Origin of the sequence: Emcibacter sp., from assembly GCF_048269205.1 — a bacterium.
Taxonomy (GTDB): domain Bacteria; phylum Pseudomonadota; class Alphaproteobacteria; order Sphingomonadales; family Emcibacteraceae; genus Emcibacter.
In genome coordinates this window covers 914,091-969,703 of record NZ_JBLXJC010000001.1, presented here as the reverse complement: position 1 = coordinate 969,703, position 55,613 = coordinate 914,091, and the positions used below count along the sequence as shown (strand labels likewise).

The window sequence follows — 55,613 nt, the reverse complement described above, 5'->3', positions numbered from 1 at the left end:
AATATGGAGAATTTGCCATTATTCTCAATATGTTATCAAACGATTGTTTAATCCCTAATGTGCACAATAAATAGTCACATGGCATTGGTGGCTAATTATTGTTCACAGATCAGGACAGATGATCCAGAACCTCGGTCATTCGGCGAATGACGAGACCTCCGGCTTTCAGGAGCCCGTCGCATTCCCCACGCACACTGTAGGCCAGCACATCCATACCGGCCGCTACGGCCCCCCGCACACCCGGCAGGCTGTCTTCCACAACCAGGCAAAGGGCCGGGTCTACCCCCATCTGATTCGCCGCAAACAGGTATAAATCCGGCCACGGCTTGCCGCGACTCACCTGGCTTGAGCTGAAAATCCGGCCATCGAAGTCCTCTTTCAGGCCTGTAAGCCCCAGAGTCACTTCCATTTTGGAAAAATCGCCGCTGGACGCCACACAGCTCTTGATTCCCTGTTCCTGGAGATAAGCCACAACATCATGAATACCTTCCACCGCTACCAGTTCCCGGTGGAAAACCTCGAACGTTTCCGCCTGTACGCGGTCGAGAAAATCCTCTGGCAGGCTGTGCCCCAAAAGCTCCTCCGACCGTTTCACCACAGAGGTCATGCTCAGTCCGACAAATTCCGCGATAACGTCCGACAGGGACATTTCCAGCCCCTCATCCGCCAGGGCATCCCGGAGGACCCGGTTGGCAATGGGCTCACTGTCCACCAGCACGCCGTCGCAATCAAAAATAACAAGTTCGTATTTCATCAAAATCCTGACTAAAAAAGGCAGCTCCAGAAAACTGGAGCTACCTTTACACGGTTTAAATCTATTTTGCCATATCGGGCAGGAAGCCCGGCTTTAAAAACTCTAATTCAGCAGCGAACGCAGCATCCAGGCGTTCTTTTCCGCCACTTCCATACGGTCACCCAGGATCCCAACAGTGGGCTCATCCCCGGCATCCGCAGCCAGCGGCACGATAGAACGGGCTGTGCGGCTTACCGTCTCGTTTCCTTCGACCAGGTTACGGATCATGTCTTCCGCAGCCGGGATGCCGTCATCCTCGGGAATGGATGTCAATTTGGCGAACTCCTTGTAAGTCCCCGGCGCATTTTCACCGAGAGAGCGAATCCGCTCTGCAATCACGTCAATGGCCGCCCACAGTTCCGTATAATGGACTTCAAACTGGGCATGCAGGGTCTGAAACATGGGACCCGTCACATTCCAGTGATAATTGTGAGTTTTCAGATAAAGTGTATAAGTATCAGCCAGCAGGCGGCTCAGGCCGCTGGCAATTTCCTGCCGTGTTGCATCATCCATACCAATATTAATCTGCATATTCATCTCCTCTCGTAAATCCGTTACTTAATATATAGTTTAGAACGACTATAAAACAAGCAACCGGCTGAATATATTGACATTCCCATTATAGCGAACCGCTGAACAATAACAACTATCCACCAACCGTCACTGATCCTGGTCAATCGCCATCGACGCCGTCCCACGTTTATAAACAGGGGAGTGAAACGCAGCAAAAAATAACTGCCGGAAATCAGGCCCGGTTTTCCAGGTTATACCGTTGCAGGGCAGCCTCGAGGATACGCCGCAGCATATCCCCATAGGTCATTCCTGCATAACCTGCCATGAAATTAAGCTTGCCGTCCCAGCACCAGCCCGGATTGGGGTTTACCTCCAGAAGCTTGATCACGCCTTCGCCATCGGCCCGGAAATCAAAGCGGGCGTAGTCACGGCAGTTCAGCCTTTCGAACAGGATACAGGACCATCCGATCAGGTTGCGGGCGTCCTGCTCGGACAGTTCAGCCTGGTGATATTTAATGTCCGTCCAGTAAGGAGACTGCGGATCCCACTTGGATTCATAATTGAGAATTCGTGGCAGTTCGGGGGCAAGCCCGCTGTAATCCACTTCCAGTACCGGCAGGGCATTTAGCCCCGTCCCCGGATTACCGATCAGACCGACACTGAACTCCCGTCCGGACAGAAACTCCTGAACCAGATAGGGCTGATCCGGCAGCACCGAGCGCAGGTAAGACAGATAATCAATGGCCTCGTCGACCGTATAAACTATGGCGTCACGGGTAATACCGACGCTGCTGTCGCCGAGGCAGGGCTTGATCAGCGCCGGGAAAACCGCCGGAACGGTGGCGGCAAAATCATCCTGGTCAAAGTAGGTTTCCAGCGGTACCGGAATATCATACATGGCCGCAATGGCCCGGACCTGAGACTTGTTGTAACACAAAGACAAGGCATTCGCAGCAGCCCCGGAATAGGGCACACCGAAAATATCCAGAAGCGCCGGCACATGCAGCTCTTTCAGAGGATCGTTGGCATACCCTTCATCACACAGGTTAAAGACAAACTCCGGTCCCTTTCCTGCCAACTGACCGATCAAGGCGCCATGATCATCAAGATAATTGAATTCGAATTCCGCGAGTCCGGACAGGGCATCCTTCAGCCTGCCAACGGTTGCCAGGTCTTCATCACTGAAAACACCGCTTTTCTTGACCGCATCAGGCTGACGGGGATCGCCCAGCAGGACGGTGATCTTTTTGATTTTTTCCTCAGGCGGCGCGTCGGCAACGTTTACGTTGGAAATCGCGGTCAGGAAATAGCGCCGCTCCATCATGCCCAGGTCTTCTCCGCGGTCTGAATCGGCAAAAATCTGCTGGTGGAAGACAATATCCCTGAAACCTGCCCGCTTCAGCAGGTCCTCGATCCGGTCACGGGAATAAAGACGTTCCGCATAAATCTGGTCGGCAATCACGCCTTTTTCAGCATGAACAATCACCTCGCGGGAGATCAGCCGGTCGCCGTCAGCGGACAAAGACCGCTCCCGACAGACGAACTGATTTTCATCAATCCATTCCCAGGACCTCGGTTCGTAATGGGATTTGATCCAGGCACCATCGGTGATATCCAGGGCAACCTTCCCACCGGGACGCAGGCATCTGAGAATGGTCTGCAAAACCGTGAGATCGTCCTCTTCCTGCGCAAAATAACCGAAGCTGTTCCCCATAACGACAACCGCATCATAGTTTCGCTCGGATGTGGGAATTTTACGGGCGTCCCCTTCCCTGAATTTTACCTGCAGATTCCGGTCCCTTGCACGCTTGCGGGCTAGCCGGATCAAATAGCGGGACCGATCGATACCGGACACATTCTGGAGCCCGCGGGAGGCAAGCTCCAGGGAGTGCCGTCCCTGTCCGCAGCACAGATCAAGAATTCTGTCTGCCGGCTCAAGAGCCAGTTTTTCCGCAAGAAGATCAACTTCCCGCGCTGTATTGACATGGTTTTCCACCACATCGCCATCTGTCTTGAGGTAAAGAGAATTAAAAAGTGACTGCCACCAGTTGTTGGGCAGATGCCGTTCAAGGTCGGGAACCGGACCTAACGTTCGTCGTTCGGGTTGATTTTTTTTTGTCATTCTGTGCAGCGCCCACAAGGGGGTCCCCGCCTGCCGACGCCGCCCCCGGTTGAAATAAAATACGGCATTTACTGCATTTTTTTATTATCAATAAAGCGAATTTATTCTATATTTCATATGCGATTATTGAATATATAGAGCGACGCTGTCATGGATATTGCCCAAGTCAGAACCTTCATTGCAGTATATGAAACCGGTAGCTTCCTGGCTGCCGCCGAACGGGTCAATGTGACCCAGTCCACGGTCAGTATCCGCATCCGCAATCTTGAGGACCAGATCGGCACCAGCCTGTTTGACCGCAACAAGCAGGGGGCAACCCCGACACCCGCCGGCAAACAGTTTCTGAAACACGCCATGGGGCTGACAAGAATCTGGGACCAGGCGCGGCTTGATGTGGGGATTGGCGAAGAGCAGGAAAGCATCCTCAGAATCGGCGCCCAGGTCAGCCTGTGGGACGGCTTCCTGCTTAATCTGCTGCCCTGGATGCGCGCCCATGCGCCGGAAGTTGCAATCAGAACGGAAAGCGGCAATGCCCCGGACCTGATCCGCAACCTGATCGACAATTCCCTGGATATCGCCGTCATGTACCGGCCGGAAAACCGCCCGGGGTTCCGGGTCCGGCAGATCCTGGACGAGGAAATTATCCTGGTCACCTCGCTTGATCCCGGACTTGATATTTTCGACCATGATTATGTCTATGTGAACTGGGGGCCGGAATTTCAGGGCGACCATGCCCTCAATTTTCCCGATCTTGATGTCCCGGGCGTTTCACTGGATGTGGGCACCCTGGGGATCAACTATCTTCTGGGCATCCCCTCAAGCGGATATTTCCCGAAACGGACAGCAGCACCGCTAATTGCAGGCGGGCGGCTGAGAATCGTCGAGAACGCGCCCCATTTCACCTACCCCGCCTATGTGATGTATAACGAGGAAAATGACAGCGAACTGATGGAGCTTATCCTGTCAGGAATCGAAAAAATCAGGTCGGCACTTCCCGGCCTGCCTGATCGCTGACCCTCAAATCAGACTTTAGTCCTTGTCGCGATATTTGTCCTGGCGGGACTGGCGGCGGGACAGGTCCAGCCTTTTCTTCCGGTTTTCCCGGTAGTCCTCTTCATCCTCGTGATAATCGACTCTGTAACCGTTGTCTTTTTTGGCGGTTCCGTATTTGCCGTTTGCGCTTTGATGCTTCATTGAATGCGTTCCTGTTTGAAAAAATAATTCTTTTTCATCATCACTATTCCGCACGGCACGCTATTCGAAAAGCGAATTTATTTTATTGATATTATTTAATTTTCAAATAGATAAACCGGGTCTTTGTTGAGGAACATCCCCCGGGTCCGTTTCCTATTGGTTTTCCGCATAATAGTTATCGAATAAATTCTCTTTATTTCATCTCCTGTCGGCGCATTAATTCCACCTATCTTTTATGGAATTAAACGGAACAAGACACATGACCAAAATCGCCTTTGCCTTCAGTGCAGTCCTGGCCCTTCTGGCCGCCACTCCGGCTGTCAGCGCGGATCTGAAAAACAATGATGACATGGCTCACGAAATTTATGTGGAAGCCGGAGAAATAGACAAAACCATTACGATCGGCGCCCATGAGACAATCCGGGACCTGTGCCATGACTGCTATGTGGAAGTAACAGAGACCGGCAGCGCCTTTTCGGTCGAGGGCGAGGAAAATCTTGTCATCACCGACGGTCAGCTGTCCGCCGAATAAATAACAGTTCCCCCAAGGTTGCCGTCAATAGCAACCAAAAACAAACCCCCTGCGGCCCTATGACTGCAGGGGGTTTTCTTTATAAGTTTCCGGTCCGCTTATTTCAGGACGACAGGGACTCAACAGGTTTAAGAGAGGACGCCTGCATAACCTTACCCATCACTGTAAAGGTGTGGTTCTGAAAGTTGACTTTGATCGTGTCGCCGGCTTCGCCGGACGCAAGCTGTTTTTCAGCCTGCTGGTCCCTGAGCGCCAGTTTTGCGTATATATAATCCGAGGCGCCCAGATGCGCGGTCAGTTGCGTAAGCCATTGTGAATCGGTCAGACCTTCCGGCCGGGAAGACGAGTTCATTTCCTGGAATGCCAACAGCACCGCGTTGCTTGCCCCGCTGAGCGCAGAAGACATGGGTATATTCTGCCCGGCAGAATTGGCAAGGTCAGTCGCCGCTTCACGGGCGGCTGGTGAGGCCGAAGAAGCACTTCTCTTACCGGAAAAAGTTGCTGTGCCCGGCTGTTTCAGGTCGTTTTTTACAGAATTTGTCACCCAGTAAGCATTTGAAGAAATAGCGCTGATCGTCATTAACCCCTCCCTGTGAAACATTAAATACCATTCTACAAGCAAGAAGTGCACCAACTTTAGCCGATCCCCCCGGTGATACAAAAAAAACCCCACCGGGTGATCCGGCAGGGGTTTGAAAAATCTGCTATGTAATCCCGCTTATTTCAGTGCGGCACAGGCTCGCTGGATACGGGTGCAGGCTTCGGTCAGCGCCTCTTCACTGGTCGCGTAGGACACCCGGAAGTGGGGACTCAGGCCAAAGGCCTCGCCATGCACCGCGGCAACGCCCTCTGCTTCCAGAAGATAAGAGACCACATCCTCGTCATTGTTCAGCACCTTGCCGTCCGGTGTGGTCTTGCCGATCATGCCGGCGCAGCTCGGGTAAACATAGAAGGCCCCTTCCGGTGTCGCGCATTCGATACCCTCGGCATCATTCAGCATACGCACCACCAGGTCGCGGCGTGTCTTGAAGGCCTCGCCACGGGTTTTCAGGAAATCCTGGGGACCGTTCAGCGCCTCGACCGCCGCAGCCATGGAAATGCTGCAGGGGTTGGAGGTGGTCTGGGACTGGATCTTGCCGATCGCCTTGATCAGCTCCACCGGACCGGCTGCATAACCAATACGCCAGCCTGTCATGGCATAGGCCTTGGACACGCCGTTGACGGTCAGGGTGCGGTGATAAAGTTTGGGCTCGACCTGGGCCGGGGTGGTGAACTCGAAACCGTCATAGACGAGATGCTCATACATATCGTCGCTCATCACCCAGACATGGGGATGTTTCAGCAAAACATCGGTCAGCGCCTTGAGCTCGTCCCGGCTGTAGGCCGCGCCTGTGGGGTTGGACGGGCTGTTCAGGATCACCCATTTGGTTTTCGGCGTGATGACCGCTTCCAGGTCCGCCGGCTGCAGCTTGAAATTATTTTCCTGGGTGCACTCAACGATCACCGGCTTGCCGCCGACCAGCAGGGTCATATCCGGATAGGATACCCAGTAAGGGGCCGGGATGATCACTTCATCGCCCGGGTTGATGGTTGCCATCAGGGCGTTGAACAAAGTGTGCTTGCCGCCGTTGTTGATGGTCACCTGGTTCGGTGCATAGTCAAGGCCGTTTTCCCGTTTGAACTTGGCGGCCACCGCCTGTTTCAGTTCGGGCGTGCCGTCAGGCGCGGTATATTTGGTCTTGCCCTCGTTAATGGCCTTGATGGCGGCTGCCTTGATGTTATCGGGAGTATCAAAGTCAGGTTCCCCTGCGCCCAGGCCAATCACGTCGCGGCCGGCAGCTTTTAATTCGGCTGCCTTGGTCGTCACAGCAATGGTCGGGGAAGGTTTCACACGGCTTAAGGAGTCTGCGATAAAGGCCATTTCTTTCCCTTTCTGTGGTGGTCTTCTGTTGTTGTGGTAACAGTCAATTTCGTGCGCGAACGTACGAAAACTCGAAACTTTCTGCAAGGGAAGTTTCACAAAAAGAGGAAAGAAATATCACAGGATCAGACTATTATGGTTTGAGGAAAATTCCTCTTTGTTTATCATATATTTATATTACCGCGCTAAGAAACGGTGAGAAACACAAAAGGGGCGGATAACGTGCTTTTCAATTCCTATGAATTTATTTTTGCCTTTTTACCGGCAACGGTGGCGCTGTTTTTCCTGGTTTCGCGCTTCGATCACGAGAAAGCCATCGGCGTTCTGGTGCTGGCCTCGCTGTTCTTTTACGGCTGGTGGAATCCGAAATATCTGTTCCTGATTATCCTCTCCATGGCGGTCAACTTCGCTGTCGGCCGGTTGCTGGGCAACGGTGTTGCGGGCCGCCTGCAAAAAAAGAGCATCCTGACGCTGGGCATTGTCTTTAACCTGGGGCTGCTCGGCTATTACAAATATGCCGGATTTTTCGTGGAAAATGTGGCGGCCCTGACCGGCCTTGACTGGCAGATCGGCACCATCATCCTGCCGCTGGCCATTTCCTTCTTCACCTTCCAGCAGATCGCCTATCTGGTCGATGCCTATGAGGGCATCACTAAGGAATATAAATTCCTCCATTACGCCCTGTTTGTGACCTTTTTCCCGCAGCTGATCGCCGGGCCCATCGTCCATCACAAGGAAATGCTGCCCCAGTTCATGCGGGACGAGAAGATGCGCCTCAGGCTCGACAATATCACCATCGGCCTGATGATCTTCTCCATGGGCCTGTTCAAGAAAGCGGTGCTGGCGGACGGGGTTGCCGCCTATGCCACGCCGGTGTTCAATGCAGCCGACAGCGGGGCAGAGATCGGTTTTTTCGAGGCCTGGGGCGGGGCACTGGCCTATACCCTGCAGCTCTATTTCGACTTTTCCGGCTATTCGGATATGGCCATCGGTGCAGCGCGGCTATTTGGCATCAAGCTACCGCTCAACTTCCATTCGCCCTATAAATCGCTCAGCATCACCGAATTCTGGCGGCGCTGGCACATGACCCTTTCCCGCTTCCTGCGCGACTATGTCTATATCCCGCTCGGCGGCAACCGCAAGGGCAAGGCCCGGCGCTATGTCAATCTCAGCGCCACCATGCTGCTCGGCGGCCTGTGGCACGGGGCCGGCTGGACCTTCGTTATCTGGGGCGCCCTGCATGGTTTTTATCTGGTCGTCAACCACGGCTGGCATTATGTGGTCCGTATGCTGGGCTGGGAGGGACTGAATAACTCCTGCCTGTGGCGCGGCTGCGCCTGGGCCATCACTTTTATCGCCGTGGTAGTGGGCTGGGTGTTCTTCCGGGCGGAAAATTACGATACCGCCGCTGTGATCCTGAAAGGCATGAGCGGCATGAGCCATATCAGCATCCCCAACGGCATCGCCGTGCACCTGGGCCCGCTGAAAGAGGCGCTCACCGGGCTCGGGGTCCACTTCTCCCTTGGCGGCGGCAGCGACTTCGTCTGGACCTGGATCTGGATCATCGCCCTGCTGCCGGCGGCGCTTCTGCTGCCCAATACCCAGCAGATCATGGAAAAATTCGAGCCCGCCTATAACCAGGTGCCTTCAGAGCAAGATGCCCGATACAGCCTGATGAGCGACAGTCTTCTGATGCGGCGGATCAAATTCCGCCCCTCTCCCGGCTGGGCCGCCGTCTGTGCCTTCCTGACCGTTACCGGAATACTGGCCCTGAGCCAGATTTCCGAATTCCTTTATTTCCAGTTCTAGGGCGGGAGGCGATATCATGAGCATGAAAAAATTCTTCCTTTTCTGGCTGGCCTTTGTCCTTCTGTTTCTGGCCGCTGCGGCGACCCTGACATATGTGACCGACCCCTACCTGATGTATGGCCATGCGCCGAAAGAAGGCTTTAATGCCGTCAAGCCCGAGGCCGGCCCCCATTCCCGCCAGGCCCGGCTGCATGTGGCCCACCGCACCGACATGGACGTTTTGATTGTCGGCAACAGCCGGGTGGAAATGGGCATAGATCCGGATCATGAACTGTTCAGGGCCCGCGGTCAGAAGGCCTTTAACCTGGGTCTGCCCGGCAGTTCGATCGGCATGCAGTACGGCTATGCCCTGGATATCGTGCGGGACAAAAAAATCCAAACCGTGCTGATCGGCGTCGATTTCCTGGATTTTCTGGTGGCGCCGGACGACCGTCCCCGGGACTGGCCCCCTGCCCCTGAAGATTATGACAAGCGGAAAAAATATCACTGGGACGGCACGAAAAACCCGGACTATGGCCTTCAGAAAGTCAGGGACCTGGCCATGCCGCTCATCTCCCTCAGCGGGGTTCTGGACAGCGTCAGTACACTTATGGGCCAAAAAACCCACGGCAGCACCCTCACACCCGACGGCTTCAACCCGGGCAACGATATGGCCTGGAACACCCGCAAGGAAGGGGTGATGACCCTTTATAAGCAGAAAAACCCGCAGCTTGTGAAAAGTTTCACCCGGAAAAAATGGCAGGCCTTTTACAAGGCCGGGCACTGGTCCAACGAACTGGCCCTGCTTGATCGTTTTGTGACGGAGCTGCGCGCCCGGGACATAGAGGTGCATATTTTCATCAATCCCTATCATATCCAGTATCTACAGGTGATCGAACGCGCCGGACTGTGGGGGGAGTTCGAGAAATGGAAAATGGCGCTCACCACTTTCGAGGATTATGGCGACGGGGTGAACATTGTCGATTTCAGCCGCATCACCCCCTATCACACCGAGCCGGTTTTGAACGCCGGGAAGACACCGTTGAACTGGTTCTGGGAACCGGCCCATTACCGCCGGGAACTTGGCGATTTGATGGTCCGGCGGCTGCTGGGCGACTGTTCAGTGGCCTTTGGCCAGACGCTCACCCTGGACAGCCTGAAGGAGAATCTGGAGGCCGACCGGCGGGTGCTGGAGGACTGGCAGAACGCCACCCCGGACGAAGTGGATTTTATCGACGGCTTCTTTGATCAATAAGTTTAAAAACCCCGCCGGGTCACTCCCCCGGCGTCGGTCGCAAATTATTGCCCCCTTATCGCAGAAGACTTTTTCTTTGGCGCTGCTTCTTGTTCAATGGCAGGCTGAAACGAAAATTGCCTACTGGAACATGGGGACGAAACATGGCCGGGAACTTATTGAAAAGCTGCATCAGCCTGCTTTGTACCGCCCTGTTTGTGACGGGCATAATTTCCCCCGCCCTCGCCGACAATACAAAAGCCGGGACCACACCCCGGGTCTGCACCCATCACCTGGTTACCATTGCCCAGGACGGCCGGGTCCTTCGAGGCAGTAAAGAAAACCTTGTCACAGCCGTTGAACAGGGAAAAACAATCCGGGTCGGATTTGGCCTCGGCACGGGCAAAACCGGAGGATTTTTCCTCACCCACTGGTTTGAAGCCAAATTCCTCACTGTCCTCGGCACAGATGTCTTTACACAGACACCGATCATCCATCGCCAGCATCCGCTCCGGGAGGGAAATGACATCCAGTTGCCGGAAAAAATGCAGCGGTGGGTCGCCACCATGGGCACAAACGGCCTGCTCTATTCCCGTTTCCTGGACGAAGAAAAGGTCGGCACCCACCATGTTGAAAGCTGGTGGTGCCTGCCCGACTGATCCGCGCCAACCGGAAACAAAATAAATTCAAAAACCGTACTGGAAAAAGCCGCCGCGAAGCCCCATTATGGGGATATGAGCCCAAAATCAGACAATAACAGCAACATCCTGTCAGAACGCCCGCAGATGGCATTCGACGGGCCAACGTCAAATATGGCAAAAGGCAAATTCGAACGCCCCGACAAGACCGAGGGCGGGATTCCGTTCCGCCTGGAGAGCGAGTTTCAACCCTCCGGCGATCAGCCGGCGGCCATCGATTCACTGGTGGAAGGGCTGAACGACGGGCTCAGTGACCAGGTGCTGCTGGGCGTGACCGGCTCGGGCAAGACCTATACCATGGCCCAGATTATCCAGCGGACCCAGCGCCCGGCCATCATCATGGCCCATAACAAGACCCTGGCCGCTCAGCTGTACGGCGAGATGAAGTCTTTCTTCCCGGACAATGCGGTTGAATATTTCGTCTCCTACTATGATTATTATCAGCCGGAGGCTTACGTCCCCCGCTCCGACACCTATATCGAAAAAGACGCCAGCATCAACGAACAGATCGACCGTATGCGCCATGCCGCGACCCGGGCCCTGTTTGAGCGCGACGATGTGATCATCGTTGCCTCGGTGAGCTGCATCTACGGCATGGGCTCGCCCGAGGCCTATCTGGAAATGACCATCCCCTTTGAGGTCGGCATGCAGTTCGACCGGCGGGAGCTTCTGCAACAGATGGTCAAGCTGCAGTACCGGCGCAACGACCAGGCCTTCCAGCGCGGCACGTTCCGGGTCCGCGGCGATGTCATCGAGGTTTTCCCCAGCCATTACGAGGACCGGGCCTGGCGGCTTGATTTCTTTGGCGACGAGCTCGAGAAAATCACCCTGTTCGATCCGCTGACCGGCGAGAAAGTGGCGGACCTGGAGCAGGTCAAACTGTATGCCAACAGCCATTATGTCACCGCCGGGCCGAGCCTGGAACAGGCCATGAAAACCATCAAGGTCGAGCTGAATGACCGGCTGAAGGAATTGCAGGCCAACGGCAAGATCCTGGAGGAAGCGCGGCTTCGCGAACGGGTGACCCTGGATCTGGAAATGATGGCCGCCACCGGCCATTGCTCAGGGATCGAGAATTATAGCCGCCACCTCACCGGCCGCCACCCGGGCGAGCCGCCGCCGACCCTGTTTGAGTATCTGCCCGGCAACATGCTGCTGTTTGTCGATGAAAGCCATGTCAGCGTGCCGCAGGTGGGCGGCATGAGCCGGGGCGACTTTGCCCGCAAAAAGACCCTCGCCGACTTTGGCTTCCGGCTGCCGAGCTGTGTGGACAACCGGCCGCTGAAATTCGACGAATGGGACCGCATGCGGCCGCAGTCGGTCTATGTCTCCGCCACCCCGGGGAACTGGGAGCTGGAACAGACCGGCGGCGAATTCGTCGAGCAGGTGATCCGGCCCACCGGCCTGATCGATCCGCCCTGCGACATCCGCCCGGTGGAAACGCAAGTGGACGACCTGCTGCATGAGGCCCGGGCCAGCATCGAGGCCGGCTACCGCGTCCTCGTCACCACGCTGACCAAGCGCATGGCCGAGGATTTGACCGAATATCTCGATGAAAACGGCCTCAAGGTCCGTTATCTGCACAGCGACATAGATACCCTGGAACGCATTGAAATCATTCGGGATTTACGCATCGGCGCCTTTGATATCCTGGTCGGCATCAACCTGCTTCGCGAAGGCCTCGACATTCCCGAATGCGGGCTGGTGGCGATTTTGGATGCGGACAAGGAAGGCTTTTTGCGCTCAGAAACCTCCCTCATCCAGACCATCGGCCGGGCGGCCCGTAATGTGGACGGCCGGGTGATCCTGTATGCCGATAAAATCACGAGGAGCATGCAGGCGGCGCTGGACGAGACCGACCGCCGCCGGGAAAAACAGCTCGCCTATAATGAAGAACACGGCATCACCCCGGAAAGCATCAAGAAGAATATCGGCGATATCCTCGACGGTGTGGCCGAGGGCGACCATGTACTGGTCGAAACCGGCACCGAGGACAATAACCTGGTCGGCCATAACCTGCGCGCCTATATCGACGGGCTCGAGAAGGACATGCGCGAAGCCGCCGGCAACCTGGAATTCGAGGAAGCGGCACGATTGCGGGACGAGATCAAACGGCTCGAGGATGCGGAACTAGGCATTGCCCCGGCGCATAAACCGCAAAAGCGCGGGTCAGGCCGGTCCACGGCGGGAAGACCGGGCACAAGGCAGTATCGGAAAAAGAGCAATACGCCCACGCCGCGGAAGTTTTAGTCTACAAGAAAATAAAAACCTGATGACAATTAGTAGTTGTATAAGTATATTTCGTCAGAGGGGGAGGAAATGAGCAGCAATAGTTCCACACAGGATGATCGTCCGATTATTATTCCATTTCTGAAATGGGCTGGTGGTAAACGCTGGCTGATAGAAAGACATCATGATTTACTTGATGTTGAATTCAATCGTTTTATTGAACCCTTCTTGGGAAGTGGTGCTGTTTTCTTCCATCTAAAACCTCATACTGCTATCTTGAATGACTCAAATGCTGAGCTCATCAATACCTATCAAGTCATTAAAGACAATTGGCAGGCACTTGAGTGTGCGTTGGACGTTCACCACCGAGAGCACTCTAAGAATTACTATTATCAAATCCGCTGTTCGACGCCAATTGATCCAATAGAGCAAGCTGCAAAGTTCATCTATTTAAACCGCACTTGCTGGAATGGTCTCTATCGCGTCAACCTCAAGGGACAATTCAATGTACCCATTGGAACGAAGAAAAATGTAGTGCTGGACACTGATGATTTCGAGACTATATCATCACTCCTTCAATCAACAGACCTAATCAGTGGCGACTTCGAAGTGGCAATTGATCAAGCAGGATCTGGTGACTTTTTATTCGTTGATCCACCGTATACGGTGAAGCACAACCTGAATGGCTTTATCAAATACAACGAAACCCTCTTTTCCTGGGATGACCAAATAAGACTTAGAGATGCAGTTGCCGGAGCGGTCGAGCGAGGTGCAAAAGTATTGCTTACAAACGCGTACCATGAAAGCGTCATGGAGTTGTATCGAGATATTGGTGACTTGATCAAACTTTCACGGGCCAGCGTGATATCCGGCAAAGCAGAAGGAAGAGGCTCTTACGAGGAGTTAATTGTTAAATGTTTTTAGCCAAACATGCCCCCTCTTCCTAGGGCTTACTATAAACGACTTATCTGGGCCAAAAATCATGCAATACTACTTTTAATTCGTTTTTAAGTCCTTCAATAAACTCAACTTCTTTCTTTGTTAACAAGCCTTTCTCAGGGTGGCTGATTTTCTTGCGAATTTCGTTTAACTCAACCAGCCATTTTGTTTGCTTTTCTTTATTTCCTTTTTGATCGCTTATCGAAAAATACTCATGAAAACAATCAGCCCAGTTGTCCAATGCAATTGACCGATAATCAATTAGATCCAAATAACGTACTTCGTCATATTTTCGTCCCTCTCTTTCTCTGCGGTTAACGCATTTTAGTCTTGTTGTTTCTGGTATTCCATCCACCCACCAGCTTTCATCACCATATTTTTTCTTAATAGAAGACAATGTAAAGTTAAATAAAGCCAACTGGATCTCATCTAATGAAATCTTGGCTGTTTTTGTACCTTCCTTATCAAAAGATGCCATCCACTCCTTCAAACCGGTCGGTAGAAAATTCGAGTTTCGTTCAAAAATTTCCTGTTGCATTTCCCAACCTACAGCAATTTGACCTTTGGAACCTACTTTTGAGCGAAGAGATACAAACTTGTCCTCTGGTTGTCCCCTTAACCATTCTAAAAGAGAATCTAGGTACTTCTTAACCTTCAGATATAAGTTATCTACCGACAACTTATGCAAATCTTCCTTTTCTTCTTTTTTCAATACATCAAATATTGCTCGCAACACTTTTAATTGAGCCACTATTGCATTGTTTGTGCAAATGTATCCGCCTTTGGCATCACCTAGCTCCCACTGTTCAGAAAGAGCCTTCTTAAATGAAGCGAAATAGAGAGAAAGAAATGTAGTCGATCTTTTTAAAGCGTTCTCGAGATTTTCATCGCCTATAATGCCAGGTTTAATCCTATCGCCTGTAGCATTTACTGAACCCAACAGCTGCTCCTTTATTAGGGCATCTGCGATTGTAGTAATGGTTAAACATCGGTGATTTGTTTTCTTTTGCTCCCCTATAATCACCCTTTCATACATGGGAGAGGATTGTGTACCTCCGAGTACCTTGACAACTTTTGAGCTTAAAGACAGAAGTGATTGTCTCGGATCCATTGAACCCCAGTGCAACTCTGAATAAATATCCAATAACAAGCTTCTCGGAACTTTCACCTGCTTGTTATTGATATCGACAAATAATTCCTTTTGCTCTTCCGGTGACAAATTTAAAAAGGCAAGAACTGGAACTACAGAATCTGAGGCTCTTTCACTGAAGGCATAACCATACAGTCGGTGCTGACCATCTATTACCCATGCACTTGCATATGAGTTAGGCAAGCTAAGTTCTCCAAAAGCAAGACCTCCGATTTCGTCTTTTTTATTAAACTGCAACTTCCTTTTAGTTTCCAAGTTCACAACAATATTTGTTGGGAACTTGCCACCCTCATTGATATATTTTGCAATATCTTTCAAACGCCGTGATTTCAACATTCTTTGATAAGTATCCAATGATTCAACTGGACTACTGCTTTTATGGCCAATATACGCAACCTTCATCAAATGTTCTGGCGAAATTAAAAATGTAAAAAAGGGAATACCCCCCATTTTTCCTTTTGTTGCAGGTACTTTTAACGAGAGCTCGTCGATAGTTTTTCCTTGAAAAACACTCGCCAAGAATTGAAATCTCGCTGCAGTTCTTATATGTTTTTCTAGCTCAATAAAGTAATCTAGATCGGTGTCTGTGATTGGGCAAATATCCGCCTCATGAGCCGCAGCTAAATCTTTCTCGGACCATGTGATATCCCTCGTAACCAAAAGCCAGCCAAATTTTGGCTTAAATTCCCTGCCATATTTCTCGTGGATCGCTTTAACAACGTCTTCACGATACCCTTTAATCTTCTTGATCGCGGGACCTAGTTTCCTTTTCTCACTTACAATACATTCCGCAACAACTACCGTTTCATCATCTTTCGCCAACACGTTTAACTTGTGTGTGAAATTTTTCGCGTTTATTGTGCAGGTACGCCCGGAATTCAGTTCATTAAAACCTAGTTTTGTCAATAAGACCCAGAACTCATCTTCTAGTTTTTCTTGACTATCCTTATCCAAGCGAACTCTGAATGTATTCTTGTTTTCACGAACAATATACCATCCGTTCTGGGCATGAAGAGGGTATTCTTTCTTCGCAATAGAAGCTTCAAAATATTGCTTCGACCTATTTCTAAGTTCTGACTTCAATTCCTCCTGAGACAGCAATGATTCAAGTACATATCCTGACATTTGTTCCCCCTCGTTAGTCATTTCCCATACATAGTCTTAATCTTTTATGTCACAGATACTCCAGTATTTCACTACTTTTACGATAATTTCTCCGAAGATCATCATAATTTTATTGCCTTGTAATGAAATCCCGCCTACGCAGAAATGATGGGTGACTCCCCCCAAAGAACGCTGTTCCCGCCCGGGCAACGTCCGGGGCTTGGGGGAACGCCCGGACCTTGGGGCCGGACGGGAACAACGACAGGCACAGGAATTCATTTTCCTGTATTTCTGATACCAATCTCACTGGTGACGGCGGCGCGCAGTGTTTCCAGCAACACCCGGCCCTCAATCGCCATATCCTTCATATTATCCCGCACCATCAGGGCCATGCTGTCACGGATGATCGCCATGGTCGGGCTTGTGGCGCGGCCCTCCTCCATCAGGTCCCGCATCAGGCCGGCGGCGCCGGTGACCAGCGGCCAGCCAAAGGTCCCGGCCCGGCTTTCAATATTATAGGCGACAACCGCCACCCGCTCATAATCCCGGTCGGACAGCACCACAGCAAGCTCCACCAGGTCCGCCTGCAGCATGCGGGTATAATTCTCCGCCTCGGCGGCCAGCATCTCGTTGGCTTTTTCCAGCTTGGCCTTCAGGGCCGGGGAATAGTTCATTTCACCCATTGGCCGCCTCCTTTTTGTTCCCGGCGGGGATCGCCCCCTGGGCGGCGCCGCCCGGATTGCGCCGGTCTTCCCGGCCTTCCCAGTCGATCTGCCGGCGGCGCCGGCAGGGACCGACATAGCCCGGCGCCTGGACGAATTCACGCTGTCTATAGAGAGCGCAATTGAGCTTGAGCAGAATCTGGTCGGGCGACACCGGCTTGGCGAGGATTTCATTCACCCCCATGTCGCGGGCGCGGTAGATATTCTGCTGTTCGGTGAAGGCGGTGCAAAGGATGACAGGCGTGCGGATTTTGGCGTCGTCGGAACCGCCGCGGACGGCCTGGATGAGCTCGAAGCCCTTGCCGCCGTTTTTCAGGCAGTCGACAATGACGCAGTCGTAATATTTGGAGTCAAAGAGTTCAATACCCGCTTTGACGGATTTAACATGTGTGACTGAACCCACTTCCAGTATGTCGAGAACAGATTTGATGATCTTACTGAGGTACACGTCGTCATCAACAAGCAATACTTTTTTGTTATCGAACTTGGGATCCCTCCGGAACATGGGCCAGTCACCACTTGTTTGCAAATAACTCAAATACTTTGGTTAGAATATTCGCATGTGGTAAACCATAGATTAACCGGCCAAACTTTTTTTCAGGCTTTTTTGTTTTTTTTGAAAGTTTTTCTATTTTGGCGTGTCGTCAGGCCCCGGGGCGGCTGACCACATATATGGCGACGCAGACCATGCAGGTGATGGCGGCGGCGATGGCCCAGACCGGCGCCTCGGACAGAAAGACAAGATAAAGGGCGCTCAGGCTCATCACCGCCACGGCGGTGACTTTTCCTTTCAGCGGAATAACCCCCCTCTCCTCCCAGTCCTGAAGCGGCGGACCGAAACGGGGATGATTATAAAGCCACTGGTGAAATCTTTCGGAACCGTTGGAAAAGGCCCACAAGGCCAGGATCATAAAGACGGTGGTGGGCAGGACCGGCAGGAAAATGCCGATAAAACCGGTGATAAAGAACAGCGCACCGAGCAGGTTATAGATCCAGCGTTTGGTCTGTGTAAGCACCGTGTTTTTTTCCAGATGTCGGGACCGGACATGTCCGGCAGGGTTTTTAAGAACGATTATCATATTTCATTTTCAGGCAATCGTCCACGCCTTTGTCGGCTGACAGGCTACGGGGAAGTTCCCTCCCCGCGGATGCGTCTGTCCGGCCCCGCTCCGGTATCGTCTCCATTATACATTCTGCTGCTGGACAGCCTGGGCATAACGAACCAGTTCAATCTTGTGCTGGGTCACTGACCCGGCGGCGATGGTGCCGATCACCAGGGCGGACAGGACGGCGAAACTTGCCAGCATGGATGCTGCTTCCACCCGTTTGAATGCTTTCGGTTTGGCGACCTTCACACCGTTTGTCACAAGACCCAGAAAGCTGTTGCGGTCAATGTTGTCAGTAAAAATAGTCATCTTGGTTCTCCTTTGTTTTCCGTAGCTGATATAGTGTTATATCGAGTTGCTGTTGTAGTTATGTATAACACCTAAACAACAAAGGTCAATAATTTTTGAAATATTTTTTATAATTTATGTATTTTCAATGACTTACGGAACGATCAAGAGGGAAGACAGGTGTGTTACGGCTGTGTTATCTGCACCGAAATCAGGTGATTCTGCTGTTATATCCCCCCTGAGTCATCAAGATATAACACACCCCCCTATACAGGGAGACCGGTTGTTCCCGCCCGGCGGGGCTGCTACACTGCATCATATATCTTCGGGAGACAAAACATGGCATCAGACCCGCGTCTGGACGACTGGCACAAAGCCGTATTCACGAAAAACCTTGCCCTGCTTGCCGGGCTCCTGCATGAGGACGTTCAGTTCAATTCGCCCTTTGTCTGGACCCCTTATGAGGGACGGGAGACGGCGCTCGGCATCCTCGGCACCGTGGTGGAGGTGTTCGAGAATTTCACCTACCACCGGGAATTTGTCGAAGGTAACGAAATGGTGCTGGAGTTTTCCGCCAACATCGGCAAGATCAACCTCAAGGGTGTTGACCTGATCAGTTGGGACCATCAGCGCCGGATCGTTAATTTCGAAGTCATGGTCCGGCCCGGCAACGGCCTGATGACCCTGGCCCAGACCATGCAGCAAAGGCTTGGTGAAAAGGGGCTGATGTAGCCTCTTATTCTTCCATCGCCCGGTCCATGGCCGCCCGGGCATGCAGGATGGTGGTGTCAAACACGGGGATGGCCAGGTCTTCCTGATCGATCAGCAGGCCTATTTCCGTGCAGCCCAAAATCACACCGTCGGCGCCCTCGCCGGCCATGCGGCCGATGATGTCCAGATAGGCCTGCTTCGAAGACGGCAGGATTTTTCCCTGGCACAGCTCGTCATAAATGATCCGGTGCACTTCGTCCCGGTCTTGCTTTGCCGGTATCACGGCCTTAACCCCGTTGCGGGCCAGCCGCTCCTTATAGAAGTCCTGCTCCATGGTATATCGGGTGCCCAGCAGGATCGGGGCGCTGCAACCCTGGCGCCGGATTTCCCGCGCCGTCACATCACAGATATGCAGGACCGGCACATAGAGGGCTTCCTCCATCAGGTCCACACATTTATGCATGGTATTGGTACAGATGATCAGCAGATCGGCGCCGCCGTCCTGCAGGGTTCTTCCGGCCTGGATCATCAGATCATGCAGCCGGTCCCAATCGCCGGCCGCCTGCAGCTCCGCCACTTCGGCAAAATCGAAGGACCACATCAGAAGCCTGGCGGAATGAATGCCGCCGAGACGCTCTGCCGCAATCCGGTTCATGAGTTTATAATAGGTGGCGGTGCTTTCCCAGCTCAGGCCGCCAATCAGGCCCACAGTTTTCATTGATATCCCCTCATTTATTTTATCAGAGTTTATTTTGCATTTTTATACTGTGGTTTTATATGATCCAGCGGCTTTCATCCAGCAGAAATCACACGCCCTGCCAGATCATATGGTGATCCGCCCGGGCAAAGGGTGTGCTGTCCCTCGGCGGGGCCTCCCGGAAGCCGTATTTTTCATAAAGCCGAATGGCCGGAATGAGAACCTTGTTGGTTTCCAGATAAAGATGGCGACCGCCGCGGGCCTGGAACCGGTCGATGACATGGCAAAGCAGTTTCTCACCGAGACGAAGTCCCCGGGCCTTTTCCAGTACCCCCATCTTGCTGACCTCGAACTCGCCGTCACCGTGATGTTTCAAGGCCACCACACCCGTCGGCTCTCCGTCCAGCAGCGCAATATATATCTCGCCGCCCTTCGCCAGCACCTGACCTTCCGGATCCCGCAGGTTGATCAGATCCTCGTCCTCCATTTCGAACCAGGTCTCCAGCCACTCCCGGTTGATCTCGAACCAGGCATCTGCATATTTCACATGAAAGGGCACAATCTCTGTCGTGCCGGCCTTTTTACCGGACCGTAACGCCTCGATTCTGCGATAAAGAGGTTTGCGGTCCAGGGCCGCCTCAAACTCCTCCATCGCCTGCAGGATATCCGCTTCACATTCGGACCGCAGGATACCGACAGCCTTTTCCAGGTCACCCCACAGCGGCGTCAAACGGGCAACCAGTTCCCGGCCGCCGTTGCTCAGCCGGATAATGCGACTGCGGGCATCCTCGCCGGTTTCCATTTCCACAAAACTAAGGGAAAGCAGCTGTTTGACAATCTGGCTGACCGCAGAATGACTGAGGCCCGATTTCTGGGCAAGTTCGGCAATGGTCTGGCCGTCCGTCAGGGAAAGTGGATAGATTACAGGAAAATAACGGACCCGGAAGTCCAGGCCGCTTTCGTTATACATGCGCTCCGCATCGGCAGCCAGCCGCTCATACAATCTCTTCAGCCGGGTACCGATCCCGAGATCCAGAAAAACTTCCTCGCTCATAATTTGCCTCTTTATATTAATATTTATATAAATATTAATATAAATATTCGTCGCCAGATCAAGTCAAAAAACGCCTGAACAGCCTGAAAAAAATTGTATTCGTGATTTTCGTTGGTTACTAAGGGGACAGGACAGGTTTTTCCCGAGGGTTTTATGACCGCGCATGCTCCAATACAGTCCGACTCGCGTCGCCGCATCGCGGTTATTTTCAATCCCGGCTCGGGCCGGCGCAATCTTCGCAAGCTCAACAGGGTCATCGGCAATCTCCGCCAGGCCGGTTGCGAACTGACCCTGCTGGAAACCACTCATCCCGGGCATGCGGTGGAACTGGCGCGGGATACGATCAAGGATCACCCGGATGTCATTGTCGCCGCAGGCGGAGACGGCACCCTGAACGAAGTGCTGAACGGCCTGTACGGCAGTTCTATCCCGCTGGCCTTCCTGCCGCTGGGTACGGTCAATGTCTTTGCCCGGGAAATCGGCCTGGGCACCTCGCCCGAAGCCATAAGCCGCACCATTCTCGAAGGCCGGAAACAGGAAATCGTCCCCGGCTGCTGTAACGGCCGCCATTTCCTGCTGATGGTCAGTTGCGGCCTGGACAGCTATGTGGTGCACCGGGTAAACGTAAAACTGAAACGGCTGATCGGCGGCGCCGCCTATGGCGTGCGGTTCCTGCAATATATGTTCAGCTATCCGGATATGGAGTGCACCGTTACCGTGGACGGCCGGGAGTATCAGGCCACCTCGGTCATTGTCAGTCGGGGCAAGCTCTATGGCGGAAGCCTTGTGCTTGTGCCCCATGCGGATCTGTTCGAGCCCTATTTCCAGGTCGTCATGCTGCATAAAAAGGGGCTCAGGGCGTTACTTTCCTATAGCTGGTCATTCCTCAACCGCAAGCTCTGGCTCAGACGCGACGTGACCACACTGGAAGCCCGGGAAATCACCATCAGATCCAACCACGACCATCCCCTGCAGATGGACGGAGACCCGGCCGGACGGCTGCCCGCCAATATCCATCTTGCGGACCATACGATTACATGTATTATTCCCGAAAAAACACCGACTTAACCACATTTTAAAAGTTACGCGGCATGTTTATCATATTATGATCATAAAAAACCGGCATATCACTGTTGGAACCGGTTTCAGCAAGGGGAAGAAATAAATCATGTGCGGCATCGTTGGCATTGTCACCCGACCGGACAGACGCCCTGACCAGGCGCTTCTGAAAAACATGATGGACGCCATTTATCACCGCGGTCCCGACGAGGAAGGTCAGTTCATTGACCGGGGTGTCGCCCTGGGCCACCGCCGGCTTTCCATCATCGACCTGAGCAGCGGCCAGCAGCCCATGTATACCGAGGATAACCAGGTCTGCATTGTCTATAACGGCGAAATCTATAACTTCCCGGAAATCCGTAAGGAACTCGAAGCCATGGGCTATAACTTCCGCACCCATTGCGATACGGAAGTGATTATGAACGCCTATCATGCCTGGGGCGAGGAAAGCGTCAAACGCATCCGCGGCATGTTTGCCTATGCCATCCATGACAAGCGAAACAACAAGGTTTTCCTGGCCCGGGACCGGCTGGGCATCAAGCCGCTGTTCTACGCCAATGTGGATGACGAAACCCTGATTTTCGGATCAGAGCACAAGGCCCTGACCATCTACCCCGGCCTCGACAAAAAAATCCGCCCCCAGAGCGTGGAGGACTATTTCTCGCTCGGCTATGTGGCGGAGCCCCACACCATTTATGAGAATATTTTCCGGCTTGAACCGGGACATACCCTGACAGTGGATATGTCCACCGGCAGCAAGAAAATCACCCAATACTGGAATTTGCATTTCGACGTCACCTATCGGGGCGGCTTTGACGATGCCAGGGACGAGCTTTCCGCCCGCATTCGCGAAGCCGTCAAAATCCGAATGGTCGCGGATGTACCGCTGGGCGCCTTCCTGTCCGGCGGCGTGGATTCCAGCGCCGTTGTGGCCGACATGGCCACCATCGACGACAAACCGGTCAATACCTGCTCCATCGCCTTTTCCGATCCCAAGTTCAACGAGATCGATTACGCCAACGAGGTTGCGAAACAATATAAAACCAACCACTGGACACGGGAAGTGGATCCCAACGACTACTCCCTTGTGGACAAGCTGATGGATATTTATGACGAACCCTATGCGGACAGTTCGGCACTTCCAACCTACCGGGTTTGCGAACTGGCACGCGAACGGGTCACCGTGGCCCTGTCCGGCGATGGCGGGGACGAAAACCTCGCCGGTTACCGCCGCTACTGGCTGCACATGCTGGAAGAAAAGCCGCGGCAACTTCTGCCTTACGGCCTGCGCAAACCGCTGTTCGGCGCTCTCGGTGCGCTTTACCCGAAAATGGACTGGGCCCCCCGGTTCCTGCGCGCTAAAACCACTTTCCAGGGTTTGGCCCGCAATTCGGTGGAGGCCTATTTCTACGGCGTCTCCATCTTCAAAAAAGACATGAAAGAGAAACTGTTCAGCAACGGCTTTAAAAGCGACCTCCAGGACTACGAAGCCCTGCAGGTCTTTGAACGTCACGCGCGGGATGCACAGACCGATGACCCCCTGTCCCTGATTCAGTACCTGGACATCAAAACCTATCTGGTCGGCGATATTCTGACCAAGGTGGACCGGGCCTCCATGGCACATTCCCTCGAAGTGCGTGTACCGCTCCTGGATCACCAGCTGGTGGAATGGATCGCTACCCTGCCCTCCGGCATGAAACTGAAAGGCAGCGAAGGCAAATATATCTTCAAGAAATCCCTTGAAGGCCGCCTCTCCGACGACATCCTGTACCGCAAGAAAATGGGTTTTGCCGTTCCCCTGGGCCGCTGGTTCCGGGAAGAACTGCAAGACAAAATCCGCAGCTCTGTTCTCAGTGAGCGGATGAAAGACAGCGGCTATTTCGATGCCGACTATCTGCAGCAGCTTGTGGATCAGCATCAGTCCGGTGTGCGTGATTTCAGCGCGCCCCTATGGACCCTCATGATGTTTGACCAGTTCCTCGCCCGCTGTTAATCTGTTCTTCTCACCAGAGGCCAGAGGACCGGGGAACATCGGATATGCATGTCCTGACCATCACATCACTTTATCCAAACTGCCTGCAACCCCGGCATGGCATTTTCGTTAAAATCCGTTTCGACCACATGGAACAGCTCCCGGATTTTTCTCACAAGGTCATCGCACCCGTGGCCTGGGCCCCGGTTCTGTCCTGGTTACCCGGAAGCCGTTTCCGCCTTTATGCAGATATCCCGCACCGGGAAGTGCAGAATGGTATCGAAGTCTTTCATCCCCGCTATCTGACCCTGCCCGGCACCGGTGTGATCAACGTGGCCAGGGCCATGGAAAAAGCCGCAACCAGGGTCATCACCGGCGTCTATAACCACGCGGAAGAATTTGACCTGATTGACGGACAGTACCTGTACCCCGACGGTGTGGCCGCCGCCCATGTTGCCCGTAAATACAACAAGCCGCTGGTGCTGACCGCCCGGGGCAGCGATGTCAACTACTGGATGGACCGTGAAGAAACGCGCCCGAAAATTCTGGAGGCCATTGATTATGCCAGTGCCGTGATCTGTGTCAGCCAGGCCCTGAAAAGAGCCCTTATGGGTCACGGCGTCGCAGAAGCCAAGCTGATCGTCCTGCCCAACGGGGTGGATAAAAATGTCTTCCACCGGGAACACAAGCCCACCACCCACCATGACTATCTGCTCTCTGTCGGCAACCTTGTGCCACTGAAAGGTCATGACATTGCCCTCAGGGGCCTGGCGTCCCTGCCAGACAAGGAACTGATCATCATCGGCCAGGGTCCGGAAGAGAAAAACCTCAAACAGCTTGCGCGAGAGTTGCAGATTTCCGACCGGGTCACCTTCCTCGGCCATGTGCCGCAGAAAGACCTCGCCCGTTACTACGCCTATGCAGACGCGGTCCTTCTCATGTCCAGCATGGAGGGCATGCCCAACGTGATCCTTGAAAGCCTGTCCTGCGGCACCCCTGTCATCGCGACCAGCGTGGGCGGCATTCCGGAGATCGTCAACGACAGCAACGGCATTCTCCTGAAGGATCGCGCGACAGCGGCCCTGTCGGAAGCACTGGCCTCTTTTTACGGCAAGTCCTGGGATCATGATGCCATCTCCAACGCCATGAAGCACCTGGACTGGATGGCTGTCGCCCGCGACCAGTTTGAGCTTTACAGCAGGGTTCTTGCCGAACATGCCAGGCTCGTCTGATTTTTTCCCGAATTTTAACCTGACCCCCTAGGCATCGGAGATGAAGGCCTATATAAGATGCCAGACACACTCAATTACCGGTACAGAGAGTTATGGAATATATTCAGGTAGTCGGCGGTCTTGTTCTTCTGGTAATCGCAGGTGATATGCTGGTCGGCGGTGCCGTGTCCCTGGCCTACAGACTGGGAATCAGCAAGGTTGTTATTGGCCTGACCGTGGTCGCCTTCGGTACTTCCGCTCCGGAACTTGTGGTTGGTGTGGACGCCGCGCTGGCCGGGGCACCGACACTGGCGCTTGGCAATGTGGTCGGAAGCAACACCGCCAATATCCTGCTGGTTATGGGCTTGCCCGCCATCATTTTTCCCTTCTCCTGCTATAACCTGGAAGTCCGCAACAACTATTTCATCATGCTGCTCTGCAGCGTCATCTTCATCCTGCTTTGCTTCACGGCCCCGCTTCACTGGTGGCAGGGCAGTCTGCTGCTGACCCTTCTGTTCGGCTATCTGTTCCATTCCTACCGGGAAACCCGGAAAACCCGCAAGCTGGCCCGGGAAGCACTGGAAGATGTGGAAGGTGTCCCGGAAAAGCCGCTCGCCCTGTGGAAATCAGTCGTCTATCTGGTCGGCGGGTTGGCCGGCCTTGTTTTTGGCGCGCATATCCTGGTTGAAGGAGCCGTGGTCATTGCCGTTGACTTCGGCGTACCAAAAGCAGTGATCGGACTGACCATTATTGCCATCGGCACTTCCCTGCCCGAACTGATGACAGTGATCATGGCCGCCAAACACAAACACGGTGACGTGGCTTTCGGCAATGTCATCGGCAGCAACATCTTCAATCTGTTCGCCATCATGGGCACCACGGCAGTCGTGGCACCAGTACCGGTTCCGAAAGATTTCATCACTCTCGATCTCTGGGTTATGCTGGCGGCATCATTGGTTGTCTTTCCCTTTGCCCTTCGCGACAAGGTGCTATCCCGCACAACCGGGGCCCTGCTGGCAATGGGATATATCGGCTATCTTGCCTATCTGGGGCGTCACATCTCTTTCTGAGAAAAATGAAAAAGAAAATTGCACTCCCGGCAAATTGCTATTAAACATTGCTTTTTGTTGCCAACACAAACTATTTATTTTCGGGCCCGGTAAATATGCAGAAAAGCAACCTCACTCCCCTGAAGCTCTCCAGCGCATCCAAGTCGCTCCGGCATGTCTTTGTCAACGACCTGGTCATCGATAGCTTTATCGGCATTTATGACCATGAAAAGGAAAGCGCACAGAAAATAAAGATCAGCGTCGATCTGGCTGTGGAGGAATGCGACCATCCCCTCAAGGACGATATCAACAATGTCCTCTGCTACGAGAACATTGTGAAAAACATCGAAACCATGGTCAGCGCCGGACATGTTCACCTGGTGGAAACCCTGGCCGAAAATATTGCCCAGATGAACCTCCAGGATTCCCGGGTCACGACCGTAAGGGTTCGGGTGGAAAAGCTCCAGGCCTTCGCCAACACGGCCAGCGTCGGGGTGGAAATCGAGCGTCATCGCCTGTAATGAAATGACGTAACAAAAACAACCTTAAGGGCTTGAATATCCAGCATATAATGATCTAAACCCTCACAAGTTGTGCACAGCAAAATACTAACATCGACACATCACAAGATTACCCTTCTCTTCTTAAGGAAAAACAAAAACACTCCCCCCTTGACTTTGTTTTTATTATTTAAATTCAATAAGTTATCCGTTGTGCCTATTTTTTAGTCAATCTGATGAAACCCCAATGTTCCTGCCGCATTGGCTATCCTGTCAAAAAGTTATGCACCGAGTTATCCACAGGTTGCGTGGATAAGATTTTTCCGACTCTGTTACAGATTTGTTACCTCTTGATTCACAAGGCTTTTTACGACTTGTTAACTTGTCACTTTCCCCAGTCATAATTTCCCGATAGGGGAAAACCCGGTTACGAAAAATCTCCATAGCGCCCATTGCGCAACGCCGGAAAATAATCATATAAATAGGCCATGAACGAAGGCATCGAGGTCATAAAATCCTATCTCAAAACCCTGCCGGGCAAGCCGGGGGTTTACCGCATGCTCGACGAGAAGGACAATGTGCTCTATGTGGGCAAAGCCAAGAGTCTGAAGAACCGGGTCTCCAACTACACAAATATCCGCGGCCTGGGCTACCGCATCGCCCGGATGGTCAGCCTGACCCGCAGCATGGAATTTGTCACCACCAATACGGAGGTAGAGGCGCTGCTGCTTGAGGCCAGCCTCATCAAGCGTTTCAAGCCCACCTATAATGTGCTGCTGCGGGACGACAAGTCGTTCCCCTATATAAAAATCGACATGTCACATCCCTCCCCCAGGGTGATGAAGCACCGCGGTGCGAAAAAGGACGGCAGCATCTATTTCGGCCCCTTTGCCTCTACCAGTGCCGTAAACCACAGCCTGCATATCCTGCAGAAGGCCTTTCTGCTCAGGACCTGTTCCGACAATGTCTTCAGCCATCGGACACGCCCCTGCCTGCTCTATCAAATCAAGCGCTGTGCCGCACCCTGTGTGGACAAAATATCACAAGAAGAATACGGCGCCCTGGTCCAGTCGGCCCACGACTTCCTGAGCGGCAAAAGCCAGGCCATCAAAAAAGTGCTGACCGACAAGATGATGGACGCCAGCGACCGGATGGATTTCGAACAGGCGGCCATTTACCGGGACCGCCTCAAAGCCCTGGCGGCGGTACAGTCACGCCAGGATATCAACCAGGGCCATCTGGAAGAGGCGGATATTATCGCCGCCTTCCAGGAGGGCGGCCAGACCTGCGTCCAGGTGTTTTTCTACCGGGCCGGACAGAACTGGGGCAACAAGGCCTATTTCCCGCGCCACGACAAGGACCAGGCCATTGACGAGGTCCTGCCGGCCTTCATCTCCCAGTTCTATGACAACAAACAGCCGCCGAAGCTTATTCTGGTCAATGCCCACATGACCCAGAAGAACCTGCTTCAGGAAGCGCTGGCCATGAAGGCCGCCCATGCAGTTAAAATCACCTTCCCCCAGCGGGGAGAGAAATTCAATATGGTGGCGCTTGTGGAGAAAAACGCCCGGGAGGCGCTGGGCCGCAAGCTCACCGAAAGCGCCAGCCAGAAAAAACTTCTTGAAGGTGTGGCCCGGCTGTTTGACCTTGAAGCACCGCCGAACCGCATCGAGGTATATGACAACAGCCATATTTCCGGCACCAATGCGCTGGGCGCCATGATTGTCGCCGGACCGGAGGGGTTTGAAAAAAACGCCTATCGCAAATTCAATATCAAGTCGGACAAGCTCACCCCCGGTGATGACTTCGCCATGATGCGGGAAGTGATGACCCGGCGCTTCAGCCGCCAGCTCAGGGAAAACCCGGACCGGGATGATGCGAGCTGGCCGGATCTTCTGGTCATCGACGGCGGCAAGGGACAGCTGAGCGCAGTTACGGAAATCCTGGCTGATCTGGGGCTCGAGGATATCGCCGTCGTCTCCATCGCCAAGGGTCCTGACCGCAATGCCGGGCGGGAGGATTTCTATCTGCCGGGACGCGAGCCCTTCAAGCTCTCCCCCAATGATCCGGTACTTTATTTCCTGCAGCGGCTGCGGGATGAATCTCATCGCTTCGCCATCGGCAGCCACCGGCAGCAGCGCGGCAAGAACATGCAGAAATCCCTGCTGGACGGCCTGCCGGGAGTGGGGCCCCGGCGCAAGAAGGCGCTGCTGATGCATTTCGGGTCCGCCAAGGCCGTGGCCGGCGCAGCGCTGGAAGACCTGGGCAAGGTGGAAGGCATCAGCAGTACCCTGGCCCAGTCCATCTATGACTATTTCCATGACAACGACTGAATATAACTTTTCGCATCAGCCTATTGGCAGGTGACCGCGTGTGCCCTATATAAAGCGGGATAGAATAACATAAAGCTGAGTCCCCATGTTCAACCTGCCCAATATATTAACCTTGTCCCGCATTCTGATGATCCCGCTTCTGGTGGGCTCTTTCTATATTCAAGGTCATGCAGGAAACTGGATCGGATTTGCCATATTCTCGCTGGCGGGGATCACCGATTTCTTCGATGGTTATCTGGCCCGCAAACTTGGACAATCTTCCAAACTTGGCGCCTTTATGGATCCCATCGCCGACAAGCTGCTGATTGCGGCCGCCCTGATGATGATGGTGGCCGTGGAGCGTATCTCAGGACTGTCCGTACTGGCTGCCGTGGTGATCCTGTGCCGGGAGTTTCTGGTCTCGGGCCTGCGCGAATTTCTCGCCGAACTGAAAGTCAGCGTGCCGGTCACCAAACTGGCCAAATGGAAAACCACCATCCAGATCTTTGCCCTGGGTTTCCTGCTGGTTGGCGAAGCCTCCCCCCAGGCCATCCCCTCCATTGAAATCGGAGATGCCTGCCTGTGGGCTGCCGCCATCCTGACCCTTTATACCGGCTATGACTATCTCAGGGCCGGCCTCAGGTATATGGACTAGGGCCATGAAGCTCGTCTATTTCGCCAGGGTCCGGGAAGATATCGGCACATCGGAAGAAGAACTGTCCCTTCCCGCCTCGATCACCACTACAGGCGAGCTTCTGGAGCATCTGCGCACGCTCGGCAACAATTATACCAGGGCGCTGGAGGATGAAAGCCGCATCCGTGTGGCCGTCAATGAAGTCTATGTAGACATGGACCATGCCGTCGCGGACGCGGACGAAGTGGCCATTTTTCCACCCATGACCGGAGGCTGAGCCATGATGAGGATTTCCGTCCAGAAAGAGGATTTCTCCCTGGAGCAGGAAAGCCTGGCCCTGCGCGGCAACCGCACGGACATTGGCGCCATTGTCAGTTTCAGCGGTCTTGTGCGGGATTTCCCCGAGGGCAGCCTCAAATGCATGACACTTGAACATTTCCCCGGCATGGCTGAAAAGCAACTTGCCGCCATTGCTGAAGAAGCCCGGAAGCGCTGGCCGCTGCAGGAAGTCACCGTTATTCACCGCTATGGTGAGCTTAGGCCCGGCGAGCAGATCGTGCTGGTGCTGACCGCGTCTCTCCACCGCCAGGCGGCCTTTGAAGCGGCACAGTTCCTGATGGACTGGCTCAAAACCGACGCCCCTTTCTGGAAAAAGGAAAAAACCGGGGATGACGAGACATGGGTCGAGGCCAAAAAAGAAGACGATGACGCCCGGGACAAATGGCTGAAAAAGTCCTGAATGTGTCGGATTTCTTTACAGTTTCCCTTATCCCGTTTTTCTTTAAATCTTCTATCTCTTTGATTTTTCTGAGTTTCCCTTGAATGGTACGCTTCTTGCTTTTATGAGAGGCATATTCTCCCGGCCCCCAAGGGAAAGGGAAGCCACTTCCGCTTTGTCAGAAATTTTCTTCTGAGTGACACGGAAGTGGTTTTTTTATGGCTTTATCTCCGCCCGGCAATCTGTAAGACTGTGCTCAAACAAATGACCGACAAACGGGGATATCATGACCTCCAAGTATAAATTTCTTCTGGCGACCGCCTTTTCCATCCTTGCCCTGATCTCCTGTGGCCAGAGCGAACAAGAAACCGGCGCTGATACGACAACACAGGCCTGGGTGTCCGAACAGGCGGAAAAGCGCGCCGACATCTATGCACCCTATAGCCTGACTGCTGACCTCTCCTCCTTCAGCAGCAACCAGAAAGAAATGCTGAAACTGCTGATCGACGCCTCTCGCACCATGGATGAATTGTTCTGGCGCCAGGCTTACGGTGATAAAAACACCCTGCTGGATACGGACCTGCCGGAGGACGCCAAAAGGTTTGTTCGCCTCAATTACGGCCCCTGGGACCGGCTCGACGGTGATAAGCCCTTCCTGACCGGTGTTGGGAAAAAACCGCTGGGCGCCCGCTTCTATCCGGAAGACATGACCAAGGAAGAGTTCGAGGCCTGGGATAACCCGGATAAAGCCGGGCTCTACAGCTTAGTACGCCGGGATCAACAGGGCAACCTGACATTGGTCCCCTATCACCAGGAATATGCAGCTGACCTCGGCAAAGTGGCGGATGAGCTTCGTGCTGCCGCAGATCTTGCACAGAATGCGGAATTCGCCAATTACCTGCGCATGCGGGCCGATGCGCTCCTCAGCGATGATTTCCAGCCCAGCGACATGGCCTGGATGGATATGAAATCGAACCCGGTCGAACTGGTAATCGGCCCCATTGAAACCTATGAGGACATGCTGTTCGGCTACCGCGCCGCCTATGAATCCTATGTGCTGATCAAGGACATGGCCTGGAGCGACCGCTTAAGCAAATATACCGCCTTCCTGCCGGAACTGCAGCGGGGCCTGCCGGTGGCGGAGGCCTATAAGGCGGAAACCCCGGGCACCGATTCCGACCTCAATGCCTATGACGTGATCTATTATGCGGGCCACAGCAATGCGGGCTCCAAAACCATCGCCATTAACCTGCCCAATGACGAGGAAGTGCAATTGGCCAAGGGCACCCGGCGCCTGCAGCTCAAAAACGCCATGAAGGCCAAGTTCGACAAGATCATGTTGCCCATTGCCGATGTGCTGATCACGCCCGAACAGCGCAAACATGTGACCTTTAACGCCTTTTTCGCCAACACCATGTTCCATGAAGTGGCGCACGGCCTCGGCATTAAAAACACCCTCAACGGCAAAGGCACCGTGCGCACCGCACTCAAGGAAACCGCAAGCCCGCTTGAGGAAGGCAAGGCGGATATCCTCGGCCTTTACATGGTCAGCCGCCTGCATGAGAAGGGCGAATTGCCTGAAGGCCAGCTGATGGATTATTACACCACCTTCCTTGCCGGCATCTTCCGTTCGGTCCGCTTCGGCGCCTCCAGCGCCCACGGCCGGGCCAACATGGTGCGCTTCAACTATTTCAAGGAAGCGGGCGCCTTCAGCCGGGATGAAGCCGGCCATTACCGCATCAACTTCGAGGCCTTTGAAAAAGCGGTCGCGGGTCTCAGTGAATTGATCCTGACCCTCCAGGGCGATGGCAATTATGAGGGTGCGAAAAAGCTATTGGCCGAAAAAGGCGTGGTGCCAGACGATCTCGCCGGTGATCTCGCCCGTCTCGGCAAGGCGGAAATCCCGGTGGATGTCTGGTTCAACCAGGGCGAAGACGTGCTCGGCCTGAAATAAGCAGGCAACATGACCGACATCAATTTATGAACCGGCTGTTCAAGCTATATTCAGGCTGAATATTCTATATTGCGGGAAATTGAGAACCAGCCCGTCCAAAGGAGGTCCTGTTATGAAAAAGCTGATACTGATGTTCGCCGCCCTGTCTCTGCTGCTGACCCCTGCCCTCGCGGCAGAGGATAGTGGCAGCAAAATACCCGAGGATCAGGCCAAGGAAGCCCCGGCACCCCTGACCGAGGCGCAATATAACGCCATGCTCAAGCGCCTTGGCAAGGAGAATGACTGTATTTTCCTGCGCACCATCGACAGCTGGACGGCGCTGGACCGCACCCACCTGATCCTTTATGCGCCGAGCCGCAACCGCCCCTATCTTCTGGAGATCGGGCCGTCGGTCAACAACATCATGTTTGAGGACACCCTGGCCCTTTATACAAAGACCGGCGAGAACCTCTGTCCCTACGGGCGCAGCGGGCTTCTGCTCAGAGATGAGCGCCTGTTCATCCGCGGCATCGCCAAGATCACCAGGGAAGAAGCCCAACAGCTGAAAGCTTATAAAAAAGCGAAAAAAGACAAGAAATAAGACTGTCGGAGATTATGGATACACAAGGCCGGAGAGTACCCTCTCCGGCTTTTTTATTCTGTTCCGTCCCGCTCGGGGGCATTGAGACAATTCCTCCCCTCAATCTTCAAGACCCAGAACCCGCCTGCAATTGTCACTTTCCGGACTATTGTGCGGGACTGTGGTTGTATATGTCCAAGGCAAGGGCCATGTTAAGGACTGCCGAGTACGCATCCCCTTCCCCCCACCCCCTGCGTACTCCCCCAAAAGGAAATATCATGACCAAACTGACCCTGGGGGTCATCGGGACTTCCAAGAAGGAAGACGAACAGCGTGTGCCAATCCATCCCGCCCATTTACCGCGTCTCCCGGAAGATTGTCGTCGACAATTAATTTTTGAAGAAGGCTATGGCGACCCCTTCGGCGTCCCGGACTCTGAAATCGCCGCTCTGACCGGCGGCATGGCCCCGCGCCGGGAGCTTCTCGCCGATCTGGGTAATGTAATTGCCTGCAAGCCGGTGCTGGAGGATTTACAGGATCTTCGCGAAGGCGGGCTTCTCTGGGGGTATCCCCATTGCGCCCAACAACGGGCCATTACCCAGACGGCCATAGACCGCCGACTTACCCTGATTGCCTTTGAGGATATGTTTGTCTGGAGTCCAAGCGGACAGATCGGCCGCCATACCTTCTACAAGAACAACGAAATGGCTGGCTATTGTGCGGTCATTCATGCCCTGCGCCTGAAAGGCATCGACGGGCACTATGGCAATCAGCGCAAAACCGTCATTTTCAGTTTCGGCGCGGTCAGTCGCGGCGCTATTTATGCCCTCAAAGCCCACGGGTTCCGGGATATCACCATCTGCATCCAGCGTCCCGATCATGAGGTCCGCGAAGAAATTCTGGATTGTCACTATGTCCGCGTGCGGGACGGCAGAGAGGGCGAAGAGCGCATGATTGTCGTGGAACATGACGGCAGTGAGCGCCCCCTGTCAGACCTGATCCGCGAAACGGATATCATCGTCAACGGCACCCTGCAGGACCCCGATCACCCCACCGACTTTGTCACCCGGGATGAAAAATCATGCCTGAAACCGGGCGGCCTGATCATTGATGTGAGTTGTGATGAAGGCATGGGCTTTTATTTTGCCAAACCGACGACTTTCAAGGAGCCGATGTTTAAAGTCGGCAGTGTGGATTATTACGCCGTGGATCATACCCCAAGCTATCTCTGGGAAAGTGCCTCGCGGTCCATTTCCGCTGCCCTGATTGTCCATCTGCCGACAGTAATCGAGGGACGGAACAGTTGGCAACAGAATGAAACCATTCGCCGGGCGGTAAATATTGACAGGGGCGAGATTCAAAAACCCGGCATCCTGTCTTTCCAGCAGCGTCAGCCGGATTATCCCCACGTCAGCCTGCTTCATTAAAAAGCTGTCTTCTCCGGACATCCTGTATAAAATACCAAAAAAGGCGGCCCGTAAGCCGCCTTTGATCTTATTATCCAGCTCAAGCTCAGGCCCATCCAGAGACAATAACCAGAGACCAACCAGAAGGATAAGCAGCATGAATATCTGCAGGCCAACCAATTGTATTTTGTCGGCATAATATCTTAGGTTTCATTCCCCCACCTTATCAGACTTTATTACAGCCACCTTAATCTAGACAATAGGTATCCCCCAATACAGCACAAAAAACCCTGTTAAACAAATGGCCGGAATGCAATGCAATTTTTCCCGCGGGCAACACCGTCGGCACTGCAATGCTGTATAATGCCCCATCACCAGAAGCAGCCTTAATAACCGGTTTTCGAAGAGAAAGAAAAAGACCAATCGGTTGCATGTTTGCCAGGCGGATTGACATCGGGGCTTCACCGGAGTTGCTCCCGGTCCGGTTTTGATCCGTTTCATGCCACCCTTTCCCGGCGAAAATCATAATAATGAAAGGGTATATGTTGCCTCCATGTACAGTATTGCCCGACGTCCGTTTGCTCCCGGCCGCCGGATATTTTGCCGCTTTCCAGCTTCCGGAAAGGGGGGATTTTTTGTGCGCCGCCTTGCGGCCGCCAGGACGGCGATTCTCCCTGTTCCTGGCGGGAATGGCCCTCAAACTGGCTGGTTTCTTTCATCCCGCCCTGGCCCAGGATAATGACAGGGCTATCGACTTTTCGGTCCTGAATACCATGGATATCGCCGCCAATGTCAGCGGCGGTGTGGAACGGGATATCGTGGCGCTTTATAATCTGGATATCACGGCCGAACTTGATGCCGCCGCAGCCGGGATCGAGGGGGGCACCCTGTTCGTTTATGGCCTGATAAATAATGTCCGGGAACTGGCGCCACTGGTTGGCGACCTGCAGGTGACCTCCAATATTGATAATTCTGAGGTCATCCGGCTTTATGAATTCTGGTACCAGCAGGAGTTCGGGGCGGGCTTTTCACTCCGGGTGGGCCTTTATGACCTGAACAGTGAATTTGACGCCATCGATACAGCGGGCCTGTTCCTCAACAGCTCCCACGGTATCGGGCCGGATTTCTCCCAGAGTGGCGAGAATGGCCCCTCCATCTTTCCCACCACCTCCCTTGCCCTCAGGCTTGATTATGCAGCCTCCGAAACTCTGACCCTGCGGGCCGCGGTGCTGGACGCAATCCCTAATGACCCGGATCATCCAAAATCCCATAAAATCGCACTGGATGAAGGCGCGCTGCTGGTGGGCGAAGCGGATATAAGGATGTTTGACGGCAACTGGCGGCTGGTGGCCGGCGGCTGGCATTACACCAGCCGCTTCGACCCCATTGACGAACGGGTCACCGGCCGGATCGGCGGGAATTCAGGCATCTATGCCTTTATCGAGGGCCAGCTTGCAGACAATCTGTCCGGCTGGGTCCGGGGCGGTCTCGCCGATCAGGACATCAACCAGCTCGGCCATTATATAGGCGGCGGCCTTGTGCTTACCGGCCCGTTCCACGGGCGGCCGGAAGACCAGCTTGGCCTGGCGGTGGCCATCGCCGGGAACGGTTCTGTCTATCGGGATTGGGTGGCCAGGGATACCGGCGACACGGATCATCATGAAATCGCCTGGGAGCTGACCTACCGGGCGGAAGTCACTGACTGGCTTACCCTGCAACCCGACATTCAATATGTGCAGAACCCGGGCACCAACCCGGACCTGGATGATGCCCTTGTGATCGGCATCCGGCTCGAAATAGGCGGCAGCTTCTGAACAAAAAAAGCCGGAGAAATCTCCGGCCTTTTACATTCCATTCCTCGGATAATTACAAGCGACCGTTCACCAGGTCGTCATAATCCTGCATCAGGGTCTTGCAGACATCACCCACGGTATATTTATAGGGGCCGATCTCGCTTAAGGGGGTCACTTCCGCGGCAGTACCGGTAAGGAAGGCCTGCTCGAAGCTTGCCATTTCCTCGGGCCAGATGTCGCGGACAATCACCTCATAGCCGCGCTTTTCAGCCAATTCGATCACCGTTTGACGGGTAATACCGTCAAGCACACATTCAACCGTCGGGGTATGCAACTTGCCCTCCTTGTAAAAGAAGATGTTGGCGCCAGTGGCTTCAGCCACCCGGCCCTTGTAATCCATCATCAGGGCGTCGTCATAGCCCTTGGCGCTGGCCGCATCCTTGTTCATGGAGGCAATCATATAAAGCCCCGCCGCCTTGGCATCGTTGGGGGCGGTATGAGGAGCCGGACGGCGCCAATGGGCGAGATCCAGCCGCAGACCCTTCAGCCGGGCTTCCGGACCAAAATAGGAGGGCCATTCCCAGACTGCAATGGCGAGGTGAATTTTGCTGCCCTTGGTGGCCACACCCATCATTTCCGAGCCACGCCAGGCGACCGGGCGGATATAGGCATCGGTCAGATTGTTGGCTTTCAGGGTGTCTTCTACTGCCTGGTCGATCTGATCCGGCGTCCAGGGATTTTCAAAACCAAGGATTTTTCCCGACTTGATCAACCGCTCGCTATGTTCACGGGGTTTGAATACTTTGCCGCCATAGGCGCGCTGGCCCTCAAAGACGCTGCTGGCGTAATGCAGCCCGTGGGTCAGCACATGGAACTTGGCATCGCGCCAGGGAATCAGTTCTCCATTGTACCAGATGAGACCATCGCGGTCGTCGAACGGTAATACAGACATTATGTCACCTCAAAAGAATATATTCTTCAACTAGTTAGTATCACGAGTGTCTCTTGTTACGGGACACACCGGCCTTTTTACGAACAATTATTTCACAAAAGACTTGATATGGGTAACATTATAATTAAAATATGTCAACATGACTGACATATTATTTGATCAGAAAAACACACCTGTCACCATGGACGAGGATGATGTTTTTCTTAAAGGCATGGAGCTTTTGTATTTCGCCTATCGGGATTTCATTAGCTGGCCCGATGACGTGTTGCAGCAACATGGCATGGGCCGGGCCCACCACCGCATTCTGCATTTCATCAACCGCAACCCGGGACTGATGGTGGCCGACCTTCTGAAACTTCTGAATATTACCAAGCAGTCCCTGTCCAGGGTCCTCAGCATGCTGGTGGACGAAGATTATGTACGCCAGGAAATCGGCCCTGTGGACCGGCGCCAGAGGCTCTTGTACCTGACGGACAAAGGGGAAAGGCTGCTCACAGAGATTGCCGAACACCAGAAAGAGCATCTTCTGAAGGCCTGCCGCAAGGCGGGACCGGAGGCCGTGGAAGGCTTCTGGACGGTACTGACCGAACTTCTCAACGATGAAAACCGGGCCGATGTGCTGGAGCATGTGAACCGGACCTGATTCCCGCCCCTCCTGCCGGCAAGCAGCAACCTTCTGACTGTCTTTTACAAGCGGTTAATCTGTTTCCGCTATGGTGATTGCGCGAGATGTCTGGTCACTGGAAAGATCTTATGACGGTCAGTTTGAATTATAGCCACCTGCGTACCCGATTGACTGAATTTCGGGATGAAAACAACATTCCTGTAACACTCCTGTTGCTGTCTCTGTTGCTCATGCCCGTCTTCAGGCTGATTATCCATCCCAATTCCGGCCTCCTCACCGACTCCAGGTTTTATCACAACTATCCCCTATATATTGAACTTGTGATTATCATCCTGACCATGGCCATAGGCTTCAAACAACAATCGACAATATTCAGGCAATCTCGGGTCTTGTGGACTTTTTTTTTCATCTGGCTGGTGGCCGCAGCAGTCGGACTGGAGCAGTCAATAAATGTCGGAAAGGCCGTAATCAAAAATGCAGAATTTCTAATTCATTTCTTTTTTGCACTTTCATTAATTGATATATTCAGGAAAACATCCCCGACGGACCGAAGTTATATATCGGCAACGGCGATTATCGGAATACTCCTGTTTCTGCCCTTCTTCTTTGTCGCGACATTTCTTATTTCAGCAAACAGCGAGGCTTTCAACTGGAGCACCGACCTTCCTGCATTCAGCAATGTGCGGCATCTCAGTTTTACAATGGCGATCGTGATTATGCTGCTGGCTTTCGCTCGCCCCTGCATGGAGATCAAAGACGGCAGGTATTTATACATATTCCCTGTCCTGCTCTCGGCATGTTGGACAATCCTGTTCTGGAGCGGAGGCAGGGGATCCATTCTTGCTACCTTTTCAACTCTGGCAATTTGCACAGCCATATTTACCTGGAGGTCAAAAAAAAGCTGGATCAGGCTTAATCTGTTCGCCATATTTACAGGGGCCTTTTTGTCGATTTTACTTCCGGCCCCAAACGATTCATACGGCATTTTCCGGTTATATGACGATACTATCGACAGCCAGTCCATAAACCAGCTAAGCGCAAGCCGTCTGACAATCTGGAAAGAGACAACAGAGCACATCATAGAGGCGCCATGGACCGGTTTCGGCCCCAATCAGACAGTATATCTGGTGGAATTTGGCGATGGTTTCGTTATTCACCCCCATAATATCGTTTTGCAAGCCCTTCTTGCCTGGGGGGTTATTGGTGGGATCGTCTTTCTGGGCTTTATTGTGACACCGCTGCTGAGTTCAGCACTCAGCTTGAGAAAAGTCAAAGATATGCCGCCAGTGTCACTGGCCGGATTCGCTCTCGCATTGATGTTGTTTGTGCATGCCTTTGTTGACAGCACACTCTATCACCCGTTTACGATTTTTTACTTTGTCGTTGGATTGTCACTGGCTATGACACACAGACAAGCCTAGTCCGCAAGCTCCCGGGATCTTTCATAGGCGGCCCGGATTGCCTTTGTCATCAGCTTGCCAAGCCCGTCCTCCGTCATCAGCACGTCCAAGGCCGCCTGGGTCGTCCCATTAGGGCTTGTGACATTGATACGAAGCTGGCTCGCACTTTCGCCGGATCGCTCCAACAATGCGCTGGCGCCGATCACTGTCCGCAGAGCAAGTTTCATAGCCAGATCAGCATCAAGACCCACTTTCTCTCCGGCCGAAGCCATACTTTCCACCAGATGGAACACGTAAGCCGGACCACTGCCGGATACTGCCGTCACGGCGTCGATCAGCCCTTCCTTTTCCACCCAGTCCACATCGCCTACCGCTGACAGGAGGGCCTGGCAGGTCTCCTTCTGGTCACTGGCAACACGGGAATTGGCGCATCCCACCGTAATGCCCATACCGATCGCCGCCGGTGTGTTGGGCATGGCCCGCACGAAGGCCTTGTCAGCGCCCAGCCTTGTTTCGAACCAGGACAGGGTTTTTCCCGCTGCGATAGACAGAATTAAGGACGATGAAAGATCAACGTCCAACAACTGGCTCACAGCGTCTTCCATCATCTGGGGCTTTACTGCCAGCACAACAAAAGAAGGTCTAATCCCTTCTGGAAGGTCTGCCACAGTTTCAAGAAATGCGCAGGAATCAAGCTCCGGCACCATGTTCCGGGCGGGTTCGATATGGGGATCAATGACCCAGACGGCGTCTCCGGCAAGCCCTTGCCCAAGCCAGCCCTGCAACATGGCACCGCCCATTTTACCGCACCCCACAAGCACAAGAGGTTGGTCAGAAGAAATTTGAGATAAACCGGTCATTGGAAACTCCGTCGCGGGTCAGGCCTGGCCAACGGTATCAAGCAGGGCGGCTTCCAGCGCTTCTTTTGGCGTTTTGCCCGCCCAGAGTACAAACTGGAATACCGGATAATATCGGTTGCATTCTCCGAGGATCACCTGGGTGATCTGCTCGCAAATATGGACTGTATCCTGCAGGCTGTCGGACAGCATTTGCGTGGTGCGGAACATCACCGTGTTGTCTTCGGTCCAGATGCTGAAATGACCAAGCACCAGCCGCTCATTGACCAGGTTCATCACCTCAAGCATGGCAGCGCGTTTACCGTCCGGCACACGCATGTCCAGCATGCCGGCAGACTGCAGCATATTTTCCTCTTTCAGCCAGAAAAAGCGGATATGAAAATCACACCATTCCCCGGTCACGGCCACGGTGATTTCCTCGTCACCGGCACGCTCGTAGGGCCATTCATTCTGACTGATGATCATCTCAAGGATATCAAGTGGATTTCCACCGCTCTCCCCGAGCTCGTCAAATACAAGGGTCGTCATTTCTTTTTCTCAAGCTTGGCGATTTTCGCTTCGAGTTCGCCGACTTTCCCGGCAAGCTCTTCATTCTGGCGGCGGGCCTCCGCAGCAAGCTCCCTGACCACTTCAAATTCCTCCCGGGTCACAAGCTCCATATCCATCAGGACGGTTTCAAGCCGCTGCCTGACCAGATTCTCTACTTCCTGCTTCATGCCGTGCAGGGTTCCTGCGGCACTCTGCCCAAGCCTTGCCAGATCATCAAAAAATTTATTGTCAGTCTGCACCGGATCGGTTTCCTGTCTGTTCAAATTCGTTCTCTTCAATATGAACAATCCCCGGTGTCTTGCCAAGAAGATTCCAGATCGGATTGCTTGACTTCCCCCCAAAGAGCGTCATGATAATTGGCAAATGACTGTAAAACAGCGATGTCCGGCATATTTTTATGATTGAATTTCTCTTTTCTTCCGCGCTTGCCTATCCCGATATTGATCCCGTTCTGCTGGAAATCGGTCCCCTGACGATTCGCTGGTACAGCCTCGCCTATCTGGCCGGATGGATTTTGGGATGGGGCTATATGCTGAAGCTGATCAAGGTAAAAGGCGCCCCCTGCAACAGGCAACATGTGGCGGATTTCGCCTTTTGGGCCATGCTCGGCACCATCCTCGGCGGGCGGCTTGGCTATGTCCTGTTCTATAACCTGAACTATTACCTGGCCAATCCGGACAAAATACTCGCCCTGTGGGATGGCGGCATGTCCTTTCACGGGGGGTTCATAGGCGTGGCGCTGGGCACCTGGTATTTCTGTTACAAGTCAAAGGTTCCCTTTCTCAGGTTTGCAGATCTTGTCGCCTGTGTCGCCCCCATCGGCCTGTTTCTGGGCCGGATCGCCAATTTTATCAACGGGGAACTTTTCGGCCGGGTGACTGATGCCCCCATCGGCATGGTCTTTCCAAACGGTGGCCCCCTGCCCCGCCACCCGAGCCAGCTCTATGAAGCTGCGCTGGAAGGCGTTGTCCTGTTTCTGCTTTTATCCCTCCTTTATTATTTCACCAAAGCACGACAAAAACCGGGCCTGATTGCAGGCGCCTTCCTGATCGGGTATGCTGCTAGCAGAACCATCGTTGAAAACTTCAGGCAACCGGACAGCCATCTGAACTTTTTGTGGGGCACTGATTTCCTGACTATGGGGCAACTGTTGTCCATACCGATGGTGCTTGTGGGGCTTTACCTGATATTGCGGCCAAAGAAAAAGCTGATCCCCTAGAGTTCAGGGACCTGTATTATGAATGAACTGAAACAGCATCTGATCAAACTGATCGACCTGCAGGGTCCGATTCCGCTTTCGCTTTACATGGCTGAAGCACTCGGAAATCCGGAACATGGTTATTACATGAAACAGGATCCCTTCGGTGCATCCGGAGATTTTATTACCGCGCCGGAAGTCAGCCAGATGTTCGGGGAAATGATCGGGTTGTGGATGGCGCAGAACTGGCTAAACATGGGTTCACCCTCCCGGGTGCATCTGGCAGAACTCGGCCCCGGGCGCGGTACACTGATGGCGGACATATTGCGGGCCATGAAAATTGTTCCCGGCCTTCAGGATGCCCTTACCGTGCATCTTGTGGAAACCTCCCCCACCCTGCGCGGGGTCCAGACTGAAAAGCTTGCTCCTTTCACCGAACCGCTATGGCATGATCGTCTCAGCGAAATTCTGGAAACCGACCGGGACGGCCCCCTTTTTCTGGTGGCCAATGAATTTTTTGACGCCCTGCCGATCCGGCAGTTTCAAAAAGGGGACAAAGGCTGGCACGAACGGCTGGTGGGGCTGGATACTTCCGGAACCGACCTCCGGTTTGTGCTTAGTCCGGAACCGGTCATGACACCGGACCTTGTTCCCGATGCGCTGATAAGGGCGGAACCAGGCGCGATTTCGGAGATCTGCAGCGCGGCGGAAAATATCGTTCGGGACCTTGCAGAACATCTGAAAGATCACGGCGGAGTCGCCCTGTTCATCGACTATGGCCACGATCACCATAGCACCGGCGATACATTCCAGGCTCTGGAGAAACATGAATATGTAAATGTATTCGAAAAACCGGGCGATGCCGACCTGACGGCCCATGTGAATTTCCAGCGGCTCAAGGAATGTGCGGAATCCATCGGCAGCCGGGTCCTGGGGCCCGTCACCCAGGGCGATTTCCTGACCGCCGTTGGCATAGAACAACGTGCCCGGTCCCTGCTTCTGAAGGCGGACGAGAAACAAAAAGCGGACGTCATGTCTGCGCTGAAACGACTTATTTCCCCGGAAGAAATGGGCAGCCTGTTCAAGGTAATGGCCCTGATCGATCCCGGCATCCCTCAACCCACAGGATTTTAAGATGAGTGCTGAATTTCTTACCAGTCCCCTGCTCAACGATGTCAAAGGCATCCGGCATGGTTTTTTTACCCGTAACGGCGGTAGTTCCAGCGGCATATACGAGAGCCTGAATTGCGGCATCGGTTCCCGGGATTATCAGGAAGATGTACTGGCCAACCGGCAGGCCTGCCTCGAGGCCATTGGTGCGGCAGACGCCACCCTCTGCGGAGTTTATCAGGTCCACAGCACGGAGGTACTCCGGCTGGAACGCCCCTGGGAGCTTCTGCCCAATAAAAAGAAGGCAGACGCCATTGTCACAAAACAAAAAAACGTCGCCATTTCCATACTGACGGCGGATTGCGCCCCGGTGCTGCTGGCCGACCAGTCTGCCGGTGTAATTGCCGCCGCACACGCCGGCTGGCAGGGGGCTTTCAACGGTGTACTGGAAAACACACTCAGGGAAATGGAGTTCCAGGGTGCGAAAGCAGACAATATCTCAGCCGCTATCGGCCCCTGCATCACGCAGAAAACCTATGAAGTAGGCCCGGAATTCCGGGATCGTTTTATCGAGCAGAGCCCCGATAATGACAATTTGTTTGCGGCCGCAGAAAAGCAGGGCCATTTCATGTTCGACCTTCAGGGATACATCCGGGACCGACTGGTCAAAGCCGGCATCGGAAAAGTCGACAGCCTGGACCATGACACCTATGCCGAAGAAGACAAGTTCTTCAGCTACCGGCGCAGCACGCACAGGAAAGAGACCGACTACGGCCGTCAGATTTCGATGATCATGCTGAGCTGAAAAAGGGCGGCCGTTTCCGGCCGCCCCTCTCTGCAACTCCGTTTTCCGGCCAGTTGACATCTCAAGCCAGCTGGCGCCTTCTGCGGGACAGGCCCAGAAGGCCTGCCACACCAAGTCCCATCAGGGACAACATGGCAGGTTCAGGCACCTGGGATATGGTAATTCTTGCGACGGCGAACCTCTCGCTGAAATCACCCACATAATCGCCAAGTATGGTTCCGGCTGCCGTTTCGGTTCCCGCCAGGGTGGCCAGACCGCTATGTAGCTGAATGGTACCACCCTCATCAGTTGAAACGCCACCAAGCACGGAGAAAGGCGCTCCAAGACCGTCATTCACCTCGGTTCCCGCATCCCAGATCATATCCGAAAAGATGGTCAGTTCGACACCGACAAAGTTTCCCTCTGAATCAAACAGGGAAATGGCGTCCATATTGCCAAAGAAACCATCGTTGGAAGGTATGATCATGGAGGCAAACGTCAGATAGCCGCTGGTCAGCGCATCCAGGTCAAACATGGTGGAAACTGTTTCCATGGGGTCAAATACCGGCAGTGGGGCAAATCCGCCGGGCGAGGTAATGGTGGTCTCCACAGCCCCGATATTGGCTGATGCGCCAAAATCGCTGCTTACCCCCGAAGTATCCCCTCCTTCTGCAAGGGCCTCCAGTGAGGCCGACGCTGTTTCCCCGCTATTAAACAGATCGAAATTTCCGTCATGAAAGCCGACCCAGACCGGCGTAAAATAGAGCCCGTCGGATTGAGATAAATTTGTGATCTCGAGATTTACCTTCGTGGCACTGGCCGGGGACGCCCAAGCCAGTAGCCCTGCAGCCATCATCATTCCGATCAGTTTATTCCTGTACAAAGTCATTGCCAAATCCTCCATTGCATTACAAAGAAACAAAAACAATACGAGCAGAAGAATGTTATTCTCCCACCCCTTAAAGGGTTGCCGAAACAGCTGGCCAGCGACACTCAAATAACTGTGAGAAATTGGCGAAATTCTCGGCACATGATCCTGTACATTCAAAACTCCCTTCTATGTCGCTGATAATTAACACTTTATTTACCATAAATAGCGCCAGATCGAGGGACTGGGCTTTTTCCGATTTTTTTCACTTTTACGTGAGAGACCTCCGCAGAGCCGGGAATACACAAAAAATATATCTCTCCTTTACAGCCGGGTTACACCCTGATAGCGTCCGCCCGTTTTCAACACCGGAGTCGCTTTTTCGGCAAACTGCCGCTATAAGGGATTCACCGGCAAACAGTGTCACGCGTCATATTCCAGAATGAGGTATTTCAAAAAATGAAGCTCTTGTCAGGAAACAGTAACCTCCAGCTTTCCGAAGCCATTGCCGCCTGTCTTGATATGGAACTTGTAAAGGCGGATATCAAAAGATTTTCCGATGAGGAAATCTGGGTCGAAATACAGGAAAATGTGAGGGGTGAGGATGTATTCCTGATCCAGCCGACAAATTTCCCGGCCAACGATAACCTGATGGAGCTCCTGATCTGTATCGATGCCCTGCGCCGGGCTTCTGCACGGCGCATCACCGCGGTGGTCCCTTATTTCGGTTATGCCCGCCAGGATCGCAAACCGGGGCCGCGTACGCCAATCTCCGCCAAGCTGGTGGCAAACCTGATTACCACAGCAGGTGCCGACCGGGTCCTGACCATGGACCTGCATGCCGGGCAGATCCAGGGCTTTTTTGACATTCCCACGGACAACCTGTTTGCCTCTCCCGTCCTGATCCAGGACATCAAGGAAAAATATGATACTGAAAAACTGATGATTGTCTCCCCGGACGTGGGCGGCGTGGTTCGTGCCCGGGCCTATGCCAATCGCCTGGATGCCCCGCTGGCCATCATCGACAAACGGCGGGAACGGGCCGGAGTTTCCGAAGTGATGAACGTAATCGGCGATGTGGAAGGCTATAACTGCATTCTGGTTGACGATATTGTGGATTCCGCCGGCACCCTGTGCAATGCCGCCGGTGCCCTGAAAGCGCACGGCGCTACCGCAGTCAGCGCCTATGTGGCGCATGGCGTACTTTCCGGCAAGGCTGTGGAGCGCGTGACCAACAGTGATATGGACAGTCTGGTCACTACTGACAGCATTATGGCGACTGAAAGCGTCCGCAATGCCCATAACATCCGCCAGATCACCATTGCACCGCTGTTTGCCGAAGCCATCAAGCGCATTCACGAAGAGCTTTCCGTCTCGGTTCTGTTCAACTAACAAGCAGAAATGTTATCCGGGCCGATATAGTCCGGCCCGCCGACTGCCGCTGAACCGGTCAAATAATGACATTTTGTCCCAATTAGTGCCAATTAGTGATTGTCTTTTGACCTTTTACGGGGTAAAAGCGGCGACTTACGGACCGTGGCACCCCTGGAGGCCACCGGCCGCGTTTTATTTTTAAGGAGAATTCAATATGGCAAACCCAGTTATTAAAGCTGAGTTGCGCGAAAAAGCGGGTAAGGGGTCCTCTCGCGCTCTGCGGAGAGAAGACAAAATTCCCGCCGTTATTTACGGCAACAAAAAAGATCCGGTGACAGTTACCGTCAACCGCATTGAACTTGTAAAGCAGCTGAACACAGGCGGCTTCCTGAACACCAGTTACGATATTGAAGTAGGTGGAAAAAAAGAAATGGTTCTGCCCCGTGACGTGCAGTTCCACCCGGTAACTGACTGGCCGATGCATGTGGATTTTCTGCGTCTGGCACAGGGCTCTTCCATCAACATCAATATTCCGGTTCACTTCCTCAATGAAGAAGAGTGCCCGGGCCTGAAAGCCGGTGGCGTTCTGAACGTGGTGCGTCACGAGATCGAATTCAGCTGCCCTGCGAATGCCATCCCCGAAGCTATCGAGATCGATATCTCCGAGCTTGAATTGGGTGAAAGCGTTCACATCAGCGCCGTGAAACTTCCCAAGGGCGTGGTGCCGGTCATTGAAGACCGCGACTTTACCATCGCCACGATCGCTGCTCCGAGCGCACTGAAAAGCGCCGAAGAAGAGGAAGCAGAAGCCGCAGCCGCTGAAGAAGGCGAAGAGGCCGCAGCAGCCGCAGAAGAAGGCGAAAGCGAGGATTAATCCTCTCATTTCAGACAGGATCCTGCCATGTTGTTACTGGTCGGGCTCGGCAATCCGGGCGACAAATACGACAACAACCGGCATAACATCGGGTTCATGGCGGCGGACAGTATTGCCCGCCGCCAAAATTTTTCCATCCCCCGGGAACGCTTCCAGTCCGAAATCTGCGAAGGACGCCTGGGCACAGAAAAATGTCTGATTCTGAAACCCCTGACATTTATGAATCTTTCCGGACAGGCCGTCGGCGAAGCCATGCGCTATTTCAAGCTGTCGCCTGAGGATGTCATCGTTTTTCATGACGAACTGGATATTCCGGCAGGAAAGATCAAGTTCAAGACCGGCGGCGGTCATGCCGGCCATAACGGCCTGAGAAGTATCGATCAGCATATCGGCAAGGATTACCACCGGATCCGCATGGGTATTGGTCATCCCGGCGACAAGGACCAGGTCACCGGGCATGTGCTTGGCGATTTTTCAAAAAAGGACAGGGACTGGCTGGAACCGCTTCTCGATGCGGTGGCGGACGCCGCCCCTAAACTGGCCGAGGGCGGAGCGGCATTTCTGAATGCCGTCGGGCTGATCCTCAAGCCCCCTGCCCCGAAAAAAGCGCCGAAAAAAGATACACCAGACGATCAAACAACAAACCAGTAACAGGATACGAACATGGGTTTTAAATGCGGTATTGTGGGTCTTCCCAATGTGGGCAAGTCAACATTGTTCAATGCGCTGACCAATACGGCGGCCGCTGCGGCAGCCAACTATCCCTTCTGCACCATCGAACCCAATGTGGGCCAGGTTCCGGTCCCCGACCCGCGGCTTGCCAAACTGGCCGAAATCGCCGGATCAAAGGAAATCATCCCCACCCAGCTCAGCTTTGTGGATATCGCCGGGCTGGTGCGCGGCGCCTCAAAGGGAGAAGGCCTGGGCAACCAGTTCCTGGCCAATATTCGCGAAGTCGACGCCATCATCCATGTGCTGCGTTGTTTTGAAGATGACGACATTACCCATGTGGACGGCAAGGTTGACCCCATCGCCGACAAGGAAACCATCGAGACCGAACTGATGCTGGCCGACATGGAAAGCCTCGAGAAACGGAAAGATGGCCTTGTACGACGGCTTCGCGGACAGGATAAAGAAGCCAAAGCGATCATGGTTATACTGGAACGCGCCCTCGCCGTTCTTCAGGAAGGCCTGCCGGCCCGCAAAACTGAAGTAAAAGACGAAGACGAGGAAAAAATTCTCACCGAACTTCAGTTATTGACAACGAAGCCTGTCCTTTATGTCTGTAATGTCAACGAAGAAGATGCGGCCGATGGCAATGAGCTGACCCGTCAGGTGGAAGAAATGGCCGCCGCTGAAGGCGCTGGAACAGTGAATATCTGCGCCGCCATCGAGGAAGAAATCGCACAGCTGGAAGATCAGGAAGAACAGAAAGCCTTCCTTGAAGAACTCGGCCTCGGCGAGACCGGTCTTGGCCGGGTGATCCGCGCCGGCTATGATCTTCTAAAGCTCATCACTTATTTTACCGTCGGACCAAAAGAGGCCCGGGCCTGGACCGTCACCCGGAATACAAAAGCGCCGCAAGCCGCCGGGGTTATTCATACGGATTTTGAACATGGCTTCATCCGGGCGGAAACCATAGCCTATGACGACTATATCGCCTGCAATGGTGAAAACGGCGCCAAGGAAGCCGGTAAAATGCGTCTGGAGGGCAAGGAATATATTGTTCAGGACGGCGATGTGATGCATTTCCGGTTCAACACCTGAACCGGAACTGTCTCCAGCCTGTTATCCTTGCTCCCCGCTACGGCGAATGACCGGCGGTTCATGGAACGGTCCCCCGGCCAAAACCAGATAGGAAACAACGGAAACCACTGCCCCCGTGGCCATGACCAGGGACATGGGCAGAAGTGTGCCGTCATTGACCAGGCCTCCCAGAGACCCGAGGGCGCCGCCAACAAAATACTGCATGGTGCCAAGTACACCGCTGGCGGTGCCACTTTTTTCCGGGAAAAAGGCCATGAAACAGCTCATCCCGTTGGGGCCGACCAGTCCCATCGTCCCGATTCCGACTATCATCAGCGGAAACACAAGTTCAAGGCGCGCATTGCCGGTTAGGTTGAAAATCACGAACAGGACCATCATGGTGCTGGCAATGCCGAGCCCGATGCCCATGATCTGGTGTGGCGTCAGGAAATTGAGAAGAAGCGGATTGAGCCGGTTGAACACCATTGCCATGACCATGTTGGCCCCGAAGTATACAGGGAACATGGACTCGGACACCTCAAAATAGGTGATATACATGAAAGAGGAGCCGGTCAGGAATGTGAACATGACCGCCACACAGAAAGCCTGGGCCAGAATATAGCCCAGCGCCCGGCGGTGACGGAAAATATGGATATAATCCCTGATTACGCCGCCAACAGTCAGTTTCTCTTCCGGTTTATGCCGGCGTTCCGGAAGCCTGGGCATGATCACCAGCAGCAACATCAAGGCGTAAACGGCAATAAAAACGAAAATCCATTGCCAGCCCAGAAAAGCAAGGATGACGGAACCGAGAGACGGCGCCACCAGCGGCGCGATCCCCATGATCAGCCCTACAAGTGCAAAAACCCTGGCCGCCTCCTTGCCATCGAAACGGTCCCTGACAATGGCGGGGCCGATAACCGTGACAAAACCGCCGCCAATCGCCTGGAAGAACCTCAGTCCCAGAATGGCCGGAACGGAAGGCGCAAAAATGATGCCGATGCAGCAGATAAGAAAGACAAAAATACCAATCCGGCTCAGGCGGCGGCGCCCGAAATGGTCGGAAAGCGGACCGCCAAGCAGCAGGCCAACACCCAGCCCCAGTATATATATACTGATTGAGGTCTCCATGTAGCTGACCTTCACGCCGAAAAATTCTGCCATTGTGGGAATAGCCGGAAGGTAGGCGTCCGTGGCCATCGGTGAAAGCGCCACCAGAACTGCCAGCAAAAGCGACAATTTTCGAGCATCCCTGGTATTTGTCATCTGAAGTCCTGCCCCTGAGTTTATTCTGCGGTCACTTTATTATTATAAGAACAATATACAAGTTAATTGTTTTCACATACTAGTTTGTGTTACTGACAATTTACAAGTCAATTATGTAACCTGCCAATATTGATTCCTTTATAAACACCTGCTAGTTTCCCGGAGCCACAGCCCGAGGGAAGGATTGACAGTTATGAGCCTGTTCACACTAGAGGATTTCAAAGTCGGCCAGACTGACGAATTCGGTGATTATCTGATTACAAAAGAAGAGATCATTGATTTCGCCACCAAATACGACCCGCAGCTTTTCCACACAGATGAGGAATATGCGAAGAAGATGCACTTCGGGGCCCTCATCGCCAGCGGCTGGATGACCTGTTCGGTCATGATGCGCATGTTCTGCGACCATTTTCTCAATAATTCCGCCGGTGCAGGCGCCCCCGGCGTTGACGAATTGCGCTGGAAAAAACCGGTGTTTGCCGGCGACAGGCTTCGCTGCAAGACCGAAGTCCTGGAGGTCATTCCGTCGAAAAGCCGCCCCTATCTGGGCACTGTCAGAACCCGGGTCGAAGTAATGAACCAAAAGGATGAAGTGGTTCTAAGCCTGATCACCATAGCTATGTTTTTGAACCGGGAAGCCGCTGAAAAAATGCAGAAGGAAGGCCTGAATTAAGCCTCACCGACCCGCCCTCCCCTGATTTTCAATGGCCAGGAAACCTTGCGGCCCTGCTCCGGGTTTCCCCATGCTGACAACAGACGATCCCTGACCAGTGGCAGTGGATCATGACCCCTGGCATCCTTGTATCTGGCCACTGCCGACCAGGAACTGAAATAGCCCATAAGCTGGTTAAAGGTCCAGTTCACCGACATGGCGAGTGGCGGCACCTCCACCGGCTCGAAAGGAAAACCAAGCCCGCTGTAGCCCTGCTCCACATGAGCCCGTTCAGTTGGCCAGTAAGGACCGATAATGCCATTGTATAATTCTTCGATCGCCTCATCGATTTCCGGCGCAACTGAAGTCACGGCATAACTCCAGACCACAATATGCCCGCCGGGTTTCACCACCCGCCGGACCTCCCGGTAAAAGGCCTCCAGATCAAACCAGTGCAAGGCTTGGGCAACCGTCACCAGATCGGCACTATGATCCTCAAGTGGACATTGATCCGCAAGGGATGCTTTAAAGGTTACATTACCCGGCCCTTCGGCATTGGCGATCTGTTGCGCACTGCCGTCAGTGGCCATCACCCGGTCAAAATAACGCGCTAGTCCCCGGCTCGCCTGTCCGGTTCCGCAAGCACAGTCCCAGGCAAGGTCATGTGCGGGACCAAGAGAAGACAGCCATTTAAAAAGCTCCTCAGGATATTCCGGACGGTATTTTCCATAGCTGCCGGACTGGGTGGAAAAATGATCTTTGAACTGGCCTGACATTCATCACTCTCCTTCATATGATACAAGGCAATGTGCGGGGCAGCCCTCCGCCCGCAACCTGTCCGCACCGCCAAGACCGGGAAGATCAATAACAAACAGACTGCCGACAACTTCGGCTTTCACATCCCGTAGCAGTTCCAGTGCCGCCACAGCCGTACCGCCCGTGGCAATCAGATCATCCACAATCATTACCCGGTCCCCGGCTTCCACAGCGTCTATATGGACCTCAAGGGTGTCGGTGCCATATTCCAGGTTATAATCCCGGCTAATGGTCTTCCAGGGCAGTTTTCCGGCCTTGCGTACCGGCACAAAGCCCACCCCCAGTTGATGAGCCAGGGCCCCGCCGAGAATAAAGCCCCTCGCCTCGATACCGGCGATACGGGTAATTCCCTTGTCCCGGCAATGGTCTGCCATTTCATGGATCACCCGCTGCAGGGCTTCTCCGTTCTGAAACAGGGTCGTGACATCCCGGAACTGAATGCCGGGAATGGGGTGGTCGGGGATGGTGCGGATATGGTCCCTGATCCAGCTCATTTCGCCTCCTCCTGAAACAGCCGGGCCGTAACGGCCGACAGTTTCGCCAGAAGCATCGGATCACGCTGTTCAGGCGACGTCATCACCGCCATGTCCAGGGCATGGTCACAGCCCCTGGCACAGGGATGTCGATCGGCCATGCCCGCCAAAAGCGGCGCCACCGCCTTCACCAGCTGCTTGCCTTTGTCCACATTGGCCCTGAGGACCGAGAGGATTTCCTTGATATCCACTGTGCCGTGGGCCGGATGCCAGCTGTCATAATCGGTGACCATGACCACCGGGCAGTAACACATCTCCGCCTCCCGGGCCAGTTTGGCCTCCGGCATGTTGCTCATGCCGATCACATCACAGCCCCAGGCACGATACATATGAGATTCGGCAATGGTGGAAAACTGCGGTCCTTCCATGGCCAGATAGGTGCCGCACCGGTGATAATCCACCCCTGCATTTTTCAGGGCCTGCTCTACGATATCGGACAGGGTCTCGCAGGTGGGATGGGCCAGCGAAACATGGGCGACAAATCCCTCACCGAAGAAGCTCTTTTGTCGGGCAAAGGTACGGTCGATATATTGGTCGACAATTACCAGGTCACCGGGTTTCAGATCCTCCCGGAAGGAGCCCACGGCGCTGATAGACAGGATGTCCGTCACCCCTGCCCTTTTGAGGACGTCTATATTGGCCCGGTAATTGATGTCTGTCGGACTATATTTATGTCCGCGCCCGTGCCGGGGCAGAAAGACCAGCTCCTGGCCTTCCAGGGTCCCGAACAGCAGTTCGTCCGATGCCTCGCCGAAGGGGCTTTCCACCCTGATCCAGCGCATATCCTCAAGTCCTTCCAGATCATAAAGACCGCTGCCGCCAATAATACCGAGCCTTGTTTTTTTCATTCTTGTGTCCTCAGGATAGTTTCTTTCGACAGCATACAAAAAGGGCCGCCCGAGGGCAGCCCTTTTCTTGCAAATATCTATGCGGAAGCGTTAGCTCCGGCCGTCTTCATCGTCCAGTTTGGCCCAGACAGACTTGTTGGCGAAATAAAGCAGGATGGTCAGCACAATCATGAAGCCCATCACCCTCAAGCCGAGAGACTTGCGCTCTTCCATTTTGGGCTCGGACGCCCAGTACATGAAAGTCGCCACATCCATGGACATCTGTTCTACCGTCGCCGGAGTGCCGTCGGCATATTCCACCTGCTCGTCAGACAGCGGCGGCGCCATGGCAATCTGGTTGCCGTCAAATACGGTGTTATAGTTCAGGCCGTCCATGACTGTGAAGCCTTCCGGCGCCTCTTTATACCCCATAAGCAGAGCGACGATATAATCCTCGCCATAGATGCTGTTCCAGGGCGTAAACAGGGACAGATGCTCACGGCTTTTGGCCAGTACGGAAAAGTCCGGCGGATAAGCGCCGCCATTTGCCGCACGGGCTTCCTTGTCATTGGCGAACGGAGACGGGAAATAATCGGAAGGACGCCCCGGACGAGTGAACATCTCACCGTCATCGTTTGGACCGTCAACGACATCATATTCCTTGGCAAAGGCCTTGATCTCGTCTTCGTTATACCCAAGAGCATCCAGTTCGCGGAAAGCCACCATTTCCAGGGAATGGCAGGCAGAACAAACTTCCCGGTAGACCTGGAAGCCGCGCTGCAGGGCTGCCTTGTCATATTTGCCGAACGGACCGGCATGGGGCCATTCGTGCTTTTCGATATGAACTTCACCACCACCGGCGGCATTGGCAACACCCGCGCCAAGCGTCATGGCAGAGACCGCAACAACAGCAAGGCTGATAGTTTTAATAGACTTCAACATATCCCTTAGCCTTTCTTTTTGTCGAGTACAGCCTGCGCAATGCTTGTCGGCAGGGGCTTGGTTGTTTCCGTACGGCTGACAAACGGGATCAGCACCAGGAAATAAGCGAAGTAATAGGCCGTTGAAACCTGTGCGAAGATCAGGGCGGTAACACCACTGTCCCCTACGTGCAGCAGCACGTCGTCGGGGTTCTTGGCGCCCAGATAACCCAGGAACAGACCGTTTACCACAAAGAGCCAGAACAGGAACTTCGTTACCGGACGGAATGTCGCGGACCGAACCTTTGACCCGTCAAGCCACGGCAGGGCAAACAGGATCAGGATGGAGGCAAACATGGCCACAACACCCAGAAGCTTGTCCGGAATGGCGCGCAGGATCGCATAGAACGGCAGGTAATACCATTCGGGCACGATATGAGCAGGTGTCACCATCGGGTCCGCCTTGATGTAGTTGTCCGGATGGCCGAGGATATTCGGCATATAGAAGACAAAGGCAGCAAAGAAGATGATGAACAGGCCCATTCCGACGCCGTCTTTCACCACATAATAGGGATAGAAGGGAATACGGTCCTGGGGACCCTGAACTTCAATACCCAGCGGGTTGTTGGAACCCGGAATATGCAGCGCCCAGATATGCAGGATTACAACACCGGCAATCACAAACGGCAGCAGATAGTGCAAGCTGAAGAAGCGGTTGAGCGTCGGCTGGTCAACAGAGAAACCACCCCAGAGGAAGTTTACAATGTCATCACCGATCACGGGGATGAAATCAAAGGCGCTGAACAGGTTGGTAATAACCGTTGCCCCCCAGAAGCTCATCTGACCCCAGGGCAGCACATAGCCCATAAAACCGGTAGCCATCATCAGCAGGTAAATGATGATGCCGAGGAACCACAACACTTCGCGTGGTGACTTGTAGGACCCGTAATACATCCCTCTCAGGATGTGGATGTAGACCACAATGAAGAACATGGAGGCGCCGTTGGCGTGAATATAGCGGATCAGCCAGCCATAATTCACATCACGCATGATATGTTCGACGCTGCGGAATGCCAGATCCACATGCGGTGTATAGTGCATCACCAGAACGATACCTGTAATGATCTGCACCACCAGCATGAAGCCGGCCAGGGAACCGAAGTTCCACCAGTAGTTCAGGTTGCGCGGCTCATAACAGCCGCCACCAACATAGCGATAAACAGTGTTCAGGATCGGGAGCCGATCGTTGAACCACTTTACCCCGGGATTTGTGGGGTTATAATCTTCTTTATAGGCCATTTACCCCTCCCTAGCCGATTTTCACGGTTGTATCGTTGAGGAAAACATATTCCGGGACCGGCAGGTTCAGAGGCGCAGGCCCCTTGCGGATACGACCGGAAATGTCATAGTGAGAGCCGTGACAAGGGCAGAACCAGCCATCGAATTCACCGGCCTGATCCAGCGGCACACAGCCGAGGTGGGTACAAACACCAACCATGATCAGCCATTCCGCCTTCTGGACCCGGGCCTCATCGGTCTCGGGATCGCGCAGATCGGCATTGTCATCGGCGCGCGCCTCGGCAATCTCGTCAGCGGTACGATGCCGGATAAAGACCGGTTTACCGCGCCAGAGAACTTTCATGGTCTGTCCTTCGGGAATTGCGGACAGGTCAACTTCTGTGGAAGCAAGGGCCAGCACGTCGGCTGCCGGATTCATCTGGTCAATCAGTGGCCAGGCTGCCAAGGCAGCTCCTGTCGCACTGACCGCACCACTTGCTACATAGAGGAAGTTACGCCGGGTAACTCCGCCTTCATGCTCATTGTGGTCTATAGTGGCCATTAAAAAACCCCTCGAATGCGTATACGCAGGTTAAAACTCAATAAAATCAATGTTTCATAGACGGGAAATGGAAAACCAATCCACCCTGCAAACGATCGAACCCTAACCCATCCAAAATAAACTCTGCGAGCACAGGTTTACTCAGAATAGGTACAAGATGCAACGACTTTTCACAAGTTTGAGACAAGATATTTTGTGTTAAAAATTTATTTACTACAATAATATCACCGCCCCCGGGGTTTTTCCAAAGACTTCCCGGCGCTTGCAGCCTGCCGCCCGATAGAATATATCTGGGCGGAAAACAGCAAACTATTTGGAAACCATGGTACAAATCGCCCTATATCAGCCGGATATTCCGCCCAATACTGGTACTATAATCCGTATGGCTGCCTGCCTTGGCGTCACCGTCCATATTATTGAACCCTGCGGTTTTCCCTTCGGGGAAAAGTCCTTCCGGCGG

At 53.7% G+C, this 55,613-nt stretch carries 57 protein-coding genes (1 of these 57 only partly in view); 32 read left to right on the top strand and 25 right to left on the bottom strand.

Annotation, left to right across the window (positions count from 1 at the left end; genetic code table 11):
* Window positions 1–109 precede the first annotated feature (109 nt).
* The 3 genes from ACN0YD_RS04515 to ACN0YD_RS04505 form a co-directional block, all read right to left on the bottom strand.
* A complete protein-coding gene (locus ACN0YD_RS04515; RefSeq protein WP_417317455.1) occupies window positions 110–754 on the bottom strand; it encodes an HAD family hydrolase in 645 nt (214 codons plus the stop codon).
* Between the two features lie 102 nt (window positions 755–856).
* Window positions 857–1,324: a Dps family protein gene (locus ACN0YD_RS04510; RefSeq protein ID WP_417317454.1), complete on the bottom strand. Its 468-nt coding sequence runs from the start codon at window positions 1,322–1,324 to the stop codon at window positions 857–859.
* A 214-nt stretch (window positions 1,325–1,538) separates the two neighbouring features.
* A complete protein-coding gene (locus ACN0YD_RS04505; RefSeq protein ID WP_417317453.1) occupies window positions 1,539–3,428 on the bottom strand; it encodes a methyltransferase domain-containing protein in 1,890 nt (629 codons plus the stop codon).
* A 150-nt stretch (window positions 3,429–3,578) separates the two neighbouring features.
* On the opposite strand from ACN0YD_RS04505, the gene ACN0YD_RS04500 reads away from it, so the two are divergent.
* On the top strand, window positions 3,579–4,442 hold the full coding sequence (locus tag ACN0YD_RS04500; protein WP_417317452.1) for a LysR family transcriptional regulator: 864 nt from the start codon (window positions 3,579–3,581) through the stop codon (window positions 4,440–4,442).
* A gap of 15 nt (window positions 4,443–4,457) precedes the next feature.
* Here the strand turns inward: ACN0YD_RS04500 and ACN0YD_RS04495 are convergent, their stop codons facing one another.
* Window positions 4,458–4,622, bottom strand: a complete 165-nt coding sequence (locus ACN0YD_RS04495) for a hypothetical protein (RefSeq protein WP_417317451.1) — start codon at window positions 4,620–4,622, stop codon at window positions 4,458–4,460.
* Window positions 4,623–4,881: 259 nt separating this feature from the next.
* Between ACN0YD_RS04495 and ACN0YD_RS04490 the strand changes: the two genes are divergently transcribed.
* Window positions 4,882–5,154 carry a hypothetical protein gene (locus tag ACN0YD_RS04490; RefSeq protein WP_417317450.1) on the top strand — a complete coding sequence of 91 codons (273 nt, stop codon included), beginning with the start codon at window positions 4,882–4,884 and terminating at the stop codon, window positions 5,152–5,154.
* 103 nt (window positions 5,155–5,257) lie between these two features.
* Here the strand turns inward: ACN0YD_RS04490 and ACN0YD_RS04485 are convergent, their stop codons facing one another.
* Window positions 5,258–5,734: a hypothetical protein gene (locus ACN0YD_RS04485; protein WP_417317449.1), complete on the bottom strand. Its 477-nt coding sequence runs from the start codon at window positions 5,732–5,734 to the stop codon at window positions 5,258–5,260.
* 138 nt (window positions 5,735–5,872) lie between these two features.
* Window positions 5,873–7,075 carry a pyridoxal phosphate-dependent aminotransferase gene (locus tag ACN0YD_RS04480; protein WP_417317448.1) on the bottom strand — a complete coding sequence of 401 codons (1,203 nt, stop codon included), beginning with the start codon at window positions 7,073–7,075 and terminating at the stop codon, window positions 5,873–5,875.
* Between the two features lie 222 nt (window positions 7,076–7,297).
* Here ACN0YD_RS04480 and ACN0YD_RS04475 point away from each other — a divergent pair, with 222 nt between their 5' ends.
* From ACN0YD_RS04475 to ACN0YD_RS04455, 5 genes are all read left to right on the top strand, one after another.
* Window positions 7,298–8,884, top strand: a complete 1,587-nt coding sequence (locus ACN0YD_RS04475) for an MBOAT family O-acyltransferase (RefSeq protein WP_417317447.1) — start codon at window positions 7,298–7,300, stop codon at window positions 8,882–8,884.
* Window positions 8,885–8,900: 16 nt separating this feature from the next.
* Window positions 8,901–10,118: a hypothetical protein gene (locus tag ACN0YD_RS04470; RefSeq protein ID WP_417317446.1), complete on the top strand. Its 1,218-nt coding sequence runs from the start codon at window positions 8,901–8,903 to the stop codon at window positions 10,116–10,118.
* Between the two features lie 143 nt (window positions 10,119–10,261).
* Complete coding sequence (locus tag ACN0YD_RS04465; RefSeq protein ID WP_417317445.1) at window positions 10,262–10,756, top strand: hypothetical protein; 495 nt, start codon at window positions 10,262–10,264, stop codon at window positions 10,754–10,756.
* 126 nt (window positions 10,757–10,882) lie between these two features.
* Window positions 10,883–13,045, top strand: coding sequence for an excinuclease ABC subunit UvrB (gene uvrB, locus ACN0YD_RS04460; protein ID WP_417318844.1), 2,163 nt, complete (start codon window positions 10,883–10,885; stop codon window positions 13,043–13,045).
* A 69-nt stretch (window positions 13,046–13,114) separates the two neighbouring features.
* A complete protein-coding gene (locus ACN0YD_RS04455) occupies window positions 13,115–13,948 on the top strand; it encodes a DNA adenine methylase (RefSeq protein WP_417317444.1) in 834 nt (277 codons plus the stop codon).
* Between the two features lie 40 nt (window positions 13,949–13,988).
* Here the strand turns inward: ACN0YD_RS04455 and ACN0YD_RS04450 are convergent, their stop codons facing one another.
* From ACN0YD_RS04450 to ACN0YD_RS04430, 5 genes are all read right to left on the bottom strand, one after another.
* Entirely contained in the window at window positions 13,989–16,238 is a 2,250-nt protein-coding gene (locus ACN0YD_RS04450; protein WP_417317443.1) for a DGQHR domain-containing protein, read from the bottom strand.
* Between the two features lie 254 nt (window positions 16,239–16,492).
* Window positions 16,493–16,900, bottom strand: a complete 408-nt coding sequence (locus tag ACN0YD_RS04445) for a hypothetical protein (RefSeq protein WP_417317442.1) — start codon at window positions 16,898–16,900, stop codon at window positions 16,493–16,495.
* On the bottom strand, window positions 16,893–17,444 hold the full coding sequence (locus ACN0YD_RS04440; protein ID WP_417317441.1) for a response regulator: 552 nt from the start codon (window positions 17,442–17,444) through the stop codon (window positions 16,893–16,895). Before ACN0YD_RS04440 ends, ACN0YD_RS04445 begins: the two co-directional genes overlap by 8 nt.
* A 139-nt stretch (window positions 17,445–17,583) precedes the next feature.
* Complete coding sequence (locus ACN0YD_RS04435; RefSeq protein ID WP_417317440.1) at window positions 17,584–18,018, bottom strand: YbaN family protein; 435 nt, start codon at window positions 18,016–18,018, stop codon at window positions 17,584–17,586.
* 105 nt (window positions 18,019–18,123) lie between these two features.
* Window positions 18,124–18,354 (bottom strand): hypothetical protein, encoded by a 231-nt coding sequence (locus ACN0YD_RS04430; RefSeq protein WP_417317439.1) that lies wholly within the window; start codon window positions 18,352–18,354, stop codon window positions 18,124–18,126.
* Between the two features lie 318 nt (window positions 18,355–18,672).
* On the opposite strand from ACN0YD_RS04430, the gene ACN0YD_RS04425 reads away from it, so the two are divergent.
* Window positions 18,673–19,065, top strand: coding sequence for a nuclear transport factor 2 family protein (locus ACN0YD_RS04425; protein WP_417317438.1), 393 nt, complete (start codon window positions 18,673–18,675; stop codon window positions 19,063–19,065).
* 4 nt (window positions 19,066–19,069) lie between these two features.
* Here ACN0YD_RS04425 and ACN0YD_RS04420 read toward each other — a convergent pair whose 3' ends face one another.
* Together ACN0YD_RS04420 and ACN0YD_RS04415 are read right to left on the bottom strand one after the other, a co-directional pair.
* Window positions 19,070–19,762, bottom strand: a complete 693-nt coding sequence (locus tag ACN0YD_RS04420) for an aspartate/glutamate racemase family protein (protein ID WP_417317437.1) — start codon at window positions 19,760–19,762, stop codon at window positions 19,070–19,072.
* An 88-nt stretch (window positions 19,763–19,850) separates the two neighbouring features.
* The gene (locus ACN0YD_RS04415) at window positions 19,851–20,795 is read right to left on the bottom strand and encodes a bifunctional helix-turn-helix transcriptional regulator/GNAT family N-acetyltransferase (protein WP_417317436.1); all 945 of its coding nucleotides are present in this window, start codon (window positions 20,793–20,795) and stop codon (window positions 19,851–19,853) included.
* Between the two features lie 153 nt (window positions 20,796–20,948).
* On the opposite strand from ACN0YD_RS04415, the gene ACN0YD_RS04410 reads away from it, so the two are divergent.
* The 13 genes from ACN0YD_RS04410 to ACN0YD_RS04350 all read left to right on the top strand — a co-directional run bounded on the left by ACN0YD_RS04410 (window position 20,949) and on the right by ACN0YD_RS04350 (window position 35,983).
* Window positions 20,949–21,863, top strand: coding sequence for a diacylglycerol/lipid kinase family protein (locus ACN0YD_RS04410; protein ID WP_417317435.1), 915 nt, complete (start codon window positions 20,949–20,951; stop codon window positions 21,861–21,863).
* Between the two features lie 100 nt (window positions 21,864–21,963).
* Window positions 21,964–23,847: an XrtA/PEP-CTERM system amidotransferase gene (locus ACN0YD_RS04405; RefSeq protein ID WP_417317434.1), complete on the top strand. Its 1,884-nt coding sequence runs from the start codon at window positions 21,964–21,966 to the stop codon at window positions 23,845–23,847.
* Between the two features lie 44 nt (window positions 23,848–23,891).
* Entirely contained in the window at window positions 23,892–25,058 is a 1,167-nt protein-coding gene (locus ACN0YD_RS04400; RefSeq protein ID WP_417317433.1) for a glycosyltransferase, read from the top strand.
* Between the two features lie 92 nt (window positions 25,059–25,150).
* Entirely contained in the window at window positions 25,151–26,107 is a 957-nt protein-coding gene (locus ACN0YD_RS04395; RefSeq protein WP_417317432.1) for a calcium/sodium antiporter, read from the top strand.
* Between the two features lie 95 nt (window positions 26,108–26,202).
* The gene (gene folB / locus ACN0YD_RS04390; protein ID WP_417317431.1) at window positions 26,203–26,607 is read left to right on the top strand and encodes a dihydroneopterin aldolase; all 405 of its coding nucleotides are present in this window, start codon (window positions 26,203–26,205) and stop codon (window positions 26,605–26,607) included.
* Window positions 26,608–27,074: 467 nt separating this feature from the next.
* Window positions 27,075–28,919, top strand: coding sequence for an excinuclease ABC subunit UvrC (gene uvrC, locus ACN0YD_RS04385; RefSeq protein ID WP_417317430.1), 1,845 nt, complete (start codon window positions 27,075–27,077; stop codon window positions 28,917–28,919).
* Window positions 28,920–29,004: 85 nt separating this feature from the next.
* Window positions 29,005–29,553 (top strand): CDP-diacylglycerol--glycerol-3-phosphate 3-phosphatidyltransferase, encoded by a 549-nt coding sequence (pgsA, locus tag ACN0YD_RS04380; RefSeq protein WP_417317429.1) that lies wholly within the window; start codon window positions 29,005–29,007, stop codon window positions 29,551–29,553.
* Between the two features lie 4 nt (window positions 29,554–29,557).
* On the top strand, window positions 29,558–29,809 hold the full coding sequence (gene moaD / locus ACN0YD_RS04375) for a molybdopterin converting factor subunit 1 (RefSeq protein WP_417317428.1): 252 nt from the start codon (window positions 29,558–29,560) through the stop codon (window positions 29,807–29,809).
* 3 nt (window positions 29,810–29,812) lie between these two features.
* Window positions 29,813–30,271: a molybdenum cofactor biosynthesis protein MoaE gene (locus ACN0YD_RS04370; protein ID WP_417317427.1), complete on the top strand. Its 459-nt coding sequence runs from the start codon at window positions 29,813–29,815 to the stop codon at window positions 30,269–30,271.
* A 265-nt stretch (window positions 30,272–30,536) separates the two neighbouring features.
* Window positions 30,537–32,204: a dipeptidyl-peptidase 3 family protein gene (locus ACN0YD_RS04365; RefSeq protein ID WP_417317426.1), complete on the top strand. Its 1,668-nt coding sequence runs from the start codon at window positions 30,537–30,539 to the stop codon at window positions 32,202–32,204.
* Window positions 32,205–32,316: 112 nt separating this feature from the next.
* Window positions 32,317–32,784, top strand: coding sequence for a DUF6491 family protein (locus ACN0YD_RS04360; protein ID WP_417317425.1), 468 nt, complete (start codon window positions 32,317–32,319; stop codon window positions 32,782–32,784).
* 257 nt (window positions 32,785–33,041) lie between these two features.
* On the top strand, window positions 33,042–34,190 hold the full coding sequence (locus ACN0YD_RS04355) for a N(5)-(carboxyethyl)ornithine synthase (protein ID WP_417317424.1): 1,149 nt from the start codon (window positions 33,042–33,044) through the stop codon (window positions 34,188–34,190).
* 614 nt (window positions 34,191–34,804) lie between these two features.
* Entirely contained in the window at window positions 34,805–35,983 is a 1,179-nt protein-coding gene (locus ACN0YD_RS04350) for a carbohydrate porin (protein WP_417317423.1), read from the top strand.
* Window positions 35,984–36,035: 52 nt separating this feature from the next.
* On the opposite strand, the gene ACN0YD_RS04345 is transcribed toward ACN0YD_RS04350, so the two are convergent.
* Window positions 36,036–36,914, bottom strand: coding sequence for a branched-chain amino acid aminotransferase (locus ACN0YD_RS04345; RefSeq protein WP_417317422.1), 879 nt, complete (start codon window positions 36,912–36,914; stop codon window positions 36,036–36,038).
* Between the two features lie 139 nt (window positions 36,915–37,053).
* On the opposite strand from ACN0YD_RS04345, the gene ACN0YD_RS04340 reads away from it, so the two are divergent.
* Both ACN0YD_RS04340 and ACN0YD_RS04335 read left to right on the top strand, forming a co-directional pair.
* Window positions 37,054–37,557 (top strand): MarR family winged helix-turn-helix transcriptional regulator, encoded by a 504-nt coding sequence (locus tag ACN0YD_RS04340; protein WP_417317421.1) that lies wholly within the window; start codon window positions 37,054–37,056, stop codon window positions 37,555–37,557.
* 110 nt (window positions 37,558–37,667) lie between these two features.
* The gene (locus ACN0YD_RS04335; protein ID WP_417317420.1) at window positions 37,668–38,960 is read left to right on the top strand and encodes an O-antigen ligase family protein; all 1,293 of its coding nucleotides are present in this window, start codon (window positions 37,668–37,670) and stop codon (window positions 38,958–38,960) included.
* On the opposite strand, the gene proC is transcribed toward ACN0YD_RS04335, so the two are convergent.
* From proC to ACN0YD_RS04320, 3 genes are read right to left on the bottom strand one after another with little or no spacing between them, the layout of a single operon-like run.
* The gene (gene proC, locus ACN0YD_RS04330; protein ID WP_417317419.1) at window positions 38,957–39,799 is read right to left on the bottom strand and encodes a pyrroline-5-carboxylate reductase; all 843 of its coding nucleotides are present in this window, start codon (window positions 39,797–39,799) and stop codon (window positions 38,957–38,959) included. The genes ACN0YD_RS04335 and proC overlap by 4 nt on opposite strands.
* Before the next feature lie 18 nt (window positions 39,800–39,817).
* Complete coding sequence (locus ACN0YD_RS04325) at window positions 39,818–40,324, bottom strand: YbjN domain-containing protein (RefSeq protein ID WP_417317418.1); 507 nt, start codon at window positions 40,322–40,324, stop codon at window positions 39,818–39,820.
* On the bottom strand, window positions 40,321–40,608 hold the full coding sequence (locus ACN0YD_RS04320) for an accessory factor UbiK family protein (protein ID WP_417317417.1): 288 nt from the start codon (window positions 40,606–40,608) through the stop codon (window positions 40,321–40,323). Before ACN0YD_RS04320 ends, ACN0YD_RS04325 begins: the two co-directional genes overlap by 4 nt.
* A 134-nt stretch (window positions 40,609–40,742) precedes the next feature.
* On the opposite strand from ACN0YD_RS04320, the gene lgt reads away from it, so the two are divergent.
* From lgt to pgeF, 3 genes are read left to right on the top strand one after another with little or no spacing between them, the layout of a single operon-like run.
* Window positions 40,743–41,564 (top strand): prolipoprotein diacylglyceryl transferase, encoded by an 822-nt coding sequence (gene lgt / locus ACN0YD_RS04315; RefSeq protein WP_417317416.1) that lies wholly within the window; start codon window positions 40,743–40,745, stop codon window positions 41,562–41,564.
* A gap of 18 nt (window positions 41,565–41,582) precedes the next feature.
* A complete protein-coding gene (locus tag ACN0YD_RS04310) occupies window positions 41,583–42,677 on the top strand; it encodes a class I SAM-dependent methyltransferase (RefSeq protein ID WP_417317415.1) in 1,095 nt (364 codons plus the stop codon).
* 1 nt (window position 42,678) lies between these two features.
* Window positions 42,679–43,458: a peptidoglycan editing factor PgeF gene (gene pgeF / locus ACN0YD_RS04305; RefSeq protein ID WP_417317414.1), complete on the top strand. Its 780-nt coding sequence runs from the start codon at window positions 42,679–42,681 to the stop codon at window positions 43,456–43,458.
* A 61-nt stretch (window positions 43,459–43,519) separates the two neighbouring features.
* Here pgeF and ACN0YD_RS04300 read toward each other — a convergent pair whose 3' ends face one another.
* Entirely contained in the window at window positions 43,520–44,296 is a 777-nt protein-coding gene (locus ACN0YD_RS04300) for a spondin domain-containing protein (RefSeq protein WP_417317413.1), read from the bottom strand.
* A gap of 468 nt (window positions 44,297–44,764) precedes the next feature.
* On the opposite strand from ACN0YD_RS04300, the gene ACN0YD_RS04295 reads away from it, so the two are divergent.
* The 4 genes from ACN0YD_RS04295 (at window position 44,765) to ychF (ending at window position 48,320) form a co-directional block, all read left to right on the top strand.
* Complete coding sequence (locus ACN0YD_RS04295) at window positions 44,765–45,697, top strand: ribose-phosphate pyrophosphokinase (RefSeq protein WP_417317412.1); 933 nt, start codon at window positions 44,765–44,767, stop codon at window positions 45,695–45,697.
* A 196-nt stretch (window positions 45,698–45,893) separates the two neighbouring features.
* Complete coding sequence (locus tag ACN0YD_RS04290; protein WP_417317411.1) at window positions 45,894–46,553, top strand: 50S ribosomal protein L25/general stress protein Ctc; 660 nt, start codon at window positions 45,894–45,896, stop codon at window positions 46,551–46,553.
* Window positions 46,554–46,580: 27 nt separating this feature from the next.
* Window positions 46,581–47,204 (top strand): aminoacyl-tRNA hydrolase, encoded by a 624-nt coding sequence (pth, locus tag ACN0YD_RS04285; RefSeq protein WP_417317410.1) that lies wholly within the window; start codon window positions 46,581–46,583, stop codon window positions 47,202–47,204.
* A gap of 12 nt (window positions 47,205–47,216) precedes the next feature.
* On the top strand, window positions 47,217–48,320 hold the full coding sequence (gene ychF / locus ACN0YD_RS04280) for a redox-regulated ATPase YchF (RefSeq protein ID WP_417317409.1): 1,104 nt from the start codon (window positions 47,217–47,219) through the stop codon (window positions 48,318–48,320).
* A gap of 21 nt (window positions 48,321–48,341) precedes the next feature.
* Here the strand turns inward: ychF and ACN0YD_RS04275 are convergent, their stop codons facing one another.
* A complete protein-coding gene (locus ACN0YD_RS04275; RefSeq protein ID WP_417317408.1) occupies window positions 48,342–49,565 on the bottom strand; it encodes a multidrug effflux MFS transporter in 1,224 nt (407 codons plus the stop codon).
* A 193-nt stretch (window positions 49,566–49,758) separates the two neighbouring features.
* On the opposite strand from ACN0YD_RS04275, the gene ACN0YD_RS04270 reads away from it, so the two are divergent.
* Window positions 49,759–50,238, top strand: coding sequence for a MaoC family dehydratase (locus tag ACN0YD_RS04270; RefSeq protein ID WP_417317407.1), 480 nt, complete (start codon window positions 49,759–49,761; stop codon window positions 50,236–50,238).
* On the opposite strand, the gene ACN0YD_RS04265 is transcribed toward ACN0YD_RS04270, so the two are convergent.
* The 6 genes from ACN0YD_RS04265 to petA all read right to left on the bottom strand — a co-directional run bounded on the left by ACN0YD_RS04265 (window position 50,235) and on the right by petA (window position 55,153).
* The gene (locus ACN0YD_RS04265; RefSeq protein WP_417317406.1) at window positions 50,235–50,993 is read right to left on the bottom strand and encodes a class I SAM-dependent methyltransferase; all 759 of its coding nucleotides are present in this window, start codon (window positions 50,991–50,993) and stop codon (window positions 50,235–50,237) included. The genes ACN0YD_RS04270 and ACN0YD_RS04265 overlap by 4 nt on opposite strands.
* A gap of 3 nt (window positions 50,994–50,996) precedes the next feature.
* Entirely contained in the window at window positions 50,997–51,527 is a 531-nt protein-coding gene (locus tag ACN0YD_RS04260) for an adenine phosphoribosyltransferase (RefSeq protein WP_417317405.1), read from the bottom strand.
* Window positions 51,524–52,414: an S-methyl-5'-thioadenosine phosphorylase gene (locus tag ACN0YD_RS04255; RefSeq protein ID WP_417317404.1), complete on the bottom strand. Its 891-nt coding sequence runs from the start codon at window positions 52,412–52,414 to the stop codon at window positions 51,524–51,526. The genes ACN0YD_RS04260 and ACN0YD_RS04255 overlap by 4 nt, the downstream gene beginning before the upstream one ends.
* A gap of 90 nt (window positions 52,415–52,504) precedes the next feature.
* Window positions 52,505–53,335, bottom strand: a complete 831-nt coding sequence (locus ACN0YD_RS04250; protein ID WP_417317403.1) for a cytochrome c1 — start codon at window positions 53,333–53,335, stop codon at window positions 52,505–52,507.
* Window positions 53,336–53,340: 5 nt separating this feature from the next.
* Window positions 53,341–54,612, bottom strand: a complete 1,272-nt coding sequence (locus ACN0YD_RS04245) for a cytochrome b (protein WP_417317402.1) — start codon at window positions 54,610–54,612, stop codon at window positions 53,341–53,343.
* Between the two features lie 10 nt (window positions 54,613–54,622).
* Entirely contained in the window at window positions 54,623–55,153 is a 531-nt protein-coding gene (petA, locus tag ACN0YD_RS04240) for a ubiquinol-cytochrome c reductase iron-sulfur subunit (protein ID WP_417317401.1), read from the bottom strand.
* 322 nt (window positions 55,154–55,475) lie between these two features.
* On the opposite strand from petA, the gene ACN0YD_RS04235 reads away from it, so the two are divergent.
* On the top strand, window positions 55,476–55,613 hold the beginning of the coding sequence (locus ACN0YD_RS04235; RefSeq protein ID WP_417317400.1) for a tRNA (cytidine(34)-2'-O)-methyltransferase. 324 nt of this gene lie beyond the right edge of the window; 138 of the gene's 462 nt are visible here — the first part of the coding sequence; the start codon lies at window positions 55,476–55,478; its stop codon lies off the right edge, out of view.

Excerpts from the sequence above, each read along its gene's own strand:
- ACN0YD_RS04515 (WP_417317455.1), bottom strand. The coding sequence starts at position 754 with ATGAAATACGAACTTGTTATTTTTGATTGCGACGGCGTGCTGGTGGAC.
- ACN0YD_RS04510 (WP_417317454.1), bottom strand. The coding sequence starts at position 1,324 with ATGCAGATTAATATTGGTATGGATGATGCAACACGGCAGGAAATTGCC.
- ACN0YD_RS04505 (WP_417317453.1), bottom strand. The coding sequence starts at position 3,428 with ATGACAAAAAAAAATCAACCCGAACGACGAACGTTAGGTCCGGTTCCC.
- ACN0YD_RS04500 (WP_417317452.1), top strand. The coding sequence starts at position 3,579 with ATGGATATTGCCCAAGTCAGAACCTTCATTGCAGTATATGAAACCGGT.
- ACN0YD_RS04495 (WP_417317451.1), bottom strand. The coding sequence starts at position 4,622 with ATGAAGCATCAAAGCGCAAACGGCAAATACGGAACCGCCAAAAAAGAC.
- ACN0YD_RS04490 (WP_417317450.1), top strand. The coding sequence starts at position 4,882 with ATGACCAAAATCGCCTTTGCCTTCAGTGCAGTCCTGGCCCTTCTGGCC.
- ACN0YD_RS04485 (WP_417317449.1), bottom strand. The coding sequence starts at position 5,734 with ATGACGATCAGCGCTATTTCTTCAAATGCTTACTGGGTGACAAATTCT.
- ACN0YD_RS04480 (WP_417317448.1), bottom strand. The coding sequence starts at position 7,075 with ATGGCCTTTATCGCAGACTCCTTAAGCCGTGTGAAACCTTCCCCGACC.
- ACN0YD_RS04470 (WP_417317446.1), top strand. The coding sequence starts at position 8,901 with ATGAGCATGAAAAAATTCTTCCTTTTCTGGCTGGCCTTTGTCCTTCTG.
- ACN0YD_RS04465 (WP_417317445.1), top strand. The coding sequence starts at position 10,262 with ATGGCCGGGAACTTATTGAAAAGCTGCATCAGCCTGCTTTGTACCGCC.
- uvrB (WP_417318844.1), top strand. The coding sequence starts at position 10,883 with ATGGCATTCGACGGGCCAACGTCAAATATGGCAAAAGGCAAATTCGAA.
- ACN0YD_RS04455 (WP_417317444.1), top strand. The coding sequence starts at position 13,115 with ATGAGCAGCAATAGTTCCACACAGGATGATCGTCCGATTATTATTCCA.
- ACN0YD_RS04450 (WP_417317443.1), bottom strand. The coding sequence starts at position 16,238 with ATGTCAGGATATGTACTTGAATCATTGCTGTCTCAGGAGGAATTGAAG.
- ACN0YD_RS04445 (WP_417317442.1), bottom strand. The coding sequence starts at position 16,900 with ATGGGTGAAATGAACTATTCCCCGGCCCTGAAGGCCAAGCTGGAAAAA.
- ACN0YD_RS04440 (WP_417317441.1), bottom strand. The coding sequence starts at position 17,444 with ATGTTCCGGAGGGATCCCAAGTTCGATAACAAAAAAGTATTGCTTGTT.
- ACN0YD_RS04435 (WP_417317440.1), bottom strand. The coding sequence starts at position 18,018 with ATGATAATCGTTCTTAAAAACCCTGCCGGACATGTCCGGTCCCGACAT.
- ACN0YD_RS04430 (WP_417317439.1), bottom strand. The coding sequence starts at position 18,354 with ATGACTATTTTTACTGACAACATTGACCGCAACAGCTTTCTGGGTCTT.
- ACN0YD_RS04425 (WP_417317438.1), top strand. The coding sequence starts at position 18,673 with ATGGCATCAGACCCGCGTCTGGACGACTGGCACAAAGCCGTATTCACG.
- ACN0YD_RS04420 (WP_417317437.1), bottom strand. The coding sequence starts at position 19,762 with ATGAAAACTGTGGGCCTGATTGGCGGCCTGAGCTGGGAAAGCACCGCC.
- ACN0YD_RS04415 (WP_417317436.1), bottom strand. The coding sequence starts at position 20,795 with ATGAGCGAGGAAGTTTTTCTGGATCTCGGGATCGGTACCCGGCTGAAG.
- ACN0YD_RS04410 (WP_417317435.1), top strand. The coding sequence starts at position 20,949 with ATGACCGCGCATGCTCCAATACAGTCCGACTCGCGTCGCCGCATCGCG.
- ACN0YD_RS04405 (WP_417317434.1), top strand. The coding sequence starts at position 21,964 with ATGTGCGGCATCGTTGGCATTGTCACCCGACCGGACAGACGCCCTGAC.
- ACN0YD_RS04400 (WP_417317433.1), top strand. The coding sequence starts at position 23,892 with ATGCATGTCCTGACCATCACATCACTTTATCCAAACTGCCTGCAACCC.
- ACN0YD_RS04395 (WP_417317432.1), top strand. The coding sequence starts at position 25,151 with ATGGAATATATTCAGGTAGTCGGCGGTCTTGTTCTTCTGGTAATCGCA.
- folB (WP_417317431.1), top strand. The coding sequence starts at position 26,203 with ATGCAGAAAAGCAACCTCACTCCCCTGAAGCTCTCCAGCGCATCCAAG.
- uvrC (WP_417317430.1), top strand. The coding sequence starts at position 27,075 with ATGAACGAAGGCATCGAGGTCATAAAATCCTATCTCAAAACCCTGCCG.
- pgsA (WP_417317429.1), top strand. The coding sequence starts at position 29,005 with ATGTTCAACCTGCCCAATATATTAACCTTGTCCCGCATTCTGATGATC.
- moaD (WP_417317428.1), top strand. The coding sequence starts at position 29,558 with ATGAAGCTCGTCTATTTCGCCAGGGTCCGGGAAGATATCGGCACATCG.
- ACN0YD_RS04370 (WP_417317427.1), top strand. The coding sequence starts at position 29,813 with ATGATGAGGATTTCCGTCCAGAAAGAGGATTTCTCCCTGGAGCAGGAA.
- ACN0YD_RS04365 (WP_417317426.1), top strand. The coding sequence starts at position 30,537 with ATGACCTCCAAGTATAAATTTCTTCTGGCGACCGCCTTTTCCATCCTT.
- ACN0YD_RS04360 (WP_417317425.1), top strand. The coding sequence starts at position 32,317 with ATGAAAAAGCTGATACTGATGTTCGCCGCCCTGTCTCTGCTGCTGACC.
- ACN0YD_RS04355 (WP_417317424.1), top strand. The coding sequence starts at position 33,042 with ATGACCAAACTGACCCTGGGGGTCATCGGGACTTCCAAGAAGGAAGAC.
- ACN0YD_RS04345 (WP_417317422.1), bottom strand. The coding sequence starts at position 36,914 with ATGTCTGTATTACCGTTCGACGACCGCGATGGTCTCATCTGGTACAAT.
- ACN0YD_RS04340 (WP_417317421.1), top strand. The coding sequence starts at position 37,054 with ATGACTGACATATTATTTGATCAGAAAAACACACCTGTCACCATGGAC.
- ACN0YD_RS04335 (WP_417317420.1), top strand. The coding sequence starts at position 37,668 with ATGACGGTCAGTTTGAATTATAGCCACCTGCGTACCCGATTGACTGAA.
- proC (WP_417317419.1), bottom strand. The coding sequence starts at position 39,799 with ATGACCGGTTTATCTCAAATTTCTTCTGACCAACCTCTTGTGCTTGTG.
- ACN0YD_RS04325 (WP_417317418.1), bottom strand. The coding sequence starts at position 40,324 with ATGACGACCCTTGTATTTGACGAGCTCGGGGAGAGCGGTGGAAATCCA.
- lgt (WP_417317416.1), top strand. The coding sequence starts at position 40,743 with ATGATTGAATTTCTCTTTTCTTCCGCGCTTGCCTATCCCGATATTGAT.
- ACN0YD_RS04310 (WP_417317415.1), top strand. The coding sequence starts at position 41,583 with ATGAATGAACTGAAACAGCATCTGATCAAACTGATCGACCTGCAGGGT.
- pgeF (WP_417317414.1), top strand. The coding sequence starts at position 42,679 with ATGAGTGCTGAATTTCTTACCAGTCCCCTGCTCAACGATGTCAAAGGC.
- ACN0YD_RS04300 (WP_417317413.1), bottom strand. The coding sequence starts at position 44,296 with ATGATGATGGCTGCAGGGCTACTGGCTTGGGCGTCCCCGGCCAGTGCC.
- ACN0YD_RS04295 (WP_417317412.1), top strand. The coding sequence starts at position 44,765 with ATGAAGCTCTTGTCAGGAAACAGTAACCTCCAGCTTTCCGAAGCCATT.
- ACN0YD_RS04290 (WP_417317411.1), top strand. The coding sequence starts at position 45,894 with ATGGCAAACCCAGTTATTAAAGCTGAGTTGCGCGAAAAAGCGGGTAAG.
- pth (WP_417317410.1), top strand. The coding sequence starts at position 46,581 with ATGTTGTTACTGGTCGGGCTCGGCAATCCGGGCGACAAATACGACAAC.
- ychF (WP_417317409.1), top strand. The coding sequence starts at position 47,217 with ATGGGTTTTAAATGCGGTATTGTGGGTCTTCCCAATGTGGGCAAGTCA.
- ACN0YD_RS04275 (WP_417317408.1), bottom strand. The coding sequence starts at position 49,565 with ATGACAAATACCAGGGATGCTCGAAAATTGTCGCTTTTGCTGGCAGTT.
- ACN0YD_RS04270 (WP_417317407.1), top strand. The coding sequence starts at position 49,759 with ATGAGCCTGTTCACACTAGAGGATTTCAAAGTCGGCCAGACTGACGAA.
- ACN0YD_RS04265 (WP_417317406.1), bottom strand. The coding sequence starts at position 50,993 with ATGTCAGGCCAGTTCAAAGATCATTTTTCCACCCAGTCCGGCAGCTAT.
- ACN0YD_RS04260 (WP_417317405.1), bottom strand. The coding sequence starts at position 51,527 with ATGAGCTGGATCAGGGACCATATCCGCACCATCCCCGACCACCCCATT.
- ACN0YD_RS04255 (WP_417317404.1), bottom strand. The coding sequence starts at position 52,414 with ATGAAAAAAACAAGGCTCGGTATTATTGGCGGCAGCGGTCTTTATGAT.
- ACN0YD_RS04250 (WP_417317403.1), bottom strand. The coding sequence starts at position 53,335 with ATGTTGAAGTCTATTAAAACTATCAGCCTTGCTGTTGTTGCGGTCTCT.
- ACN0YD_RS04245 (WP_417317402.1), bottom strand. The coding sequence starts at position 54,612 with ATGGCCTATAAAGAAGATTATAACCCCACAAATCCCGGGGTAAAGTGG.
- petA (WP_417317401.1), bottom strand. The coding sequence starts at position 55,153 with ATGGCCACTATAGACCACAATGAGCATGAAGGCGGAGTTACCCGGCGT.